The following is a 57,671-nucleotide window of genomic DNA, read 5'->3' as shown; positions in this document are numbered from 1 at the left end:
TACAGGAATGAGCATACTGCTTACCTGTTATGATGTTTGATCCTTTTGCAGCTGCTGCAGCTTCGCTTTGTCTGCTTCCTGCCCTTTTCTATGACCGCCTGCTACTTTCCTTCCAGATAATATGTAGCCTCCATATCCGCCGTACTCAAAGCAAATGCGAGCGGATACATTTCAAAGGCTGCACCGACATTTCGTACCTCCTCACTTCCGCTGAACCCCATATGATAGCGGATGGCAAAGGCCTCCTCCCTGCTCAGCCGCATAAAGCCTGTGATAATATAGACGCTCTTTTCGCCATGACCATACGGCAGCCGGTCTTCATATTCGTAAAAGGGAACCTGCACCCACTGTCCGTTCACCTTCTGATTCCGTGTGCTTTCCTTATAGCAGTTGATCTTGCATATATCATGCAGCAGAGCCACAATGGCAATCGTTTCCTCATTGTAATCCATATGGTAGCATTCCTTTACCCTTGGACGGCTCAGATAATCCTTCAGGCAGTCATACACATTCAGGCTGTGCTCCAGCAGTCCCTGGGCATGTGCACCGTGAAAACGGGTGCTTGCCGGTGCGCGAAAGAAATCACTATGCTCCGATAGCAGATAGTCCAGAATCTTCTCACTGCCCTCCCGATGAATATGCTCCCCGTATATTGATAAAAACCGTTCCTTGTTCTCCATAAGCTGTCCTCCGTACGTTTGTAAATATTATAGCAGGTATTCTTAGCTGTGGAAATTACAAAACGCAGAAAACGATGCGTAGTAAAAAAACAGATGGTATATCGTGAATATGCAGACTGCCCTTGCAGGTTTCATATAGCACGGACTTTCACATGGAGACTGTAAAAACATGCGCAGGTTACAGAAGCATGTATGATCGTACAGCAGTGCGAGGTATGCGGGAGTAAGAAACCAATTTCCAGAATCGCATAGCATGCAAACATCATAGATACCCTGCGCTAAAACGAGCATTCTGATGTTTATAGCAAAAACAAAAAAACAGACGATTTTCATCATCTGCTTTTCAGTGCCCAGGAGGAGAGATCTTTCCCTGTAAATACAGGTGGGTCCCCTGTGTAATTTTTTAGGATCCCTACAGTCTTACCTAGGATGTGCAGGTATTCACACCAAAATACAACATCCGGAGTCCCTTATCTCTAAGTGTAGGAAAAATTTGTACCTCCTGGACATCTATAGTATATCATGGATCAATGAAAATAATACTCTTGACTTTATTTTTTTTGTTGTTCCACTTTTATCCCCCGTGTCCTGCGGTATCTTAAGATTTTCAATCAGCTATTCTACCAGAATTGCATACATAATGCAAATATTTGGCTTCCTGCATTTCTTGTATAGATTTAATTGAAATTTCACAACCTAATGATGAGGTGATAACAATGGCAGTTGCACATAAGGGAGCCATTTCCTTCGGCCTGGTACATATCCCCATACAGATGTATCGTACAACCAGAGATGTGGATATTTCCTTCAACCAGCTTTGTAAGAAAACACATGAGCGGGTGCATTATAAAAAATATTGCGGACATTGCGATAAGGAGCTGAAGGCAGCCGATATCGTTAAGGGCTATCAGTATGAAAAGGATAAGTATGTTATTATGGACAATGAGGAGATTGACGCCTTAAAGGCGGAAAAGGATCGCACAATTACGATTCTTCAGTTCACAAAGCTTGCGGAAATCGATGATATCTATTATGAGAAAAATTACTATGCCGTACCGGAAAAGCATGCGGAAAAAGCATATGAGCTGTTGCGTGATGCCATGGCGAAGCTGTCTGTGGTCGCGATAGCAAAAACGGTCATTGGCACAAAGGAAACACTGCTGGCACTGTGTCCCGGTGAGGTCGGCATTTTAGTGAAAACGCTGTTTTATGAGGAAGAGATTGCCGAAAATCCAAAGGCTTTCGCACATCCCAAGCTGGTGAAAGCGGAAAGTGATATGGCAAAGCAGCTGATTCAGTCGATGACCAAGCCCTTTGATCCCAGTGATTACCATGATGAGTTTCAGGAACGACTGCGCTCGGCAATTGAAGAGAAAATCAGTGGTCAGCATATCGTGCATGCCAGTGACCGCAAGCAGGACACTGCAACTCCAGTCGATTTGATGGAGGCCCTGCAGCAATCCCTTTCTGAAATGAAGCCCAAGGGAAGACGCAGGAGCGTGAAGCACTGATGGACTTTGCTGCCAGAGATGCTTCCCCGATGCTCATCGGGCTGGAGCAGCCGGCCTTCGATGATGAGGATTACATCTATGAATGGAAGCTGGACGGTGTACGCTGTCTATTGTATCTTGACAAAGACAACACCGAGTTGAGAAACAAACGCAATCTGAAGCTGAATGCAAAGTTTCCTGAGCTGACACAGCTGCATAAGCAGGTAAAAACACGCTGCATACTGGATGGTGAGCTGTATATTTTTCATGATGGAGAGCCCGATTTCTTTCAGGTACAGAAGCGGACTTTAACCTCGGACCCCTTTAAAATCCGTTTGCATTCCCGCCAGTTCCCTGCCAGCTTCACTGCCTTTGACATCCTCTATCATAAGGATGCATTCGTCATTGATCAGCCGCTCATGAAACGCAAACAGCTGCTGGAAAAGACAGTTCGGGAAAATGATCGGCTTTCAATCTCCCGCTATATCGAAACCAACGGTATTGCGCTGTTTGAGCTGACAAAGCAGCGGGGTCTTGAGGGAATCGTCGCCAAACGCAAAGACAGCCGCTATGTGTGTGGAAAGCGCACGAAGGACTGGATCAAATGCAAGAATCTTATGGATGATGATTTTATCGTCTGTGGCTATATTGTCAAGGAGAAAGGCATTGTATCTCTTATTCTGGCACAGTATGACCAGCACCATCAGGTGGTATACAAAGGACATGTGACCATGGGGGCATCTCTTCCCTATCTGATGGAGCACAGTGAGAAAACCGACACCAGCTTTCTGACAACGATCCCTGAGGGAAATGAAGATGCCGTATGGATTGATCCGCCACTGGTAGGAACGGTAAAATTCATGCAGTATACAGAACAGGGCGGCTTGCGGCAGCCGGTATTCAAGGGCTTTCGTGAAGATAAAGCGATTACGGACTGTCGAAGTAAGCAGTAGCTGCATACAGATGATGTCTTTCAAATTGAAAAAGGCAATCGATATACGGATGTTTCTTCATCCCTATAGATTGTCTTTTTGCTTTATGCTTTTCGTTGATTCGCGAACATTCATGCACAAAGATTCGCTGTCACCGTTATTCGAAGGTAAGGCTGTTCATGTATCCTGTACACTAGGATTTATTTTATTCCACAGCTTCACTTCTGTATCTCATCCCCGTATTTTTCCCACTTACCCATGCCGCTGTGCCACTTACCGTTATCCGTATTGCATGTCATAACGGTTTCATTGTAAGGTGGTACTGCGAGGAGGTATGGTTATGAACATGATCGAAGTATCCCATTTGAATAAAAAATACGGGAATTTTACTGCAGTGAAGGATATCAGCTTTCACGTAAGGGAGGGTGAATTGTTTGGCTTTCTGGGAATCAACGGCGCCGGAAAATCGACTACGATTCACATGCTGACCACCCTGTTTCCACCCAATGACGGTACCGTACAGATATGCAATCATCGACTTGGCAAGGACAATCAGGAAATCCGCAAGTGTATTGGTGTCGTACCGCAGCAGAATCGTCTGGATGATAAGCTGAGCGTCCGGGAGAATTTGCTGATACACGGTTCCTTATATGAAAACAGCCGCAGCGCCTTGCAGCATCGTGAAAAAGAGGTGTGTGAGCTGCTGGGGCTACAGGAAATTGCGGCAAAGCGTTACGCTCATCTTTCCGGAGGACTGAAGCGGCGCTGTGAGATTGCCGCAGCACTGATGCATGAGCCCAGGATTTTATTTCTGGATGAACCAACAACCGGACTTGATCCGGCAACGAGGCAGTCAGTATGGAATTGCATTGAACAGCTACAGAAAAAACGCAAGATGACTGTTTTTCTCACAACGCATTATATGGAGGAGGCTGCAAAGGCAGCCCATATCGCCGTGATCGATCATGGGGAGCTATTGGAGTATGGAACACCCTACGAATTAAAGGATCGCCACGCAAAAGACAAACTCATCCTTACCGCAGCAAAGCAGGAACATCTGGCAAAGCTGCTGCAGCATCTGCAGGTTTCCTATGAGCAGAATGACCAGCGGTATCAGATAGAGCTGAACACGACGATGGACGCATTGCAGATCCTGCCTGCGGTACAGCCCTATATCGAAGGGTTTGAGGTACTGCAGGGTACGATGGATGATGTGTTCCTTCATATCACCGGTAAAACACCGGAAGAGGAGGTAGCCCTATGACAGCCTTATCTACACTAACCAGGCGACACATCCTGCTCTATGTCCGTGATCGCTCCGCCGTATTCTTTTCCATGCTTTCTGTTTTGATTGTCCTGCTGCTGATGCTTGTATTTCTGGGTGATATGAATAAAGATGAACTCATGCAGCTGGTTCAGCAAGCGCATGGCAGCATACAGGAAGGGGATGCTATGCATCTGATTACCATGTGGACGATAGCAGGTATCCTTGTTGTCAATGCCTTTACCGTCCCTATCACTATGATTGGCATCTTCATTCAGGATAAGGAACAGAAAAAAATGGAAAGCTTTTACTGCTCCTGTGTTCCCCGCTCGATTCTGATGCTGTCCTATCTGCTCTCCGCCATGGTCATGGGCTTTCTCATGTGCATGCTGCTCATGGCGCTGTCCTTTTGTTATGTGAGCTTTTCCGGCAATGACTTTCTCAATCTTTCCCAGTTCCTGCAGGCCTGCGGTCTGCTGCTGCTATGCACGTTTGTATCCAGTGCTCTGGTTGCACTCCTTGCCCAATGGGTAAACAGTGACCATGCCTGGGGTGCCTTTTCCACGCTGGCAGGTACGCTCATTGGTTTTCTGGGAGGCATCTATCTTCCCGTCGGCATGCTGCCAGGCGCTGTACAGGGCATCTTGAAAAGTCTTCCCTTTCTGCATGAAACAGCAATGATGCGTGATATTTTCACAGCATCTGCCCTGCAGGATCTATTTCATACACTGCCTGCTTCCCTTTCAGATACCTATCGGGAAGCAATGGGAATCACCATCTCCCTTAACAATCAGACACTTTCCATCCACATTCAGATTTTCGCTCTGCTGCTTTGTGGTATAATAGCCTTAGGTATAACCGTATATGTAATGAACAGACATACGGCATTCAACAGATAGGAGGTCACCGCTTGAAAATCATCATCGAAGAAAAAGCATCCAGAGAGGATGAAGACACCATTATCGTCCGCTGTGCTTCTTTGAACGAATCCATCCTGAAGCTCCTTCAGCAGCTGAAAGCCGGTGATGAGCTGATCACCTGTACACAAAACGGAACCATTGCCAGAATCCGTCCGGATGATGTTTACTATTTTGAATCCGTTGATAACAAGACCTTTCTCTATACGGAAAAAGAGGTGTATGAAATACGGCAGAAGCTGTATGAAATCGAAGACAGCTATGCCGGACTTGATTTCTTCCGCTGCTCAAAATCGATTATTGTAAATCTGAGCAAAATCCGCTTTCTTTCCCCAGTACTTGGCAGCCGGCTGGAGGCAACCCTGCTCAACGATGAGAACATCATGATATCAAGACAATATGTAGCCGCACTGAAAGTGCTGCTGAACATATAGGGAGGTAGCTTATGCGTATTTTAAAAGAACTGATGTTTACATTTTCTGCGATTACTACGTGTACCGTTATCGGTGCCGCCGTTTTTATCAGTATCTTCTGGAAGAACTCCGAGCTGAGCAGTGCCATCCTGTGGCAGATTATCATCTGCAGCCTGCTATGCACATTGGGCAATCTGCTGTTTCGCAAAGAATGCAAAAGCAGGCGGCTGTACTATGGCATCGTTTTCCTGCATTATCTGTATATCGATGCCGTTGTGCTATTGAGCGGACTGTATTTTGGATGGTTCCACCTTGACAGTATACAGATGGTTCTCAGCATGCTGCTAATGATTGCCTGTATCTTTCTGATTGTATACACGACACTGCAGCTTCGATCCAAACGGGATACGACGCTTATGAATGAACGCCTGCAGAAGTATTATAAAAAGAGAACCTCATAGCAAAAGCGGCAAAAGGAAAGGAATCCCGTAATTTGAGAGGATTGCGCTTCTTTGTGCCGCTTTTTTCTGACATGGCTGCTCTTTCTTTGCTACGTATGTAAAAAGGCATTTACTTTACTTCCCCTATTTTGCCATCGTGATACACCTTTGTATCGTTCCAACCGTATATCACGTTCATATCGCTTTCGCCTACAGGCTTGTAAGGAATATATGAAAGGAAAAAGAGATTTCGTATGCTATTGTATCCTTCAAACAATAACATGAAATCTCTTTCTTTCGTTTTCTATGGTCCTGCACTACGTTCCACATACATCGATGTGCATACGATGATGTACTGTCTTCATCCGCATAACAAAGCATCATTTGCTGTGTGACTGTTTTTCGCAATCGATCAATGTTTCATCTATTCTTCTTCTGTAAGCGCGATATGCAGTTCCTCCAGCTGAGCCGCATCCACCGGTGTCGGCGCATCACTCATCGGACATTTCGCATTCGCATTTTTCGGGAAAGCGATGACATCACGGATGGATTCACTCTCGGAAAGGATCATGGCAATGCGATCCAGTCCAAACGCAAGACCTCCATGCGGCGGTGTTCCGTATTTCAAGGCATCCACAAACCAGCCGAAGTTTTCCTGTATTTTCTCCTCGGTAAAGCCCAGTACCTCAAACATCTTGTCCTGCATGGCACCGTCGTAAATACGCAGGGAGCCGCCGCCAAGCTCATATCCGTTTAAAACAACATCATACGCAATGGCATGCACCTTGCCCGGATCACTGTCGATATACTGCATATCCTCATCTCTTGGGCGTGTGAACGGATGGTGCATTGCATACCAGCGACCGTCTTCCTCACTGTACTCAAACATCGGGAAGTCCGTTACCCACAAATATGAAAATTCATCCGATTTCTTTAAGCCAAGCTCTGCACCGAAATGATTACGCAATACCCCCAGCACCTCGCAGGTCGTTCTCCATGCGTCGGAAACAATCAGAACAAGGTCTTCATTCTTCAGGCTTAAACGCATAACGAGCGCCTGTATTTCTTCCTCTGCTAAGAACTTCACAATTGGTCCGCTCAATTCTTCATCCTTGTATTTCAGCGTTACCAGACCCTTGGCTCCGTTTTTCTTCGCCAGCTCGGTAATCTTATCGATTTCTTTTCTGGTCATGCCGGCTTTTCCAGGAACGACAACAGCCTTGATGCTGCCCTTGTCTGCAATGCAATCTGCAAACACCTTGAATCCGCAGTTCTCAAAAAGCTCTGTTATTTCCTGCAGCTCCATGCCAAAGCGGTTATCCGGCTTGTCACTTCCATAACGATTCATGGCTTCCGTCCAGGTCAGGCGTGGAAATGGTATGCTGATGTCCATTCCCTTGACATCCTTCATCAGCTTTTGCAGCATCTCCTCCATCATTGTCTGAATTTCCACATCACTTAAAAAGCTGGTTTCCAGATCGACCTGTGTAAAATCCGTCTGACGATCCGCTCGCAGATCCTCGTCACGGAAGCAGCGGGCAAACTGGTAATAGCGTTCAAAGCCGGATACCATCAATAGCTGCTTATAAAGCTGCGGTGACTGCGGCAGGGCATAGAAGCTTCCCGGATGTACACGACTTGGCACCAGATAATCGCGCGCACCCTCCGGTGTACTTCTTCCCAGCATCGGTGTTTCGATTTCGATAAATTCCTTGCTGTCCAGATATTCCCGCATGCTGTGTGTGATGCGATGGCGCAGCATCAGCTTCTGCTGCATCACAGGTCTTCTTAAATCCAGATACCGATACTTCAGACGGGTATCCTCCAGGGCATCAGTTTCATCCGCAACAATGATTGGGGTGGTTTCCGCACGGTTGATAATCGTAACGGCACGAACCTGAATTTCAATCTCACCGGTCGGCAGCTTTGGGTTCTTATCCTTACGCTCCATGACACAGCCGGTTGCTTCCAGAATGTATTCATTACGCACATCACGGATTTGTTCCGACAGCTGTTCATCAAACACCAGCTGTGTAATTCCGGTACGATCGCGTAAATCGATAAATACCAGAGAACCGAAATTTCTTCTCTTTGCGACCCATCCGATCAGGGTAACCTCTTTCCCTGCATCACACAAGCGCAATTCTCCATTCGTATGTGTTCTATTCATATGCTTGCCTCCCTATTGTTCCTTTTGGCAGGTACAGTGTTCCTCCCCGCACGTACAGGTATGTTCTTCCTCTGCTTCACCGAACATGGCGTCGATTGCCTCAACGATGGAATCAAATGCCACCTCCGTCTTTTCCTTTGTTTCAATATTCTTTACAGCAGCGCTGCCGCTTTCCAGATCCTGCTCTCCGATCATAATGGCAACCTTGGCATGCATGCGGTCGACTGTCTTAAACTGTGCCTTCATGGATCGATTCAGATAATCCGTATCCGTGCGGTATCCTGCGGCACGAAGCTGTGTCACAACCTGTAAAACGGTCGTGGATGCCTTCGGTGACAGACACAATACATACACATCCAGACTGTCCTCATCCACCAGGGAAATTCCTTCCGCCTCTAAAGCAATCAACAGACGCTCCAGACCCATTGCCCAGCCGATTCCGCTCATTCCTTCAGGTCCGCCGAAATATTCAACAAGTCCGTCATAGCGTCCACCGGCAAATACCGTTGACTGTGCCCCCATTTCCTTATTTACAGAAACGACTTCAAATACGGTATGCGTATAGTAATCCAGACCACGCACCAGCTTATCATCCACCTCATAAGGAATACCCAAAGCATCCAGCCCTTCCAGAACCTGTTCAAAATATGCCTTGCTTTCCTCATTCAGATAATCCGCCATCTTGGGAACCTGCTTCATGATATCCAGATCATGATCAATCTTACAATCCAGAATACGCAGCGGATTCTGCTCATAGCGACGCTTGCAGTCTGTACACATATGGTCAATATCGTTTTTAAAATGCTCCTTCAAAGCCTCACGGTAGGCGGCACGGGATGCATCATCCCCAAGCGTATTGATCAGCACCTTCATATCCTTCAAGCCAAGCGCCGAGATAAACGACCATCCAAGTGCAATCGTTTCCACATCCAGCAACGGACTTTTGGCACCGATGACCTCAACACCAAACTGATTGAAGATACGCATTCTGCCCTTTTGCGGGCGTTCATGGCGACATTGCGGTCCCACATAGTACATCTTCATCGGCAGATCGGCATATCCATACATTTTATGTTCAACAAATGCTCTGGCAACACCTGCCGTCCCCTCCGGACGCAGCGTCAGTGAAGTGGAGCTGTTTTCCAGCTGGAAGGTATACATTTCCTTATTGACCATATCACTGGAATCATTTCCTCTTTTAAAGACATTGGTATGTTCAAAAATCGGTGTCCGGATTTCCTGATAGTTGTAAACATATGTAAACTGACGAATCAGCTCTTCCAAACGGTGCCATTTACTTATTTCATTTGGCAAAATATCCTGTGTTCCTCTTGGTACCTGATAGCTCATTTCATTACCTCCTCTATACATTACCTTATCATTCTGCCCGAAAACAGACAGCTTAAAATAAAAACGCGCCACCAACAAAGGACGTCGGGAACGCGGTACCACCTTATTTCACTCACACGGAGTGCAGCTTTACCTTTAACGCAGGCTGTTTACGATTATCCATTTCCTGATAATTCCTCCAAAGTGTCCGGCTGTGCTACTTATAGAAGGAACTCTCACCAGCTGTTCCTCTCTCTGCACTACATTTCACAAAGCCTCTCTTTTTCATCGGATGTACTTATAGTGTACTCATTTCCTCTTTTTTTGTCAATCCTTTATTTTAAAAAGGACAATGCCATGCACCGTCCTTTTCTCTTATTCTACTGAATCGTTAAGATTGCGTACATTATGATATACCTGCTGAACATCATCCACCTCATTCAACAGAGTTACCAAACGCTGGAACAGCATCAGATCCTCACCCTCAAGCTCCACATATTCGTTAGGAAGCATGGTGTCTTCCAGAATATCAAAGGAAACTTCAGGAATCAGCTCCTCAATGGCATCCTTTGCCTTGTTCAGCTCTGTCGGCTCTACGGTAATGGTCATCTGACCTTCCTCGACTTCGATATCCTTCAGATCAACCTCAGCCATGATCAGCGCGTCCATCATCGCCTCTTCATCATCATACTTAATGGAAATCAGTCCAACATGTTCATAATTAAAGGAAACACAGCCGCTGACACCGATTTTCGCATGTGACTTATTAAAGCATCCACGCAGATCTGCAATGGTACGGTTCGCATTATCCGTCAGACAGTCAATGATGATCGTAGCCTGACCACCGGCACCAAAGCCTTCATATGTAGCCGCAGAATAGTTTTCATTCGTTCCACCCTTGGCTTTTTCAATCGCACGCTTGATAACATCCGCAGGAACCTGATTCGCCTTGGCACGCTCGATTACTTTCTTCAAAGAAGCATTCATGTCAGGATCAGGTACACCGGACTTCGCAGCCATCAGTATTTCTTTTCCATAACGGGAATATAGTTTTGCTTTTACCGCAGCGGTTTTTGCCATAGAAGCGGCACGCACTTCAAAATGTCTACCCATTTTTAATCACCTTCCAAATTTCCTTTACCATTATAGCAGAATTTATATATTGTGACAATAAAATATCAAAAAGATGCAATTTCCCTGGTGCTGTATCCAAGAGAAAACACCATGGATACTGGTTATAACAGCAACGTGTTCCTCAAAGCCGGAAGACATAACTGCACGGGTACTGCTGCCTGCCTGCTTACGGTATCCGCTGACTATCACAATGGAACTGCGGGATAGCGCTTTTTCATATGTATAAGCAAAAGCGTACAGATATGCGTACAGCACAGGACACACACTACCTTTGCGACAGCCATCCAGAAGGAATCCACCTGTGGAAACCATGCATGGACAAACAGTATCATCAGAGGATGAACGAGATAATAGTATTTGGATATCGCTCGAAACGGAATTTCTGAAAGCTGAGGCACATGGATATTCGTATACAGCAGACAGGAGAACAAATAATAAACCAGCGGCACACAGGCAAGCAGAATATTGCTGTCCAGACGCTGTGTTGTCTGCAGAAGCATGCCTTCCCCGACTAAGGCGGCAATACTGAGAAGCAGCTTTAAAAAGCACAGAGAAGAAGCGGGCTGCTCCTGCTTTCCCATCCAATAGCCCAAGGTGACATAAAACAAGGCGAAGAACAAGAAATTACGGGTTGTGAAAAAAACCGCATAATAATAGTGAAGCAGGGATTGGAAAAACTGACCGCAAAAGCCGTAATAGGTCTCTGTGGCGCCAAACAGCAGAAGAACAAAGGAAACCGTAAGCAGTCCCCTTAGGGAATACTTCCTCTTCCACCAGCGCAGAACAAGCATGGAAAGCAGAAGTGCCGGGAAATACCAGAGATGATAATACACCCCGGAATACAACAGGGCGACGATCACTGCCAGAGGAACCAATAAAAGCAGAAGCAGATTCTGTATGGCAGTAGGTAACCCAATTGTACAAAGCAGGCCCGATACCTGCTGGATATAAGGAGCAGCCAGGGATAGTGACCATGGCAGATACACTGCACTCCACAGCAGATATACCGGAATCATGGAACGGATATAGGAACGGATGTAATCCGGCTTTTTCTGTTCCTGCTTTGCGGCGAAATAACCACTGATGAAAAAGAAGAACGGCACACAGATTCTGCCGATGATATTATTGATTGCCATATCAATTTCATAGGATACTGTGAAGAAGGGACGTGCATGAAGCACAATGATGATGATTGAGGAAAGAAAACGAAACAAATCAAGATTTTGGTATTGCAGCTGTTTTGTTTGTGCATGAAACGCCATGTGTGTTTCCATACGGATCACAAGTAAGGAGCCGGAAGCGGCAAGCAGGATTACCGTCAGTGTATGTCCAAACGGATTTTCCCTTTGCAGCATCGTTGTCATATACAGCAGCAGAGCAAGAAAATTCATGGTTATGATAATGATATTTCTTTTCTTCCAGGTCATATACTGCCCTCCACACGTTCCTTCATCAAATATATCTGCTTATTGTATTAAGTATCTAATACAATAATACACAAGAATGATAAGCATGTCAATAGCAGGCTCTGTAATTTTTTATTGTCCAAGGCAATCATTTTTCCAACCTCCTGCAAATGGTTACTCCAGCGGTTGCTGGTAAAATGAGCCATAGAACTGTTCTGTTTTTATCACATTGACCAGAACATCCGGGTCTGTTTTTCTGACGAGCTGTATGATGTCATACACCTCATAAGCGGATACGACTGTTCGCAGCAGATAGATTCGATTATGACTGTAGCCGCCATAAGCCGGTATGATGGTCATGCCGTGCTCATACCTGCGGATATAGGCATCCCGTACTTCGTCTTTGTTTCTGGTCATGATTTCAAGGGTCACACGTTCATAACGGTGATAGAACATTTCAATCGTTCTGGTTGTGATATATTGAAAAATGATGGAGTAGCCTGCATACAGCCAGCCAAACAGAAGACCGGATATACAAAGCAGGATTGTATTTCCAATAAACACATAGCTCCATATGGATTTCCCCAGACGGTTGGAAACATACAATGCAATAAAATCCGTACCACCGGTTGATGCATTCCCCCGCAGTGCGATGACAGCGCTGAAGCCGTACAAAAAGCCACCGAACAGCACCTGCAGCAAAAGATCATGAAAGATCGGTTGAAAATGAAACAGCTGCAGGAAGATACTGGAGGAGACAAACTGGATACTGGAATAGAGGGTAAAGCGTTTACTTAATCCCCGATAGCAAAGCAGTGCCAGCGGTATATTCAGCATGAGAATTCCTGCAGAAACGGAAAATGGAAAGCCGGCGACACCGGCAATACGATCCAGCAGAATTGCCAGTCCCGTAAAGCCTCCTGACAACAGCCCCATCGGCTGCATCATGGATTGTATAACATAGGTCTGCAGCAGTGCCGATAAAAGAACACATCCCAGCGTAACAATCGCTCCTGACAGCTCTTTATTCTGTATTCTCATCATACTCCCTCCTTCTCTGCATATACTTCCTTAGTATTCCAGAATGACGTGTTTCTATTTACTTTCTTTACGTTTTTTTCAATGCTCTTGAAGCCAAAGGAATACACATCCGCTGTATACTGCTTCTTGTCCGCTTATACTTGCGTGTACATACACCGACTGCAAACCTTACAAGCAGTATGCGGTATCATGTATTCATTTTTGAAATATCAATTGACTTGCTCCAACCGATAACAAAAAGGAACGCAAAAAAGCGGAGTTCCTCTATGGAGTCCGCTTATATCTGCTCTATATTCAATGAATACAGCAGTATTGCTTTTTTTAATTCGCAACGATATTTACAACCTTGCCCTTGACGACAATGATTTTACGTATCGTCTTTCCTTCAATCTGTGCCGCAACTGCGCTGATTTCCAATGCCTGTTTCTTCATGGCTTCCTCATCACTGCCGGCTTCCGTCGTGAATTTTCCACGCAGCTTGCCGTTTACCTGTACGATGACCTCAATGACATCCTCAACCAGCTTGGCTTCATCATAGGTCGGCCATGGCTCATAGGTAATCGTTCCGCATCCGCCAAACACCGTACTCCAGATTTCCTCCCCCATATGCGGTGCAAAGCAGGCGAACATCTTGGCAAAGCCCTTTGCGTATTCCACATAAATGCTTTCTGCCTTATAGCATTCATTGATGAAAATCATCATCTGTGAAATTGCGGTGTTCAGATTCAGAGTCTCCACATCATTGGTTACCTTCTTAACGGTCGCATGGTATACCTTATCCAGCTTTCCATCATTGGCTTCTGTGAATTTATCATAGTCCGTGTACAATCTCCAAACACGATCCAGCCATCTTCTTGCCCCATCCAGACCTGTGGTACTCCAAGGCAGAGCTGCCTCCAGCGGTCCCATGAACATTTCATAGACACGCAGTGCATCGGCACCATGGCTTTCCACGATATCGTCCGGATTTACAACATTGCCTCTGGATTTTGACATTTTTTCATTATTCTCTCCCAGAATCATTCCCTGATGGAACAATCTCTGGAACGGTTCCTTTGTCGGCACCACACCACAGTCATACAGCACCTTGTGCCAGAAGCGTGCGTACAGCAGATGCAGAACCGCATGCTCGGCACCACCGACATACAGATCAACCGGCAGCCAGTGCTTCAGCAGCTCCTCTGCCGCAATCGCATCATCGTTTTTCGGATCGATGTAGCGCAGATAATACCAGCAGGAGCCAGCCCACTGCGGCATCGTATTCGTTTCGCGCTTTCCCTTCACTCCGTCGATTTCCACATTCAGCCAGTCTTCACAATGTGCAAGCGGGGATTCTCCGGAACCACTCGGCTTAAAGTTTTTTGTTTCCGGCAGCTCCAGCGGCAGTTCATCGATATCCACCGTACGGGTTGTACCATCCTCCATATGTATGATCGGGATTGGCTCTCCCCAGTAACGCTGTCTGGAGAACAGCCAGTCACGCAGCTTATAGGTCGTCTTGGCACAGCCGCATGCATGCTCTTCCAGCCAGGCAATCATCGTATCAATTGCCTCCTGTTTTCCCATACCGTCAAGGAATCCGGAATTGATATGCACACCATCTTCGGTATAAGCCTCCTGTGTCACATCGCCGCCCTCTAAAACCGGAATGATATCAATGCCAAACTTCTTGGCAAATTCCCAGTCACGCGTATCATGTGCAGGAACCGCCATGATGGCTCCGGTTCCATAGCTTGCCAGCACATAATCGGAAATCCAGATTGGCACTTCTTTTCCATTTACCGGATTGATCGCATAGGCACCGGTGAAGACACCGGTTTTTTCCTTGTTCAGTTCGGTACGCTCCAGGTCGGATTTCGTAGCACATGCTGTTTTATATGCATCAATTGCTTCCTTTTGTTCCTTCGTCGTAATTTCATCCACATACGGATGCTCCGGTGCCATAACGCAGTACGTTGCCCCAAACAGGGTATCGCAGCGTGTTGTAAACACGGTGAATTCCTTCTTTGTATCCTTGATTTTGAACACGACATTGGCACCCTTGGATTTTCCAATCCAGTTGATCTGCATTTCCTTGGTGGAGGTCGGCCAGTCGCACAGCTCAAGATCCTCCAGCAGACGTTCTGCATATTCTGTGATTTTCAATACCCACTGGCGCATCGGCTTGCGGATAACCGGGAAGCCTCCACGCTCACTCTTGCCGTCGATGACCTCTTCATTGGCAAGCACGGTTCCCAGCTCCGGACACCAGTTGACAGGAATTTCATCCACATAGGCAAGTCCCTTGTCATACAGCTTCAGAAAAATCCACTGTGTCCACTTGTAGTAGCTTGGATCCGTCGTGGAAATTTCACGATCCCAGTCATAGGAAAAGCCCAGCGCACGAATCTGTTCACGGAAATGATCGATATTCATCTTTGTGAACTCTGCAGGATGATTTCCTGTTGTGATGGCAAACTGCTCTGCCGGTAATCCAAAGGCATCCCAGCCCATTGGATGCAGGACATTGTGCCCCTGCATACGCTTCATACGGCATACGATATCCGTTGCGGTATAGCCCTCCGGATGTCCGACATGAAGTCCGTTTCCGCTCGGATATGGGAACATATCCAGAACATAGCACTTCGGCTTATCAAAATCCCATGCATCGCAGGCAAAGGTTTTGTTGTTCAGCCAGTAGCTCTGCCACTTTTTTTCTACTTCCTGATGGTTGTAATTCATAACTGCATTCTCCTTTACATATCAAATAAAAAACGCCCTTATCTCTAAGGACGTCATAATTAACGCGGTACCACCTTAGTTCACTTGTACAAGTGCCCTTCATTTCTTCTTAACGCGAAGTCAAACGGATAGCAAGCTATCAGCTCCTTAACAAGTTCCGCAAGCTTTCATGTATCGGTTCTCAGCAACACCGACTCTCTGTGACACTTCCGCAAGGTACTACTTTAATTCTCAGCCTTTATACTTCAATAGTATATCCAATTTGGGTATCCTTTGTCAATCGTTCACTGCCATTTTCTATGTAAAAAACAGCAGATAGCCGACAATGATCAGTACAGCTGCCGTAAAAAGCGCCGGTTTTTCAATATCCTGACCGTTACGCTTCATCTCTTTGATCTGCACATAATTTACCAGTGCATAATTCACCAGTGCCCCTGCCTTGGCAAACGGCTGGAAAGCAGGTAGAAAAAGCGACAGCAGAAACATGGCGACGATACCTGCCACACCGCCGATGATCAGTTTATTCCTCTTGGATTTCATAGCATCACCTGAAACTAGAATAGCAGAAATTGGAAGGAAAAACAACCGCAATCGCAGGCAACTGAAAAAGGACGCGCATCACCACGTCCCTTTTCATTAGGTTATCGAAAGGAAATCGATATGAATAAAAGTAATTGAAATCGTGTAGTTTACAATAAAAGGAAGGAATGTAAAGAATACACAACTTTCAAGGTTATCACAATAGAGCCAGTATCATGATAACAGAAATAAGGTACTTATTTCCTGTCTATATAGTAACATTTTTTACTCCGATTGTAAACCCTTCCACGTTTTTTCTTTCTCTTTCCACAAAACTCGGGAAGAAGAGACAATTCCCGAGTTTATCTGATTTCGCTATTTATTTTGAATATAATCATCGATTGCTGCAGCAGCTGTTTTCCCGGCGCCCATCGCAAGAATGACCGTGGCAGCTCCGGTTACCGCATCACCGCCGGCAAATACACCTTCTCTGGTGGTTGCACCGTTGTCATCTGCAATCAGACAGCCCTTGCGATTGGTTTCCAGGCCCTCTGTTGTAGAGCGAATCAGCGGATTCGGCGATGTTCCGATTGCCATAATCATACAGTCAACATCCAGCACGAAGTTGCTGTCCTTGATTTCCACAGGACGTCTTCTTCCACTGGCATCCGGTTCTCCCAGCTCCATGGACACACATTCCATACCGCATACCCAGCCGTCTTCATTTCCCAGCACACGGACCGGATTGGTCAGCAGCTTGAAGACAATGCCTTCTTCCATGGCGTGCTCCACCTCTTCCTTACGGGCAGGCAGCTCATCCATGCTTCTGCGGTATACGATGGTTACTTCCTCAACACCCAGACGCTTTGCACAGCGTGCCGCATCCATCGCCACATTACCGCCACCGACGATCACGGCGCGTTTTGGATGCTGAATCGGTGTATCCACACCATCCTTATATGCCTTCATCAGATTGCAGCGTGTTAAGAATTCATTTGCGGAATACACACCCTTCAGGTTTTCTCCCGGCATATTCATAAAGCTTGGCAGCCCCGCACCGCTTCCGATAAAGACAGATTCATATCCGGCATCAAACAGATCATCGACAGATTCACTGCGTCCGATGACCATATTGGTCTGAATATCGACGCCCATCTGCTTCAGTCCTTCGATTTCCGTCTGCACGACAGCCTTTGGCAAACGGAATTCCGGAATACCGTACATCAGCACACCGCCGGCGACATGCAGTGCCTCAAACACGGATACCTGATATCCCTTTTTTGCCAAATCTCCGGCACAGGTCAGTCCCGCAGGTCCTGCCCCTACCACAGCAACCTTATGACCGTTGCTTTCCGGCTTTTTCAGCTCATCCTTCACGTTTTCTCTGTGCCAGTCAGCCACAAAGCGCTCCAGACGTCCGATTGCCACGGCTTCCCCTTTTACACCGCGTACGCATTTTGCCTCACACTGCTTCTCCTGTGGACACACACGCCCGCAAACAGCAGGCAAAGAGCTTGTTTCGTGAATGATCTGATAAGCTTCCTCAAAATTCCCTTCCTTTACCTGTTCGATAAAATCCGGAATATTAACAGCAACCGGACAGCCGTTGATACATGGCTTTGTCGGACAGTGCAGACAGCGCTGCGCCTCCTCCATTGCCATTTCCTTTGTATAGCCCAGAGCCACCTCTTCAAAATTATTTCTTCTGACCTCTCCGTCCTGGACAGGCATTTCCACTTTCTTCAATGACATATTCGGCATATCAGCGTACCTCCTTATTCATCAGATTGCAGGCAGCATCTCTGGCATGTGCTTCAAAATCACGATACGTTGCCCCACGGGACATCGCTTCATCAAAATCCACCAGATGACCATCGAAATCCGGACCGTCCACACAGGCAAATTTTGTTTCCCCGCCTACACTCAAACGGCAGCCGCCGCACATTCCGGTACCATCAATCATGATCGGATTCATGGATACCACGGTTTTGATACCGTATTTTTTTGTCAGCTGACAAACGAACTTCATCATGATCAGCGGTCCGATCGCAATGACCTCATCAAAGCTTTCCCCTTTGTTGATCAAATCCTCCAGCACGTTGGTAACCAGCCCCTTAACGCCGGTACTGCCATCGTCACTGACAAGATAGGCATGCGTGCTGACCTGTTTGAATTCCTCCTCGAGAATTACCAGATCCTTATTACGGAATCCCGTGATCACGGTAACCTCCGTGCCGTTTTCATGTAACGCCTTTGCTGTTGGATAAGCAATGGCACAGCCGACACCTCCACCAATGACACAGACCTTCTTATACCCGTCCACATGGGAAGGCTTGCCAAGAGGACCGACGAAATCCAGAATACTGTCCCCGACATTCAGCTGATTCAGCAGCATCGTTGTCTTGCCGACAATCTGAAAGATGATCGTAATCGTGCCTTTTTCTCTGTCATAATCCGCAATCGTCAGCGGAATACGCTCCCCATCCTCGTGCACACGCAGAATAATAAACTGTCCTGCCAGTGCTTTTTTCGCAACAGCCGGTGCTTCAACAACCATTTTGGTAACGGTTGGATTTAGAATTTCCTTCTCTATAACCTTGTACATTGCTTCTCCTTTCTGAAAACTTTTTCACCATTCTGAAAAAGTTCCATAACGCATAATCTTATTTTACCTTTTTTCGTTTGGATATGCAATATTTAAACGTCACATTTCCCTGTCATTTCCATGTTCCACTGCAATCCATCCAACACTCACAGACACAGCAAACCTACGCGTACATCATTCCTGAACACATCTGCCACTTATAGTATTCCATTGCTGGTGTTTGTTTCCTAACGGGTTGAAGGTATAAAGAAAAAGACTTATTCAGCCGACCAATGTCGTTGCCTGTCTAAGTCTTTTCTGCACGGAATAGAAGCTTACAGACTCTTGTGCAGCAGAGAAAGTACTGTTTTTAAATCCTCGACGCCCATCTGTCCCGGTGCACTCGCTTTTTTTGCGGCACCAAAGGTCAGTGCAGAACCAAAGACCTCTCCACACAATCTGGATAGTACGCCTGTACCCGCCATTGACATTGTGATGATCGGACGATCCGCAAAGTTTTCATGCATGTCATTTGTCGCCTGCAGCAGTGTGATTACATCTGCCTTGCAGGTTGGCATAACCGCGATTTTCGGAATATCCGCTCCCAGTGTCTGCATTGCTTTTAAACGTGTCAGTATTTCATTATAAGATGGTGTTTTGTCAAAATCATGGTTGGACATGATAACGCGAACACCCTTGTCATGCGCATGGGCAATCAGTTCCTTTACCTGCGCTTCCCCAGTGAACAGCTCCACATCAATCAAATCCGCGTTTCCGCTGTCAATGATGGCTTTGTTCAGCTCTACATAGGCTGCTGTACTGATTTCCAGTTCCCCGCCTTCCTTCTTACTGCGGAAGGTCGCAAGAATCGGCATTTCCGGCATAGCTTCACGAAGCACCTGCAGCATCGCTACCGCCTTTTCACAGCACTCCACCTCTTCAAACCAGTCCATACGCCATTCTACCACATCTACAGGAACACTCTTTAGCACTTCTACTTCAGAAAGCAGCTCTTCCTTTGTTTTTCCGACAATCGGCACACAGATTTTCGGAATCCCCTCGCCGATTACTATATTTCTTACGTTTACCGTATTCATGTTTCCTCCTACTGCATACGTTTCGTATATGCTTCATACAATGCATCGCCAGTCTGCGCCTTGATGTTCTCATACACAGGCTGTGCTTTTTCGCGCAGCTGATCAATCATGGAATCCTCAAGCTCTATGATGGTTGTTCCGCTGCCAGTAATGATATTCAGTCGGTCGTTCACACGCTCATCCGCCTGCTGCCGCGCATAGTTGCGGGCATTCTCCGCTGCCTTATCGACGATTTTCTGATCCTCGCTGCTTAACGACTGATAAAATTCATCGTTGACAATCAGCGAAAGCAGATGCGGCAGATGGTTCGTCTGTACGATGTAATCCTGCTGTTCATAAATTTTTCCGGATACGACAACCTCATATGGATTCTCCTGTGCATCAATCGTCCCCTGCTGTAAGCCGATATATACCTCGGAGAACGTCATCGGTGTCGGATTGGCGTCGATGGATTGCCAGAAGGCGATATGATATGGATTTTCCATCGTCCGAATTTTCTGTCCCTTAAAATCATCAATGCTTTGAATTTTCCGGTTGGTTGTCATGACACGAAAGCTCTGATCTCCCATGGCCAGCAGACGAAAGCCTTTTTCCCTGTACACCTTGTTGATCATGGACATCAGGTCAGGGTCATCGAGTGTGTTGCGCAGCTCCTTAATATCCGTATACGCAACCGGCAGATCGAAGATTGCCAGCTTGGACATAAAATTGGTCTGTGGTGCCGTGTTTTGCAAAACGAAGGGAATATCCTGTCCCATACAGCTCTCAATCAGCTCACGGTCACTTCCCAGCGTACCGTTTTCATACACCTGCATATGGATGGAGCCATTGCTCAGCCATTCCACCTCTTCCGCAAACTTATGGGCAAACAGTCCGGTTACCGTATCCTTTGGGGAATCGGTCGCAATGATCCACGGATACGCGGCCGAAGCCTCTGCCGGATCCTCAATCTTCTGCGCACAGCCGGACAGCAGCAAAGAGAAAGTGAAAAGAGCAAATAGAATCTTTTTCATAACGTCCCTCCTCTTACGATACCAGCAGAAGTGAAATCTGCGGAATAAAGGTAATGGCCAGCAAAGCGATCAGAAAGAAGACAATCAGCGGCATGGCCTTTTTCGCAATCTGCATGACCGGAACATCTGTCAGAGAGCTCGCGACAAACAGATTGATACCGATCGGCGGTGTCACAAAGCCGATGGCAAGGTTGACAACCATGATGATACCAAACTGAATCGGATCGATTCCAAGACTGTTGGTGATGGGAATCAGGATCGGAGTCAGAATCAGAATGGCTGGCGAGGTATCCATGACCATACCGACGATCAGCAGCAGCACATTGATCACCAGCAGTACCGCAACCTTGCCGCTGAAGGTGGACAGGATGAAGTCCCCTGCCATCTCCGGAATCTGCAGCAGGGTAATGATACGGGAAAACGCCACTGCCGCACTCAGGATAAACAGAATCGGTGCAAAGGTGCGGATTGCCTCCACCAGCACACCCTTCAAATCACGGAATTTCAATGTCCGGTAGATACACATGGAAATAATCAGCGCATAGAACACGGATATAACCGCTGCCTCTGTCGGGGAAGCAATCCCGCTGTAGATGCAGCCCAGAATGATCACCGGTGTTAACAGTGCCCAGAAGCTGTCCAGAAACACCTTCACGAACCCCTTCTCATGCAGGACGGATACCTCTGCGTGAATCTTTTCCTTATCCTCTCCATGCTTTTTACAATAGTAAAGCGCATACAGCATCAGCAGCAGGGCAATCAGAATCCCCGGAATGATACCGGCCATAAACATTTTACCGACACTGGCTCCGCTCGCCATACCAAACAGGATAAACGGTATGCTTGGAGGTATTATGACACCTAGACCGCCCGCAACCGCAACAATGGCAGTCACAAACACCTTGTCATAGCCCATGCGGATCAAAAGCGGAATCGTCATACTGCCGACAGCGGCCACCGTTGCCGGTGCACTGCCGGAAATCGCACCGTAAAACAGACAGGTCACAATGACTGCACAGGGCATTCCTGCGGTATGCTCTCCCAGAAAATAGAAGAAGACATCAAACAGCTTCTTACTGACACCGCCCTTTGCCATCAGAATACCGGACAGCACAAACATCGGGACAGCGAGCAGCGGGAAGGAATCAATTCCTCCCAGCATGGCGCGGATGATATATTCCGCCGATATATGAAAATTAGGATCCAGCAGCGAGGGTGCCAGCGATACCGCCGACAGCGTTGCGGAAATCGGTACGGATACAAGCAGAAGAACGATAAACAAAATCATAATTACCATTGCCAGCATATCGTCACTCCCCTCTTTCCTTAATTTTTCCGCAGGTAATGAAATAGCGGATATTACCGATTTCCAGCACGATCTGCTGGAGGGCGCGAACGGCGGCAAGCGTGAAGCCTACCAGCGGAGCCGCCTGTACAAAGGGCATCGGCAGTCCCAGTGCAGGTGACTTCTGCGCACTTGCAATACTCATTTGCAAATAGGTAACCGCATGCCATGCCAGAAACGCAAACAGCGCAAACAGGATCACGTTTAACACCAGCTGTGCAACGACATACACCGGCTTGGGAAACATGAGAATGACCTGATCGATTTTTATGGAAATCCACTTTTTGATGCAGTAGCTGATGCTTAAAAACCCGCTCCAGATAAAGAGATAGCGTGTCAGCTCCTCAGACCAGCTCAGCGACGCGTTTAGTATGTAACGGCTGAACACCTGAAGGCCCATAAGCAGCGTCATCGTCACCAGCAGTGCAATCAGCAGTGCTTCTTCCAGATTGTCATCCAGCCATCGTATAATCTTCATGTTACTTCCTCCTAACCGTTAGAATTGCCGTTATTATATCATACCGCACCCACATGCGGTATGATAAATTTCCATTATTTCCCTGCCAGCTTCTGAAAACGCAGGTTGACAAACAGTGCAAGCAATACACCGATTACGGTAATCACAATGTTCATCATCAGAATCTGTGCGGAATCCATGGTACCTGCAACAGAGAGAATCGTATAATTGGAAAGACTGGACATAATCATGACAATACTTGTGATGGTTCCCTTGATATGCGGGAACAGATCATTGGCAGTTGCAGTAACCAGCTGCAGAATGACACCACCTGCACTGTAACCAACTAAGGCAGCACCGATATAGCACATCGTTTCACTGCGTGTCATATAGACAAGTACCAGCGTAATCAGTGTTATCAGCGGATACACAAACAGGAAGCGCACACCCTTGATACGGGATACCAAACCAGCCGTTACGATGATGGCCGCAAGAGAACCGAAGGAATAATATGTCTGCATCATGCTTGGATCACTCACTCCTGCCAGATCCTTTGCGAAGGTCTGTGCACAGTTCAGCCACAGCTGGAAGGTAGCGGTGCAGGTAAAGCCGATGACGATCAATGCGATGCTTTCCGCAGAGAAATGAGAATTGCGGATGTTTTCGAGCAGTCCCGGTGCTTTCTCGCCGGCAGCCTTCTCTGCTTTTGGCATCGGTGCAAAGATCACCAGTACACCAATCACCAAAATCGCAATACCACTGATGTACAGCAGTACGTTGTAGGAAAGACTTGCCCCTGCAAGTGCCCCCAGCATGAACGGCAGCAGCAGCTGTGCTGCAGAGATGAAGAATTTTGTCAGCATGGTTGCCAGAGAGGATCTTGGCTCCAGAATTTCCACACAGGCCGGAATGACACCGGTATCCAGAAAGGAATTGGCGATTCCCCCAAGAATTGCCGCAGCATAGGCAACCCACATATTCGGTGACATTGCCACACCGATGAAGAAGATCGCATAGGATGCGATACCAATCAGGGAGGAAAGCTTTCTTCCCATTTTATCGGACAGCGGTCCTGCAATCGGCAGGGAAATCAAACGTCCCAGACCCAGCGCAGCAGCTACCATCGTCACCTGTCCGATGGCATCCATGCCCTGTCCCCACTGGGCAACCAGCATTTCCTTGATCACGGCCTGTCCCAGAATGGAACAGCCGATACCGTGAATGAAGTAATTCAAGTACAAGATAAAGGCACTTGGATAGTATTTTTTATTCATAACTTTCTCCTTATGTCGTTTGTTTATTTAAAATTTGATATCCAGAATTTCTTTCATGTAGTCAATCGGCATTTCCTTGCCTGTCCACAATTCGAATGCGGCAGCACCCTGATACAGCATCATACCCAGACCGTTCATCGTCTTACAGCCGACTTCCTTTGCGACACGCAGCAGCTCAGTTTCCGTTGGCATGTAGACAACGTCGGTAACGATCAGATCCTTGCGCAGGAAGCTTGCGTCCGGAATAACCATCTGCCCTTCCAGCGGTTTCATTCCGACACCGGTCGCATTGGCAAACAGATAGCTGTCTTCGATTTCACGCTTGAATGCTTCCGTATCCGCAAGGTCAAACAGCGTTGCCTTGCAGCTTGTTTTTTCGTTGATATTTTTCACATTCTGTTCTGCGCGCTCCCAAAATTCATCGCGGCGGTTGAAAATGGAAATTTCCTTAACTCCATCCAGAGCCATCTGAATTTCGATTGCCGTCGCAGCTCCACCGGCTCCTGTAATCGTAACCTTCTTACCGGCAGGCTCAATTCCTGCATCCTTTAAGGAACGCATATATCCGATACCGTCGGTAATATGTCCGGTTAATACCCCGTTGTCATTGACAACCGTATTGACAGCACCACACAGCTCAGCAGCCGGAGATAAATGATCCAGATACTGTCCGATGACGGTTTTGTTCGGCATGGATACATTGTATCCGCGCACCTTCAGTGCCTTAAAGCCCTTCACCGCATCCTCCAGCTCTTCGTTTCCTACCTCAAACGCCAGATAGGCATAATCAAGTCCCAGCTTTGCGAATGCCTCATTGTGCATCTTTGGTGATTTTGAATGACGAATCGGTGTCGCAATCAATCCGATCAGTTCTGTGTGTCCGCTAATTCTTTCTGCCATAATTGGTTCCTCCTTATATAACGTGTTCCGTTTCTTTTCTATAAAAATTCTTTCTGCTTCAATGCGTTGAGAATGTTTCTTCCCTCTGCCACACCGTCAATGATTCTTCTGGCACGTACGCTGTCACCGATATTGAACAGCTCTACATCCTCATCCGCAAAGGTCTGCTTCAGCTCCTCCATAACCGGAGAATACGCACGCATACCCAGGCAGACAAAGCCGTAATCGAAGTCCAGTGTTTCCATCTGCTCGTTGCGTTTTACGACAAAGTGATCCGGATGCACTTCCTGCAGTGCTGTAGAGGTCAGTACCTGTACGTTGTGTTTTTCCAGCATATCGTAGGTTCCCACCTTGGTAACGGTATCCAGATCCTTTCCGACAACCGGAAGCATTTCCACAATGCTTACGGCAGCCCCGCGCTTTGCGAAGAATTCCACTACGTCTAATCCTACCGCACCGCCGCCGACAACGCAAACCTTTTTGCCGCTGAGATCCTTTGGATACTGATCAATCTGCCGGATCATACCCAGAATGCCGCTGACACGGCTTCCTGACGCATCGATGTTTTCACGCAGTCCGCTGATTGGCGGAAGCAGCGGCGTGGAACCGGTCGCATTGATGATGAAATCCGGCTTCAGCATCTTCACAAAGGAAGGTGTTGCCTCTGTAGACGTAAAGGTAATCAGGTTGCGCAGCTTTTCTGCACGATGAATCAGATAATCCGGGAAATCACGAAGACGCTTTTTATCCGGAATCTTGGAAATTTCCACACTCAATCCGCCCAGATGGTCTTCCTTTTCAATCAGGAAGGTCGTACAGCCAACCTCTGCGGCAGTACATGCTGCCTCAAGACCTGCAGTACCGCCGCCGATGACAACGACATTGCATGGCTTTTTCACCTTCCAGCTGCGGTATTCCTCACCCTCGTTGACACTTGGGTTGACCGAACAGCGAATCGGGCGGTTCAAGCCGATGCGGTGCCCCGAGCAGCCGATGTTGCAGGAAATACATTTACGAATCGTATCTTCCTTTCCGTAATGCACCTTGTTGGTCCAGCTTGGATCCGCAATCATCTGGCGTCCCATACCGATCAAATCGGCATCTCCACGCTCCAGAATATCCTCGGCAACCTTAGGGTCACGGATGTTTCCCGTCGTGATGACCGGCTTCGCATAGGCTTCCTTTACGGCTTTTGCCATATAGGAGCGCCATCCATCCGGCAGATAGTTCGCATCGATCTGATACTGAATGGAATCCACAAGACCGCAGGAAACATCAATGATATCCGCTTCCGCATGGAAGTATTCCAGAAGCTTCAGCGTATCCTCCAGCGTATTGCCGCCTTCTAAAAATTCATCCGCACTGATGCGTACGATGATTGGAAACTGTGCTCCGACTTCCTTACGGACAGCCTCCAGCACCAGTCTTGCAAAACGGGCGCGGTTTTCATAGCTGCCGCCGAATTCATCTGTACGCTTATTTGTCAGCGGAGATAAGAACTGATTGATCAGATAGGAATGTCCCGCATGAATCTCAACAGCATCGAAGCCGATGATCTGTGCACGCTTTGCCGCTTTCGCATAGCAGTCAACAATATGCAGAATTTCCTCTTTGCTTAAGGCACGCGGTGCTGCCCCGTTTTTCTTGTTCGGCACATCACTCGCACTGACCGGCTGCATACCGATACGTTCTTCCACAGCGCTTGCTCCGGCATGATTCAGCTGAATCGCGATTTTCGTGTTGTGTTTATGAATCGTCTCCACCAGCTTATACAGCCGTGGAATGTAGTTGTCATGATCAATGCGCAGCTGTGTTGTTCCATTGGAACCGCACGGATAATCCACACACGCATTTTCCACGATGATCAGTCCGGTACCGCCCATGGCACGCTGTTCGTAGTAATTGATGTGCAAAAAGCTCATTTCACCGTTCTGCTCACCAAAGTTTGTTCCCATCGGCGTCATGACGATACGGTTTGGAATCGTCATCTGTTTCACCGTCAATGGTTCAAAGATCGAAGAATACTTTCCCATTACTATGCCTCCTAATTGTGAATGTTATCGTATTCACAAACATTACACGCTTATTATATATATTCCCTTACATGTAAACAATTCATAATTTTTACAAAATCTATAGATTTTATCTATAAATGAGCTATACTATTTGTATGGTAAATACTGGAGGTATGCGTATGAATCTGAATCATCTGCACTATTTTCGCGTGCTGGCAAAAACGGAGCACTACACACAGGCTGCCAATCAGCTGGACATCACACAGCCTTCCCTCTCCCATGCCATTGCCGCTCTGGAAAAGGATCTGGGCTGCTATCTGTTTGAAAAGCAGGGGCGCAATATCAAGCTGACGAAATATGGACGTATCTTTTATGAATATATAGATAAGGGACTGCAGGAAGTCGATCTGGGAGAGCGCCGGCTGCGGGAGCTCACCTCCCAGGAAAACGGATGGATCGATCTGGCTTTTATTTATACCCTGGGCAGCCACTACGTTCCCCATCTGCTGCAGAGCTTTCTGGCACAGTCGCAAAACCGCAAGATCAAATTCTCCCTGAAGCAGGGCAACACCACAGAGATTCTGCAGGGGCTGAAGGAGGAAAAGTACGATGTGGCCTTCTGTTCCTACGTGGACAATCAGCCGGATATCAATTTTCTGCCGATTGCACAGGAGGAGGTTGTCGCTATTGTTTCGCGCAGCCATCCTCTGGCAGTGCATGACAGCGTTGACCTTGCCCGGCTGAAGGAGGAAACCTTTGTCTATTACGATCGTCAAAGCGGTATCCGCCCGCTGCTGGATTCCCTGTTTGAACAGGTGGGCATAGAGCCCAACATCATCTGCGAGGTGGAAGAGGACAGTGCCGTTATCGGTCTGGTAGCCATCAATTACGGTATCGCACTGGTGCCGAATATTGCCATGCTGGAGCAGTTTCCTGTGAAAAAGCTGACCATCACCAATCCGCCGCATGAGCGTTACATTTATCTGGCTACCGTCAAAAACCGCTACCTTCCCCCTGCTGTACACACCTTCTGTAACTTTATCGTACATCACACCTCCATTAAAAACCCGCACACCAGTGACTGATTTTCCATTTTCTTTCATAAATTTTCACAAAATATGAAAACTTATGCTTGCATTTTCCGTAAGAGTGTTGTATCCTAATGGCAATAGGAGTGATACCCATGAACAAATCCATACAGACAGCAGCTTATTATTTTTACTTTAGATAGCCCTGAAACAAACCATTGAGATATCGTGGTTATTTTAGCGTTTCAGGGCATAAAAAAAGCATCGAACGAAGAAAACGTTGATGCTTTTTTTGTAGCCTGTCCCGGATACAGCAAGCTTCTATGATAGAAAATTAAGAAAAGAGAGGAAGAGAACAAATGAGATACGGACTAATTGGTGAAAAGCTTGGACACAGCTTTTCAAAGGATATTCATGAAAGGATTGCGGATTACACCTTCGATCTGATACCGCTGAGCAAAGAGGAATTCAAGACATTCATGGAGAAAAAGGAGTTTACTGCATTGAATGTAACCATCCCCTACAAGAAGGATGTCATCCCCTACCTGGATGAAATGGATGAGCATGCAAAAGCAATCGGTGCTGTAAATACAATCGTCAATCGTGACGGCAAGCTGAAGGGCTATAATACCGACTTCACCGGCTTTTTATACATGGTGAAAAAGCACAATGTACACATGGAAGGAAAAAAGGTGCTGATTATCGGAAACGGTGGAGCCAGTGCTGCCATTCAGGCAGTGGTACAGCATGAATCAGCTGGCAGCATGGTCATCGTCGATGTTGTGCCAGGAAACGGTGCCATCAGCTATGATGAAATGTTCTCCAGTCATCTGGATGCGGAAATCATCATCAACACCTCCCCGATCGGAATGTACCCGCGAATCGGCAATGCTCCGATCGATATCAGCATGTTTCATAAATGCGAGGCCGTTCTGGATGTGATCTACAATCCGATTCTGACAAGACTGTGCTTCGAGGCGCAGGAAATGGATATCAAGCGTGTAAACGGTCTGGAGATGCTGATAGCACAGGCAAAGCAGTCCGTGGAGTTCTTCCTGGATAAGAGTATCGACGATCAGATCATCGACGATATCTATCAGGATATGCTGCGCGAGCGCTGCAATATCGTATTGATCGGAATGCCCTCTGCCGGCAAGACAACCATTGGCAAAATGCTGGAGAACCGTATGCAGAAGGAGTTCATTGACCTGGATGATATCATTATCGAAAAGGCCGGAAAGTCCATTCCGGAAATTTTCGAGGAAAGCGGAGAGGCAGGCTTTCGCGCCATTGAAACAGAAGCGGCAATCGAGGTCAGCAAGCTCAACAACAAAATCATCGCCACCGGAGGCGGTACGATCAAGCATAAAGTGAACATGGATTACCTGCGTCAAAACGGAATTACGATTTTCATTGACCGCGATGTGGATAAGCTGATCAGCTCCGATCCGAACCGACCGCTGTCCAAAAGCAGTGATGCCCTTGCGAAAATGCATGCCGAGCGTCTACCGCTGTACCAGAAATATGCAGCCTATGTTGCAGTAAACAACAGTGACATCGAATCAACCGTCACAGAAATCGTAGAAGCCTATCACAGCATTTTGATTGATGCTGTCAGCGATTAGAAGAAAAGAGGAAGAAACAATGATTATCACATTAAAAAAAGATGCTCCCAAGGCAGAGGTTGAAAAGCTGATTCATACCTTTGAAAACAAGGGGCTGTCCGTTACCATGATTCAGGGAGATAATTACAATGTCTTCGGTCTGGTTGGCGATACCTCCAAAATCGATGAAAAGCTGGTGAAGGCACATCCGTTTGTCGAAAATGTCACACGCATTGCCGCACCGTATAAAAAGGCGAACCGTCTGTTTCATCCGGCGGATACCATCGTGGATGTAGCCGGCATCAAGGTTGGCGGAAATGAGAAAATCGTCGTAATCGGCGGACCCTGCTCCGTTGAGGGTGATACCCAGATTATGGATATTGCAAAGGAAGTGAAGAATGCCAGCGGCGATATGCTGCGCGGCGGTGCATATAAGCCGAGAACGAGTCCCTATGCGTTCCAGGGTATGGGAACAGAGGGTGTCAAATGTATGGTGCATGCCAGAGAAACCTATGGGCTGCCGATTGTCAGTGAGCTGATGAGTGCAGATAAAATTGATGAATTCGTCGAGCATGTGGATTTGATTCAGATCGGTGCCAGAAACATGCAGAACTTTGATCTGTTAAAGGCGGTCGGGCGCATCAACAAGCCGGTGCTGTTAAAGCGCGGTCTTGCCAATACAATTGAGGAATGGATCATGGCTGCGGAATATATCATGTCCGAGGGCAATGAAAACGTCATTTTCTGTGAGCGTGGTATCCGTACCTTTGAAACGTATACACGAAACACACTGGATCTCAGTGTAGTGCCGATTATTAAGGAGAAAACGCATCTGCCGATCATTATTGACCCAAGTCATGCGACCGGTGACTGGAGACTGGTGGAATCCGCTTCCCTGGCAGCGATTGCCGCAGGTGCCGATGGTCTGATCATCGAGGTGCACAATGACCCGGAAAATGCATGGAGTGATGGTGCGCAGTCATTAAAGCCGGAGCGCTTTGGTGAGGTGATCCGCAAGGGAAGAAAAATCGCCGAGGTGATCGGGCGCAGTATGTAGGCATTATTGCCCCTATATACATGATACATGCAGTTGCAAACGCAGGAAGAAAAAAAAAGAATCCCACCCACAAATGGAAAAGGGATTCTTTTTTCATATCTGCTTACAGCACCTCTTCCCTGCAGACCAATGCGGATTTTGCCGTTTCACTGAAGTATTTCATCGCCTCCCTTGGATATTTGCCGGCTGCCGTTTCACCGGTCAGCATGATACTGGAGGCACCATGGTAAACCGCATGAAAAATATCGCTGACCTCAGCTCTTGTAGGTACTGGATGCTCCATCATGGAATCCAGCATCTGCGTTACCACCATATACGGCATGGAGTGTACACGGCATATATCCTGTATCCGCTTCTGTACAGCAGGCAGTTCCCATAACGGCATCGCATTACCTAAATCTCCTCTGGCAATCACAATCTGATCGCAGTATGGAAAAAGCTCCTTCAGATGCGCTACCCCCTCCATGTTTTCAATTTTTGCATATACCTGCAAATCCGGATTCCCGATGCTTTTCAGGGCTTCCTTCACCGTGATCAAATCCTGTGCATTTCTTACAAAGGGCTGCATGATTCCGGTAACGCCATACTGCCTGGCGGCCTTCAGATTACGGATATCACTTTCCGTAAGTGTCGGCAATTCGATGTGACCGTTCACCAGAGCCAGACTTTTCCCCGATTTCAACACACCTCCATGCAGAACAGTACACAGCAAGGCATCTTCCCTTACCTGTTTCACCTCCAGAAGAATACGACCGTCATCCAGCAGAAGCCTCTGTTGTACCGCCGTATGAGCCAGCAGCTCCACAGGAATCGGAATGTCCTTCCCCAGTTCGACTGTCTGCCGTTCTTCCAATAAGACAGGCTCCCTCAGCCTTCCGACCCGCAGCTCCGGTCCCTTCATATCGATGAGCAGCTTTGCCTGTACGCCCGCCTGCTCCTGTGCTTTTTGATATGCGTACAGCCATTCCTCGCAATCTGTCAAATCCACATGGGAAAGATTCAAGCGGACACCATTCATTCCCATACAAAGCATTTCATACAGGGCGTCCTGTGTATGCAGAGACGGCCCTAGTGTTCCATAAATATCCAGTGATTTCATTATCTTATACCTCGCTTTTTTTATTATAGCAGATTAAATGAGATATAAAGATATTTGTTTCTTTTTTCCTTATTCCTTTTATGAATGACTCGAATATTCTGTTGTGCTTCACACAGTATCATAGAGCATATAAGCATAGTGGTGTCCTGAAACTTCATCCGAAACGGATACCTCATACGGTACCACCCTATGTGAATTACCCCATGTATAGTATAATGAAGTATACATGAATGAAGGAGGTGTCCAGAATGAGAAAAATAAGGGGAATAGGTATGTTATGGATGAGTGTTCTTTGTATACTTTTCCTCACCTCCTGTAGGGATGATAACAAGGCTGTAAAGCACGCGAGTGTCGAGCATGAAGAAAACGTATATGAGAAAATAGAAGCTAAGGATATTCGTCGTGTCAAAATCAGCGGGAATGCCCGGTCTATCATAATAAAACAGGATGCGGATACAGCTTTTAAATTTCAAAACGCCGACTTGAATGCAGCACATACATATGATGTTCGCAGCAGCAGAAACGGCGATACGCTCAATATATCCGTTATGATGAAAAACGGAGAAGAGGATAACGACGTTCTCGGATCATTTCTTATTTACCTGCCACGTAAAGAATTTGATGTAATAGAAACAGCAGGTGAATTCAAACAGATTCACATAAATCCTATTCATTCAGATATCTTCCTGCACGCTGACAAATCAGTGGTAGCTCTGCATCTAGAGGCTGCAAAGCTGGATCATGATATCGTGCTGGATGGATCAGAAGCGAATGCATTTAAAAGTGTCTCTGTATACTTTGATACCGTACCAGCCAGCATAAAGATGGAAGTAAATCCTATACAGAATGGCTCTATCCAGGATCCACAGCATATCCTTGATAATGGCAGGCTTGTATCCGGGACAGAAAAGCCTGTTATACGTATCCATGCCGCAAAAGAAATCAATCTGTATAAAGAAAACAGCTGATAAGCTTCTATATTGTATAACATCAGAGACGGATTATTTTCCAAGACAAAAGCTGTCAATGTTAGAAATCCCCAGCAACCTTTTCAGAGTTAAATAGAAGGATGTCTTTTTGATAAAGCAGCCATGTTTGATGAAAGAAAATGTGATGTTCTCTTTTCCAGCGGTCGGCAGCTAATTCGCCCCATGAATGATAGAGAAAACAGAATGCTACACCAAGACAACGGAAATAGCAGACGATTTTGGTATGAAAACCGTCTGCTTTTCATCATTGCATTCGCGCAAAGCTAGAGAGAAACAAGCAGCTGTTTCAAGTTTTTCATAAAGCAATGGCTGTATGAATTTTCAGCTGAATTCCCTGCCTCTGTTTATTACGAATTCTAATGCCGTTTTGAGCACTCATCGCGGCCAGAATCCATCCATATCTCAATTTTAGCTTACCACTATACAGGGAGCGTTTATATATTTGCATCCACTTCATTTTCAGGGGATATCTCACACAATCGTAAACGGATGACACAGCGGTGCAGATATGATTTTGACACCCTTCAGCTTTTCCGACAGAAATGCCGCCATATCCTGGATAAAGATATGTTCAATACCATAATGTCCGGCATCAATCACAGCAAGCCCCTGTGCCACCGCATCAATGCCAATATGATGGGAAATATCACCGGTAATCAAAACATCACACTGCTTGTAAAGCGCATGGGAAATCATACTGTTTCCGGCACCCGGAGAAATCGCAATCCGCTGAACCTGCCTGCTTACATCACCATAAACCTGCACGCCCTGCAGCTCAAAGGTTTGCTTGATCTGTTCGCAAAGCTGAAAAACCGGCATTGCCTCCGGCAGCATCCCATACTGTCCAATCCCCTTCCCGTCTTCACTGGTAGCCTCCAGTACCTTTGTTTTCTTAAGCTGCAGCATTTGCGCAGCCACCTCTGCCATGCGGAGCACATCATAATTGGTATGCATGGCATAGCAGCACATCTCCTTCTGAATCAGCTCTATTATCCTTCTGCCGATAAAATCCTGATCGTGAATCTGCTTGATTCCGTTAAACAGGAGTGGATGATGGGTAATCAGAAGATCTGCATGATTTATCACTGCATCCGCAATCACCGCATCACCGGCATCCAGTGCAATGTAAATCGTTTGCACATCCTTATCGAAGCGACCTGTCTGCAATCCGCAATTATCCCAGTCCAACGCATAGGACAGCGGATAGTGTTCCTCGATAACATGCAAAATGTCAGCACAGCGCATACACATACCTCCCTGCCTTACGGAAACGGATCAAATGAAAAGCTGTCATCAAAGCGAACAAGAAATTCGCTGATCAGTTCAATGATCGTTTCCAAATCCTGATTGCTTGCCGTTTCAATGGAGGAATGCATATAACGCAGCGGGATGGAAATAAGGGCAACCGGCACGCCACCGTTTGTAAAATGGACAACATCGCCATCCGTTCCGGCCTTTCCGGCAAACACCTCCCACTGTACATCCAGCTGATGCTCCTCGGCAATCGCAGCAAGCGCCGCATTCAAAGGCTTGTTGATCATGCTGTTGGAGCATAATACAGCACCCCCGCCAAGCTTCACGGTTCCACTCGCATCACCGCTGACGCCCGGATAATCACTCGCAAAGGTCACATCCACAATCAATGCACAGCTTGGCTGCACACGGGTTGCGACATGATAGGCTCCCCGCATGGTCGTTTCCTCACCACAGGTTGTCGCCGCATAGATTCCACAGGCAGCCTGCTTCTGTTTGGCTTTTTTCAATGCCTCCAAAATGATAAAGGCACCGATACGGTCATCCAATGCACGTCCGGCAAGCTTTCCATGTGCAAGCTCAGTGAACTCACTCGCAGCACATACCGGATCGCCGATGGAAACATAGCGTTCACACTCGGCCTTGCTGTCAAAGCCCAGATCGATAAACAAATCCTCCACCTGCACCTGTTCCTTACTTTCCAGCGTACGGTTTGTCACAACGACACCGGGCAGGATTTGTGAAGCACAGACAACCTGTACATGTGTCCCCAGATACAGAACCGGATGGATACCGCCTGCCTTTGTCACCTTCAGCATTCCATCCTCACAAATCCGGGTGACCAGAAAGCCGATTTCATCAATATGCCCGCACAGCAGAACCTTTGCCTCTGCATGCGGATTCAAAACGCTGATCACATCACCGGTCGCATCCGTCAGAATTTCATCCGCAACCGGTTCCATATGCTGAATCACCTTTTTCTGCAATGCAATTTCATGTCCGCTGACACTTGGTGTCCTCAGCATATCATACAAAAATTCCTTATCCATAAATATCATGTCTCCTTTTTAACATCATCACATCCAGTGAACACGCCAATATACAGCCTGTGCTGTAGCATAGCAAATCACTCCATACAAAGCCCTGTCCCAGCAGATAGCGTAGTGGTGTTGCACGCAGCGTATTGAGCCAGTCATAATCCAGCAGCTGCGAGCATTCGATCAGATAGGAAAACAGCAGCGTAGCGATCAACAGCGATTTCACTCTGGCCTCGGGAAACAGAAGTGCGAAGATTCCATACATCATCATCGACCACAGCGTATCTCCTCCGTATTCCCGAAACCAGTCCGGCAAGGGCAGCGTGCTTCTTGATAACAGTCCTGCCGCAATCACCAGCACAACATAGCCGACCAAAAGGCAGCGGTTTCTTCTGTTTTGTTTTCCCATATAGAGCCTCCTATACAAAAATAGAGTGTTCCCACTCTATTTGCGAATATACTGAACTGCAATACACTGCGGTCCCCCCTGTGTGATAAAGGCCGGTGAAAGCTTTAACAGCTCCAGCTCTGTATCCGGGAACGCATTTTTCAATCGGTCTATAAAGAAGCGTGCATCCGCTAACGCATCTGCATGAGATACAGAAATACGATAGGCCGCATCCACACCATGCTCGCGGAAATAGCTGATGATGGAATCTGCTGCCTTGGACAATGTACGTGTTATTGTAAATTTATCCAGACGGCTTCCATCCTCCACCGCATGCATGACCGGCTTCAGCTTCAACAGCCCGCCGATACTGGCCGCTGCCGGTTTTAAACGTCCGCCGCGCTTTAAGAAGCTGTAATCCTGCGGAATCAGAAAGGAATGCCCATGTGCCATGCTTTCCTTTAAGGCTGCGACAATATCCGCTGCCTTTTTCCCTTCATCACGAAGCTTCACCGCTTTTTCCACCAGATAGCGGTGCGGCCCGCACAGAGTCTGTGAATTCAATACCGTTATGCTGTCTGCATTGGGCGCCTGTTCCTTCGCCATCAGCGCTGTCTGATACGTACCGGACAGACCATCTGCCATACATATGTTGAGGATTTCTTCATCACCATGCTCCTCGTAGGCAGCCAGCACATCGCCAATCGGCGGCTGTGAGGTTGTCGGAATACCTCCTGAGCGAACCTTTTCCAGAAAGGATGACGTGTCAAAGCATAAATCCCGGTAATGCTCATCCTGGATACTGACGCAGAGAGGAATCACATGAACACCCATGTCATTTCCTTCCGCGACCGTAAAGAGTGCAGATGTGTCTGTAATGATATGTACCATAATATTTTTTTCCTTTTCCTAGTTGACCATTTCCATGCGCGTTTTATAATCCGGCATGTAGTTCTCTATAATATTGTAGAACGCCTTGGAGTGATTCGGCTGAATGAAATGAACAAATTCATGCAGCACCACATATTCGATGAACTCGAACGGATAATGAATCAGCTTCCGGTTCAGTGTTATCGAGTTCTTGGCCGGTGTACAGCTTCCCCATCTGCTTTTCATATCCCGAATTTTTACGTCCGGAAATTCCAGATGGTAATCGCTCAAAGAGCGAAATGTCAGTGTGGCAATGTCCAGAAACACATCCCTGCACAGCTTATCGAGAAACTGCCGGATGACCTTTTCCGGGTCTGCCTGCTCTCTGCACTGTACATACAGAGTGTCCTTGTCATAGCTTACGTGATTGTACTTCCCCGTTGTCTTGCGGATTTTCAGAGAATTTCCAAACAATACGATATGCTTGTCGTCGATCATGGATTTCTGACTTCTCTCCTGCATGGATTTCTGATGCTTCACAATCCAGGAAACCTTGCTGGAAACAAAATCGTCGATTTTATCCATAGGCACAAACGGATTCGCACTGACCACGACCTCTCCCTTGGAAGAGATCCTCATGTTGATATTTTTTACCTGTTTTGTAACCAGTGTATAGGTAATCGGATATTTTCTACACTGAACAACCTTTTTATTTACATCCATTTAACTACTACCCCAATCTCTAGTGCGCATCTAATTATCTCATACTTGATTAAAAAAATAAACAGTTTTTTAGTAAGGAATTCTGGAATTTTTTACAATGGCTGAACGTGCAGGAAATGAGCAGATTTTCCATTTGTTTTTTACCGTCTGTGTTATTCTGTGTTACAATACCTACGGTGATATTATGAGCTATAACAATCCGTTTCCATACAGTGATGACAACAAGCGTTATCATACCTGGAATTATTACCTGAAGCACCGCTTTCACAGCAAGGTGTTCAAGGTTCCTCTGAATGCAAATTTCTCCTGTCCCAACCGGGACGGCACCTGCGGCGTCGGCGGCTGCACCTTTTGCAGTGCCCTTGGCAGCGGTGATTATGCAGGAGACATCCATGACGATCTGTTTCGGCAGTTTGATCAGGGAATGCAGATGATGCAAAGAAAATGGCCGGCCGGAATTCCAATGGCATATTTTCAGGCATATACGAATACCTATGCACCGCTGCCCGTGTTAAAGGCTACCTTTGACCCCTTTGCGCAGCGTGATGATATTGCGGCTATCAGTATCGCCACGCGCGCCGACTGTCTGGAGAATGATAAGATCGCCTATCTGCAATCCTTGTGTACTGATAAGGAAATCTGGGTGGAGCTGGGGTTACAGAGTATTCACGATGATACCGCACAGCACATCAACCGCGGGCACACCTATGCACAGTTTCTGGATTGTGTCGAGCGGCTGTCGCATACCGATTTGAAAATTGCTGTCCATCTGATGAATTCACTGCCCGGTGAAAACAAACAGCAGATGCTGGAAACCGCGGCTGCGCTCGCAAAGCTGCCCGTGCATGCGGTAAAGATCCATATGCTGCACATTATGGAGGGCACGCGCATGGCCCAGGAATACAGACAATCCCCCTTTGTCATGCTGAGCAGAGAGGAATATATTGATATCGTCATCCGTCAGCTGGAGCTGCTGCCGGCGGAAATGATCATCCAGCGGCTGACGGGAGATGGCGTGAAGGAAGCGCTGATCACCCCGCTTTGGACTTTGAAAAAGGTAACGATTCTCAACGACATTGACAAGGAAATGAAGCAGCGCAATACCTGGCAGGGAAAGTACAATACGTAACCTTCCCTTTTTTTTCGCATAGGATAAAGCAAGAGGTGACGATCAATGAAGGTACTGGCTGTCCTTATGCGAATTGAAAAGCTGGATCATGCCTGGAAATGGTTTATCAACAAGCCGTATGTAGACCGCGTGGAAGCGCTGGGCTGGAGCCTGTATCCCATCTGCAGCATGGCGGGAATCGCGAGTGCGCTGCAGGTATGCGATGCGCTTTTACTGCCCGGAGGCTATGATGTGCAAAGCTATTATCTGAAGGAGGACCGCAATGAGCATGTCACTACCTATGCGCAGCCGATGGATCATCTGGAATTTCAGGTAATCGACGCATTTATGTGCAACGAAAAGCCGATTCTTGGTATCTGTCGCGGAATGCAGACATTGAATGTATATGCCGGCGGGACACTTCTGCAGCATATTGACACGCAGACACACGCACCAAAGCAGCTGCACACCGTACACAGCAGCTCACGCAGTGTATTGCATCAGCTGTATCCGCAAAGCTTTACCGTAAACAGCTACCATCATCAGGTAGCCGGGCGATTGGGAGAGGGCTTTTATACCTCTGCCTTCAGCGAGGAGAATTATGTAGAAGCCATGGAGCACGAGAATGGTCGCATTCTCGCTGTCCAGTGGCATCCGGAGCTGATGGAAGACGATCAGATCCTTCCTTATTTTCTGGATGTTGTCTGCGCCTGAATTTTTTTCCTGCTCTTCCACCATTTCCAAACAAGCCACAGCATGATGGCCAGAGAAAACCAGGTGCCGAAGGCATCCACATTCATCACGGTTCCCAGATAGCGCAGGGACAGTGTTACCAATAGACTGCGCAGCAATCTGGCAAAGCCGTCACACAGCAGAAACGGAAACAGCCGCATGTTGGTGAAGCCGGCAAGATAGGCCAGAAGAAAATCCGGAATCGGGGTGATGCCGCCAATGAAGACGGCCAATAGACCATAGCGGTCCATCAGCTCCTCGCCATGCTCCACATCCTCTTTTGCGGCGATGTTATACAGCACTTTTTTGCCCAGTATCCGGGCGATGCCATAGCCGATTGCCCCGCCGATACAGGTGCCTACTGCACCCTCCAGCGAATACAGCAGCCATTTCTGCGGTGAATGCAGTACCAGCGGTACCAATATGACCTCCAGAGAAGGAAGCGGAAGAAATGCTTTTAAAACAGAATACAGTATCAGACCGATATCCTGCCATACGATAAAAAAATCCTGTACGTTCATGAAATCCCCTCATTTCATTATACGTGCAGGCTTCTGTTTTATACCAGCTCCAGCAGATTATCGATGATCAGATCCGGGTGAAGACAGCGCTGTTCACAATCCAGACGGGAATGCACACCGCTTGTCACAAAGACGCTCGTGCACCCATGCCGCAGTCCGAAGGCGACATCGGTTTCCAGATTATCTCCAATCACAACAGCATCCTCTTTAGCAATTCCGGCATAGCGCAACGCTTCCTTCAGCATCGGCTCATGCGGCTTTCCGATCATCCATGCCGTTTGCTCACTGCAATATTCCAGCATATGCACCATAGCACCGTTTCCGATGCGAAAATAGTCTCCATGCGGCAAGCGTCGATCCGGATTGGTGCCAATCAGCACTGCTCCCTTCTGTAAATGATAAAAGGCACGGCACAGCTTTTCATAGGTCACATTGGAATCCAGACCGGCAAATACCGCCTCCACATGTTCCTCACACAGCGTAAAGCCCTGCTCCAGCAGCGCCTCCCGCATCCCATCTTCTCCGATATAGAAGACGCGCTGCAGCTTTGTTTCATGACGGACATAGGCGGCAGCTGCCATCGCACTCGTAAAATATTGTGCATCCCGCAATCCTTGAAAGCCCATCGCTTCCATCTTCTCCCGGTTCTGTGCATGCGTACGCATGGCGTTGTTGGTCAGGAAATAGTATGGAATCTGCAGTGTATGTAAGGCTTCTATGAACAAGGGTGCACCGGGAATGACCTCATCCCCGCGATACATCGTTCCATCAAGGTCCAGAAACAGCGTTTTATGCCGCAGTAGCGGATGCATCGTTATATACTCCTATATAGTGGTGAAGAAAAGCCTCCTGGGAGAACTGCTCCTGATCGAGAAAGGCTTTCATAAGTACACAAAGCAAAGACAGAAGCGCCTGCTGTGTCGTACTCTTAAAGCGCAGCGTGCTGATATCATCCAGCACAAATTCCGCAATCTGTTGTGCGCGGTCAAAGCAGATCACCACACGTCTTCCTGCATGCATCCCGCAATAGAAGCGATAATATACATCGTGGTAAATCAGCTCATAGCCATCCCGACTCTTTTTCAATTCTCCGATTTGTTCATCCCCCTCGTATACGGTGAAATCCATACACGGGCGAAACCGCGAATACCATTTGCGAAGCTGGTAAAAGCCCATAATATCATCGCCATACATATTCTTCAGATATATACTGAGCAATCCGCCTTCCTTTTCATAGGAGGCACGGAATACACAACGCCCCTGCTCCTCAATGCTGTATTCGTCAATGTCCTTACGCATCGTAAATTCCATTGTCTTCACGTCCTTTCATGAAAAAGCTCTTGATCGCACAAGAGCTTTTTATCTCAACCCACTATCGTAGGGTTACACAGTCTTTGGATGTCACCTTTATTATAGGGGATTTCCTCTCATTTTTCAAGACATGAGCGAACGGTGTGTGCAAAATTGTTATTGTCAAACAGCACACAATATCGAAATATCTGTAAATTCTCTGTAAAGCAATCTGCTTACCGTCCTCTGCAAATGTAAATCAGGAACTTCTCTTCACTGTTTTCTTTTGAAAGTAATGAACATAGCAGAAAATCAGCAGCAGCGGCACGATGGAGAAAGCAGCTACGATATACAGGGTCCAGTCATATCCGAAGGCTTTGGACAGATAGGAGGTAATCAGCGGTGTTATCAATCCACTAACGCCGATAAATACGGCCATGGCAAACATCTGCGCACTGCTGAACAGCTTCTGGGGAGTGATTTCCTTTACCAGCACCTTGCTTGTCAGCATGATGATGGGCAGCGTTACCAGCTGCAGTGCTGCCGTCAGAATAATCATCCACGGCTGAAAGGAAAAGCCGTAAAGCAGGAATTTCACACCATACATAAATGTTCCAAAGTATAAGAGTGTCTTAGTCTGAAAGCGTTCCAGTATTTTCGAGGAAAACAGAAAGAGCGGCACCTCCATAAAGGATTGCAGCGCCCACTTAATGCCGACCGCTGTGGTGTCTGCGCCGATATCCAGCATTTTGTCGATAACCACATACTGATCTGCCGTACCGATCATATAGACGAGCAGATAAATCAGCACCAGCAATAAATAGCCTTTATTCTTCAGGAGCTGCCGCACGCTTTCCATGCGAATCCGCTCCCCTTCCTTTTTCTCAGCATCCTTTGCCTTGTAAATGAGCCAGCACAGGATAACGCTTACGATACCAAGTGAAATCAGCAGACTTTTATAATGAAAATGGCGGACGAGGTAGCCAGCAATCGGAGAACCGATTGTAAGCCCCAGTGCCCCGCTTGCCCGCAGCCGCCCGTAGTTTTCCTGATCGATTTCCAGCATCCAGGTTTCATCCAGTCCCATAATGACCTTTACCATACCACCCATCAGAGCCACGGTGAATACATGATACCAGAAGGTCTGGCGTTCTACCAGAAACATGGCAAAGCTGCTCGCCGTCAGCAGCACATAGGCCGCAAAGAAAAAGACCTTAACCCTTTGAAAACGGTCGCACAGGTAACCAAACAGAAACTGGCCGGCGATTGCCACAACCGCATTTGCGGCCAGAATATAACCGCGCTGTACCACCGTATAGCCCAGCTTGCTTAAAAACGGAATCATCTGGGTATTGACCATCGATATGGCAAAAAAGGCAAGAAAGTTCATGGCATAAAGCAGCCATCGCATTTGCTTTTTCATAGTAATCACATCCTCAGATATAGTATGGACACAGCTGCAGGCATCTAAAAATCTTTTCCCTTTTCTTTTCGCATATTGTATAATAGAACTGTTGAAACGGTGGTGTGTATATGCAGGAACATCTCGATACCAAAAGAATACTGGCAGCAGCATTAAAACAGCTGACCTGCCGCAAGAGCTTTGACAAAATCACGATTGCGGATATCACGCAGCAAAGCGGCTACAACCGGCAGACCTTCTATTATCATTTCCGTGATAAATACGAGCTGCTGAAATGGATCTATACGGATGATGCACAGCAGGTGTTTGATGAAAATCTCAGCTTTGAAAACTGGCCGAAATATATTTCCGCCCTCTTGAATCACATGCGCAGCGAGAAGGACTTTTATATCAATACGATCCGCAGTGATGAGACTTGCTTTGAACAATTCCTTTTTGATTTAACGAAGTCCATTTTCCATATGGCAATCGTAAGCCTTGACCAGCATCATCAGATCAATGAGGTGGAAATGAATTTTTATTCCCAGTTTTACAGCTTTGGGATAACCGGCGTGATTATCAGCTGGGTGAAAAGCGACATGAGAGAAAGTGCAGAGCGCGTCAGTGCCAATCTGAAATCGCTGGCACAGGACAGTGAAAAGCTGGCCTATTCCCGTTATCGGGAGGCCTATACGAAAATAACAAATGAGGAGGAAGAGCATGAAGAGTGAAGTAGAGCATTATGAAAACCGCTGTGGCGGCAAGGGTACGATGCATATTGAACGCCTGCTGCAAAGCGAGGAAATGGGAAGCGGCGTGAAGATGTATGCGAAGGTGACGATTGATGTAAATGCATCGCTGGGTGTACATCAGCATATCGGCGATGGCGAGTCCTACTATATTCTGCAGGGTAGAGCACTTTACGATGATAATGGAATCAAGCGTGAACTGCAGCCGGGAGATGTCACCTTTACTCCGGATCAGGGCTTTCACGGCATTGAAAACATCGGAGACGAACCACTGGTGTTTATGGCATTGATCATCAAGGTATAGAAGGCAGACAGCCTTCTTTTTTAATCTTAAGCTCTCCTTTTAGTATAAGAGCGAAAATCCATCTAATAAAGGGGGCTTCCTCCTTTGATAAATCAATCGTTGAAATAGAATCTAAATAACGATATATTACAGGAAGTTCCTTCATACTTTATTTATTTGAACATCAATGTATGAAAATTATAATTCCCCATGGGAATTTCATAGAGCCTCATCCTGATGAAGTTACGATTATGATTTTTCATAAAGAGCTATAAGCTGGTCTTGCTTTTCGATATAACATGGTCAGATAAATATGTGCTGATTAAGTCTTTTCATTATTCACAGGAGCAATGCCTATGCAGGAAATAGATGTTAAAATCATGTTATGTTTAAAATATCTATAATCGTGATTCTGTTTCTTATGTATCATCTACAGCAGCTAATAAATATATTATAAAATCATACGCAATGAGTGTAGCGTATGATGAGGCTAAATCCATTAAGTTCTATGATAAAAAAGGTACTCTGATACCTGAAGAGCATATTCCTGATTTATGAGCAATCGTTAGATTTTTTGAATGCGTACTGTTTAAGGCCGCTTTGAAAACATGCAAGAAAGCCTCCCGTAATCTGGAGGCTTTCTTATATTTATAAACCAGCTATATACATTTCGTGAAGGTGTGACACGACACAATTTTCAAAAAATAACGTTTTCGTAATTTACAATGGACTATCATGAGTATCAGGAAAATGAACATCCACTTACCTACATTGTATGAAAAGTCCTTTCCCCTTTTTGTGAAACACTCTCATACAATGTCACTCACACATCGTTACCGGAACTGCCGACATGCAGAAAGATGCCTGGCAGAGCAAACAGCAGATAGCTGATACCATAGAGTGAAAATAACGGATAACGGATAATGCCGGGAAACCATTGCATGACATGAAAGACATAGGTGTCCAGCGCCAGCAGTGTATAACAGCTCATAAACAGCACACCAACGCCATATAGCCAGAGCGCACTTCTTTGCTTGACATGCAGAAGCAAAAGAACACCTCTTGTCATAAGCATTATCCCAAAAGCCAATGTAAGACAGCGGATCATGGCTTGGATTCCATTCGCAGAATTTGATATAAAAAGGAGAACACTGAGGACAGTGAGTATTCCGCCAGTGCTTAGAAATGCTTTTGCAGTACGCATTTATCGAATGATATCATGGATCAGCTTCTGCTTTTCCACCTTCACCTGTGTGAAGACATAGGTCTGATAGAAGTCCTCCAGCCAGTGCTGCGGTAATGGATGATTGATGTGTACATAGGCAAGAATATCCCCCTTGTTTACATAGTCTCCATCCTTTTTGTTTAACACGATTCCGACAGCCGGATCAACCGGATCCTCCTTAACCATACGTCCTGCACCAAGCTTCATCGCCAGCGTCCCCAGCTCCAAAGCATGCAGCTCCTTCACATAGCCCTCTTCCCGCGATGTTACTTCCAAAATCTCTTTTGCCTGTGGCAGCAGCTCTGGATGCAGAACCTGCTCTACATCACCCTCCTGTGCCGCAACCATGGCAACCAGCTTTTCCAGTGCCTTTCCATTCTGAATGACTTCCAGCAGCTGCTTTCTTGCGTTCTCTTCATCTCTGGCTATTCCTGTCTGCATGAGCATGATGCTTCCGGCCTCTAGACACAGCTGTGTAAAATCCTCAGGCCCTTTTCCCTGTAGCGTTGCAATTGCCTCTTTTACCTCGAGTGCATTTCCGATGGCATTGCCCAACGGCTGATTCATGTTGCTGATCAGTGCCTTGACATCCTTGCCGAAATGGCTTCCGATGGCAATCATCGCTTCTGCCAGCTCCTTTGCCTTTTCGCTTGTTTCCATGAAGGCGCCCTCTCCGAATTTCACATCCAGAAGAATCGTATCAGAGCCGGCTGCCAGCTTCTTTGACATGATGCTGGATGCAATCAGAGGAATCGAGTTGACGGTGGCCGTCACATCGCGCAAAGCATACAGCTTTTTATCTGCCGGCACCAGTGTTGCGGTTTGTCCGATCAGTGCCAGACCGATATCATTCACCTGTGAAATAAACTGTTCCTGTGTCCGCATAACCTGAAAGCCGTTAACAGACTCCACCTTATCCAGCGTTCCGCCGGTATGTCCCAGTCCTCGACCGCTCATTTTCGCGACCTTGGCACCGCAGGCAGCTACCATTGGCGCAAGGGAAAGACTTGTTTTATCACCGACACCTCCGGTGGAATGCTTATCACATTTTCTTCCGGAAATCGCCGATAGATCAATCACATCTCCACTGTACAGCATTTCCTCTGTCAGCCAGGCTGTTTCCTGTGCATTCATACCATTAAAGTAAATCGCCATTAGCAGCGCACTGACCTGATAATCCGGAATATCTCCCCGGACATAACCGGTAATGAAAAAATGAAGCTCTTCCTTTGTCAGTGGCTGCTTCTGTTTCTTTTTTTCTATTAGATCGACAAAACGCATAAAGTTCCCTTCCTTCCTGCTTATCTTCTACGATAATGCATGATGCTGCATCCTTCTTTTTGTTCATTTGAAAGCAATCGGAAATCCCCAATGCAAAACGCCGGAAACCAGGTATCCCCTGTATACGACTGCTCGATTCGGGTAATCCACAGCTCATCTGCATATGCGATTGCTGCAGCGTAAATCTGTGCACCGCCGCATACATAGAGCACTTCCTCTTTCTTCTTCCATTCCCTGCAAAGTGCTTGCACATCACTGCAGGGGAGCACATCGCTATCGGACAGCGGCTTATGACCTGCGACATGCAGAATTCTATGATCCAGTCGTTTCGGCAGATGCTCATAGGTCACTCTCCCCATCAGCAAATGATGATGCAGTGTCAGCTGACGGAAATGAGCTAAATCTGCAGGGCAATGCCATGGCATTTTATGATTTGCGCCGATCAGCTGATTGGCGTCCATTGCAACGACAATACTGATCATGCCACATTCTTCAGGGCAGTGATTTCCTCTTCGCTCAGATACCGCCATTCCCCACTCGCAAGTGCTTCATCCAGCCGCAGCGGTCCCATGGCAATCCGCTTGAGATGGACAACCTCATTACCGATTGCATGCAGCATACGCTTCACCTGATGAAATCTTCCCTCCTGAATATGCAGAAGGATTTGCGTGTCCTCCAGAATTTCCACACGAGCCGGAAGAACAGGTTCCTCATCCAGTACGATACTGCCGTTTTCCAGCTTCTTTTGATCACCTTCCTGCAGCGGCTGCGCCAGATCCACCAGATAGGTTTTTTCAACATGATGCTTGGGAGAGAGCAGACGATGCGCCAGCTTTCCGTCATTTGTGATCAGCAGCAGGCCCTCCGTATCCATGTCCAGTCGTCCGACCGGAAAACAATCCTTTGGCAAAAAGGCATCGATGCAGTCCAGCACGGTTTCATATGTGGGATCACTGGTGGCACTGACAACATCCTGCGGCTTGTTCAGCATGATATAGACAACAGCCTCATAATAGATTTCCTCTTTATCCAAACAAACGACATCCACACCCTCCTGGATTTTCCTGTCATCCTTTCGGCATACCTCACCATTGACACTCACTCTTCCCTTGCGAATAGCCAGCTTGACCTCCTTGCGGGTACCCAAACCTGCATGGGCCAGATATTTATCCAGTCGCATATGCCTATCTCCTTCTTCCGCGCTTCAGTAAGCGGGACAGGTCAAGATGCAGAATGGTCTGCGGTATGGAAAAGAAATACGTGATGCCAAAGTATACCAGCATTGCAAGACTTCCGTTGACAGCAAGCTGTAAAAGACTCAGCATCCGCCCGGAGCCATAGCCCTTCAAGCCAATCAAATCGCAGCCTCTTGCGACTGCAAACAGGGCTGCCATCGCCAAAAGGATAACCAGAAGCTTATGCAGCGTATATTTCCAGCGAATCTTATAGTGTGATGTCAATGCATAGATATCCAGAATGATAAAAATCCCCATTGCAAGAATACTTGACATGACGACTCCCTGATAGCCGAAATATTTTAACAGTGGATAGGCCACCGAAAATTTCACCACCATCATGATGGCAAGGTTGCGGATATTCAGCCTGCGCAAGCCTACTGCCATTAACAGTGCCGTGAAAATCGGTCCGATGGTATTTAAAAACGCCTCAATGGAGAACCAGCTCAAAATATCGGCAAGCAGCTCCAGATTCTTCGGATCTGCCGGTGGAAACAAGATGGCATACAGCGGCTTTGCGTAAACAAACAGACAGAAGGAAATCGGCAGGCCGATATACAGGACGATATCCACACAGTCCCGGATATTTTTGCGTACCAGCTTCAGGTCATGATTGGTAAGTGCCGTAGTGATATGCGGTATGATGGCGGAGGAGAACCCCGGTGCCAGAATCATCGGAATGGACATCAGCTTTAAAACACCGTAATTGATAGAGCCGCTGATGAGTAAGATTTCCGCATCCGTATTGCCGTGCGCTTCAAGCCCCTTACTCAAAAACAGCGTGTTGACAATCGTGTCGCTGTAGCCCAGTATCGCTACAATCAAATAAGGAAACGCAATGAAAACAAGCTCCTTAAGAATTTCTCTTCGATCATTGTTTCCGGCAACTTCCTGTGTTTTGGCTAGCCTCTTCAGCTCGCGCATCTGCTTTTTATCATACAGCTTCAGATGCATGATCGCCAGAATTGCCGATATACTGGTGGAAATCACACCGAAATACAGCGCCCATACCTGATCCGTATGCAATGCATATACCGCAATCGCACTGGCGCTCAGCAGAAATGCCACACGGGCAACCTGCTCCAGAACCTGTGACAGTGCATAAATTTCCATGTGCTTGAGTCCCTGATAGAAGCCGCGGATACTGGAAAGCAGCGGAACGAAAAACAGGGCAAAGGAAATCAGTATCAGTACCATCTGCATCGTTTTAACGCTGTCTCCCTCATCCGGCATAACAAGTGCAGCCAGCGGAGAGGAAAACAGAATTACGATAATCATCATCCCGAAGCCGAAGCAGGTCATCAGGGATGCGGACAGCTTTTTGATCAGCAGTGAGGTTTGATAGTCCCCTCTAGTGGAATATTTTGCGATCAATGTCGCAATCGCAAACGGAAAGCCTGCTGTACAGATATTCAGCAGATAGGAATATATATTGAAGGCTACTCCGTAATAGGCCAGATTGTCCGCTGTTCCCAGCATGGAATTATAAGGGACTGCATAGAACAATCCAATGAATTTTGCAAAAAAGATGCCGGCAGAGCTGATCAGCCCTCCTGCTATAATCGACTGCTTCCGTTTGGAAACATCCATATTCTTACTCATATAACGTATCCTTTCTAGTTCCGTTAACCATTCGCCTCGTTATCCTTCTGTGCATAATTACATGTGAAGAATACACGGCTCGTATTAACCAGCTTGGAATCCTTCCAGGTTACCATAACCTGCAATGTAAACTGATCATGCTCGGATATACCGTCCAGAAAGATTTTACTGACAAAGTTACGCGCACCGTTTGCCTGATATGGAATCATGTTGAAGGAGGTTTTTGCGTCATCTCCCAGCAATCCCAGACACGGATAGACATTGCTGTTGCTGTCCAAGGCCGGATCTACAGCAATCGCCTGAATATTGTACATCGCCACGCGTGGATTGGAAATAATAATCTCATACTGATAGCTGTTGTCCTTCTGCTTAAATACAGAAAGCTTATAATCAAAGGGTATGATTTTGGATTCACTGCCCTTGTTGTTCAATACAGCGTCTACATAGCTCTCATAATTTTTTATGCTCTCCTGCTCTTCTTTATGCGCATCGCCGCAGCCGGTGAGCAGCAGGAAGCAGAGCAGACACCAAAGGGGAAATTTTCGCATGGAATCACCTCTCGAGATATTATACCATAAAGGCATTATTTAAGCCACATTTTATAATCATGCGGTACTTTATTTGTACATTTAGGATAACAATTGCGTACAAACGGCAAAGGATGAAAAGCAAAAAATGCTGCATCCGTGTACAGCTGCTTACAGGCATCGGGTCGGAAATAAAAAAAGACCCGCCAAAGCGCAGACAGATTTCTACGCTATGATAAGTCTGTATCACCAGCAAGTTGCACAGCCTCAATGCTCAGGTATATCAGTATGTTTATGCAGTGCATAATCCATGCAAATCGGGTAGCCATGTTCCTCGTCCTGCACGATTTTCGCATGAATATCATACAGCTGCAGCAGCTGCTGTTCCCGGATAACCTCCTGTGCCTTCCCGCAGTATAGTGCCCTTCCCTGCTTCATGCCAATCACATGATCCGCAAATTTTGCGGCCTGATTCAGATCGTGGATAACCAGTATGATCGTCGTCTGCTCCTCCCTGTTTAAGTCTCTTAGCAGTTCCAGTATTTCCAGCTGATGGGCGATGTCCAGATAGGTTGTCGGCTCATCCAGCAGCAGAATACCGGTTTTCTGTGCCAGGGCCATGGCAATCCACACACGCTGCCGCTGCCCGCCGGATAATTCATTGACATAGGCATCCGCATGCACAAGAACTCCGGTCTTTTTCATAGCCCACGCGACAATCTCAAGATCCTGTCGATTCAGCGAACGCATCGCCTTCTGATAGGGAAAGCGGCCGTACTGCACCAGCTCTCGTACACGCAGACCTTCCGGAACCAGCGGAGACTGCGGAAGCAGGGCAAGTCGCTTCGCCACCTGTCTGCGCTTCATTCCCTTCAGGGAAACACCATTCAGCAAAACCTCTCCCTTCTGCGGCGTGATGATACCGGCCATCGTCTTTAAAAGCGTTGATTTCCCACAGCCGTTTGGACCGATCATCATCGTGATTTTCCCCTCCGGTATCTGCAGGCTGACATCCTGCAGGATATTGTACCCATCATATCCGGCATACAGATTGTGTACTTCTAGCATTGTGCTACCTCCTGTCGAGTTTCATCATCAGATAAATAAAATAGGGAATGCCGATCATGGAGACCAGAATTCCTGCCGGAATCTCCAGCGGTGAAAACAGATTTCTGGCCAGCATATCCGCAACAACCAGCAGTATGGAGCTGATCAGTGCTGCAAGCGGAAGCAGCAGGCGATGCCGCATACCGGTGATACGCAGTGCAATCTGGGGACCCAGCAGTCCCAGAAACGCAATATTTCCTGCCACAGCCGTTGCCAGAGCCGCAAGCGCCGCACCTGCTGCCAGAAACAGTATCCGTGTCCGACGGGTAGATACGCCTAGTGCTGTTGCCCCTTCATCACCAAGCGAAAGAATGTCCAGCGTTCTGCTGTGTGTCCATACCAGCCCCGCAAGGAACAGAATGAGCGGTGCACTGACAAGAATATAACGCCAGCTGCTTCCCCACAAGGAGCCGTTGGTCCACATCAGCACCTGATTATAATCTCCCCTGCTCATTTGCAGCTGATAAAAGCTGATCACTGCGGTAATTCCTGCATTGACACCGACACCGGTGAGTAAAAAGCGAATCGGGCGGATTCCCTTGCGCCATGAATACGCATATAGAAAGGCCGTAGTGCAAAATGCTCCGGCTATGGCAAGCAGCGGCATGAACAGCACCTTTACATTGGAAAGGGAGCTGTAGTATGCGTTCGCTCCATACGAAATCCACAAGACCACAAACAGTGCACTGCCCGCATTGATACCGATCATACCGGGCTCTGCAAGCGGATTTTTCGTAATCCCCTGCAGTATGGCGCCGGATACACCGAGCGCACTTCCAACAAGAATCGCAAGTACGATACGCGGAAGCCGTATCTGAAAGACTGCAAATGCATGGGTGCTGCTTCCCCCGCCCAGCAGCGTCCGCAATACGTCGGAAGGGCTGATTGCAAAGCTGCCGACCATGATGGAAAGTGCAGCGGCAGCAAGCAGTACGAACAAACAAAAGCCAACGATCCAAAATCGTTTACGCATCAGCCGCACTCCTTTCTCACCAGCAGCAAAAACACCGGTATTCCCAGCAGGGCAGTAAACAAGCCGACCGGTAGCTCATAGGGCGCACTCAGTGTTCTGGCAGCAATATCGGAAAACACCATAAGCACACCTCCAAACAAAAAGCTGAGAGGGAGTGTATGACGAATGTCCCGCGAGAGCATGCTGCGCAGAATATGCGGAACAAACAGTCCGACAAAGCCGATATTGCCGGCAACTGCCACGCACATTGCACAAAGCGGAATCATCACCAGAATGACCTTCTTTTTTAATCCGGCAGCATCAATGCCAAGGGAAATGGCAGCTTCATCACCGAGGGAAAGAAGATTGACCTTACCGCTCAGCAGCAGAAAGCTGCCCATACAGACAAGCGTGACAATTCCCAAACCGATGACGGCACCCCAGTCGGCCTGCCGAAAGCCTCCGGCAATCCAGAAGGCCAGCTCCTGCGAGCGATTTTGTATAAGTGCACTCAGGGAAGCCGCAGATAGAAAGAAAATGCTCAAAGCACTGCCCGCCAGAAGGATACGCGATACATCCGGATGTCCGGCATATTTAACAGCAAACAGAAACACCAGAAGACCACTGAAGCCGGCACCTGCAAGTGCTGTCCAGAAATTACCAGCCGCAGTAAGCAAAGGAAGCATGGGGGCGATTGCCACAAACATAACCGAGCCCTGCGTGATACCGAGAATGGATGGCTCTGCGATCGGATTACGCAAAATTCCCTGCATCATTACACCGCTGGCTGCGAGCAGTCCTCCCGTCAGTAAGGCGCTCAGCGCACGCGGCAGACGCACATCGCGAATCAGCTGATCATGAAGCGTTTCCTGATAATCGAACAGAGCATGCAGGACATCATCGAATGGAATATCCTTCGCTCCCGCCAGAACCGATAAGGCAATGCCAAGAAGCAATAGCAGAATGCCGCTTGCCGTCGCTATCAGAATCCTCTTGCGCATCTTACTTTACCAGCAGGCTTTGAACCTCATCCAGAAACACGTCTCTTCCGATACTGCTGTATCCGATATTGAAATACGGACTCGACGGCAGTTCAAGCACCCTGTTGTTTTTCACTGCCTGCATTGATTTATAGATGCTATTCTTTTTCAGGGCCTTCATATCAGCATCCGTACCGACAACGATAAGATGATCGGCATCCAGATCCGCCAGTCCCTCATAGGAAATAACGGGAAGACTGATGGAATCCTGCCGCGGCATATTGGCAGGCTTCTTCAGGCCCATATCTTCATAGAGAACACTTCCGATACCGGCTGCATCAAATACAAACAGCTGTCCCCCGCTTGCCAGCAGCGCCAGATAGGTGGTATCCTCACCATTCGCCTTGCGTACGGCAGCTCCAGCCTTCTTCGCTTTTTCATCATAGCTCTTCAGCCATGATGCAGCACGGTCCTCCTGCTGCATCATACGGGCAAAGGTATTCACATCCTGCCGCCAGTCTGTCTGTGCCAGCTCCACCATAAGCGTCGGCGCAATTTTTTTCAGCTGCTCATACATTTTTTCCTGCACACCGGAGATAATGATCAAATCCGGATGCAGTTCCAGGATACCCTCGATGTCCATGGTATCCTGCATACTGTAGCCAAGAATTTTCGCACCCTGTAACGGCTCCTGAAGATAGGTTGGCAATTGGGTATAATCATAGGCATCCGAATTTGCCGTACCGGCAACGGAATATCCTAGCAGAGATAAAATATCACTGTTTCCGCTTAGATCAACGATACGCTTCGGCTCTGCCGGAATTTCCACCTCTCCCTTCGCATCCCTTACCGTTATTGTTTTATCGCTTGAAGATGCCTCCTGTCTGCCTTGGCACCCGCTCACAAAGCCAAGTGTCACAAGAAGCATACAAAGCATCCCGATTGTCTTTTTCATAGATGTCCTCCTTCATTCTGTTAGCTTATTCTAACTTACGTGTGCCATTATAGCAAATCGCTCCTGTTCCTGCAAGCATTTCACCCGCTTTCCATATTTTAACAGCCAACCGCTGCCATGCAGCCGGATAAGATGGTGCAGGCTCTTTTCGATATGTATGCGAATACGAATCGACTGCGTATGGGTATGCGTATGTCATTTAAACAGTGTCCGGTGTACGATACATGACCATACCCATAGCACCTCATATTAAACAACGAAAATAAAACAGCCCCGGGGACTGTTTTATTTTGTACATCTGCAGCGGAAGGATTTGCATTCCGTTTCGTGACAATCATTTGGATGAACACAGTTATCACAGCATACGCTGATGGTTTCTGCGTTACAGCATGCATCCTTGTTATAAACACAATTGTGTACGCTGCATAAAATTTCGGTTTTCTTCTGCATGGTTTACACCTCCACGCTGTTAGTATGAACCATTGTCTGAAATCTATGTGCTGAAAATTACCATCGCACTGAAGCAGTAAATCTGTTCCTCTTCAAAATCACTCACGGCTGTTGAAAACTTGATATCCATCAGACGGATATCCGCATGCTCCTGAAGCCAGGCATTGACCACCTCTGTTAAATCATCCTCATGCTCCTCATCAAACACCTTGATTTGTACCATTGTATCACCGATTTCATCCTATCAGCTCAATCCTCCAATCGGTGTCGATATTTCGTGAAATACTCCTGAATTCTGTTTTCCGCTGCTTCACTGACGGCAACCATTGGCAGCCGCAGGATATTTTCACACTCATCCTGCAGATGCAGCATGTATTTCACCGGTGCCGGGGATGCTTCCGTAAATGTCAAGGCTGCCAGCTCATAGAGCCTCCGGCGCAGCCGGTTATCGACGCGTTCATCATCACAAAAGGTACGAAGCTCCTTCATACATACATGTCCCATAACAGAGACAAGTCCATCCATTCCGGCATCAAAGCCCTCATCAAAGAAGCCGTCCTCTCCACTGTAAATCAGAAAATCCGGATGCTGCTGCTTCAGTCTGCGCACCATATCCAGATTGGAACAGGCCTGCTTTAATGCCGTTATGTTCTTATGCTTCTCAAGCAGGGCATGGATTGTTTCATAGGTAAGCTCCACCCCGGTTCTTGCCGGCACGTTATACAGCATAATATTGGTATCCACAGCAGAAGCAAGTGCATCAAAGTGTGCATACAGCCCGGCAGCATTCGGCTTGCTGTAATACGGCGTTACAAGCAATACACCGTCAATTGCCTCCTTCTGCGCCTCCCTGCATGCCAGAATCGTCGCAGCTGTATCATTGCTGCCGCAGCCATACCATATCTCTGCGCGATGCTTCACGCGTTTGATTACATGGCGAAGAATGGAAAGCTTCTCGTTATGAGAGAGTGTCGGTGTTTCTGCCGTTGTCCCGCACACGATGAAGCCGTCGCACCCCTCCTTCAAAAGCCGGTGAAGGATGCGGTCCATCGATTTGTAGTCCACTTTGTTATCCCTGGTAAACGGTGTAACCAAAGCAACCATCAGTTTTTTCATAGTTTATCTGCCTCCCAGTAAGATTGGCTGCAGCTGTCTGTCGTTTAAGGCCTGATCCATCGTCTGCTCCATCAGCTCCCAGTCGGACACAATGCTTCGCTCCTTGGAAAAAGGGGCATCCTGTCGAAACGGTATGATATAAAAATGCTTCATATTGATCAGAGAAAAGATATTCACCCCGCTGATTCCCAGACCGTCATTCGTCGCGATGCCGAATACGATATTCCTCTGATTGCGAATCATGGCCTTTGCAGACAGTGTAACCGGATGATCGTAAATACCATGTGCCATCTTTGCTGCAACAGTGGCTGTCATGGGTGCAATCACCATTATATCATATGCGTTTGCCGGCCCAACTTTCTCTGCTTCCACGATTGTATGGATGATGTCGTGTTTTGTCACATCCTTTACTTTTCCCAGGAATACGTCCTTATCGAAAAAACGGGTGGAGCACGTATATACATTTTCACTGACGACAGCCGTCACATCGTTGCGCTCACACAGTGCTGTCAGCTGCTCGAGAACTGCCGCATGGTTACAGAAAGAGCCGCAGATACCGAACAGAATGCGTTTATTTTCCATTGTTCAGTTTCCCCCTTATACATTCCGCGATAATATTTCCTGCACTGATGCAGGCAAAGCGTCCCGGCAGATTTCCCGCCTTGATCACGGTAATACCTTCCTCATGTGCCGCCTTGAGATCAATCAGATCCGGTGTGGATATATCGATGATGACCGGCTTGTTTTTCCAGCTGCGCATTCTGGATGGTGCAATCATGACACCCGTTGCCGTATGGATGATAACATCACCGCAGGTTTCCCAATCACGAACCGGCAGAAAGTCCCCCTCCTTTTTACAATCCCTTCGTATGATGCGAACACGGACATGCAAATTCTTCAGCATGTCATAAATCACCTGTCCGCAATGACCATATCCGACAATATCGACCTGTATATCGTAAATGCTCTTACAGATACAGCTGATCAGCTCATTCAGCACACCCTCAGCCGTCAATACCGCATTTTCATGAATCACGCTCTCCTCCAGCATGTAATAGATTTTTCGCTGCGGCAGAGCATCCAGCACTGCATTTCGAATTCCGCAAAACAACAGACAATCCTTACCCTGCATTTCGTAAAAGGCGTGCGGTATGTGAATCGCCTGCTCCTGTATGCGGACATATCCAAACTCATCGACGCCCTTTACCGGGAAGACCACTGCCTGATACTGTGGCAGATTCAGGAAATCCGTTTGTGCATCCAGACGATCTACCATAAAGTCCCTGGACAGATTGTCATATACCTGTATCATTCTTTCATCACTGCATATCACTGCAATCTTCACACTATCCCTCCTTACGCCATTGTATGTCGCAAACAGGCTTTTGCCATTAGGAAAGCCGTTTGCGCATGGAAATAGAAGGAATTTCGTGTCGCAATTCATCAAGGCTTCACAAAAAAAGCAGACTGCAATAGATTCTTCGTACTGCAGTCTGCTATCTTCTTTTCTCTGCTCTATTTCTGTGAAATCACAAAATAATTCCGTTTTCCCTTTTTGATCAGTGTACGTCCCTTCGAGATGGCATTTTTAGAGGATACGATAAACTCCACATCCTTCACCTTATCCCCATTGATCTGAATAGAGCCCTGATTGATCCATTCTCTGGCTTCCCGCTTGCTGCTTGCAATACCGGCCTGCACCAGTGTATCCGTCAGAGTCAGCTCATCAGCAATTTCCGCGGCTTCAAAGCCCTTCAAAGCATCCTGCAGCTCTCCTGCATCCAGCTCCTTGATATTTCCCTTAAACAGCGCGTTGGTGATTTTTAACGCCTTGTTGTATTCCTCCTCCCCATGCAGGAAGGTAACGACCTCTTTCGCCAGTGTTTTCTGTGCCTCTCTGAAATGCGGCTCGGTTTTCACCTTTTCCTCCAGTGCGTCGATTTCCTCCTTGCTCAGGAAAGTCAGCTTCTTCAGGTAATCAATTACCTTTTCATCCTCGGAATTTACGAGGAACTGATACATTTCATACGCACTTGTTTTATGTTTATCCAGCCATACCGTACCGGACTCACTCTTTCCAAATTTCGTACCGTCAGCCTTGGTAATCAGCGGCATCGTCAGTCCATAGCACTCCACATCCGCACCATGCTTCTTGCGAATCAGCTCCAGACCGCTTGTGATATTTCCCCACTGATCCTGTCCGCCAAGCTGCAGTGTACACCCCTTATCCTCATACAGATGTAAAAAGTCCAGTGCCTGTAAAATCATGTAGGAGAATTCCGTATAGCTGATACCGGCATCCAGACGGCGTTTTACCGTTTCCTTGTTGATCATGTAGTTGACATTGAAGTATTTTCCATAATCCCGCAGGAAATCAATCACGGAAATATCCTTTGTCCAATCCAGATTATTGACCATTTCAAAGCCGAACAGCGCTTCAATCTGCTTGCTCAGACACTGGTAATTGTGCTCCAGCACTTCCTTTGTCAGCATATTGCGTTCACCGCTTGCCTTCGGATCACCGATAAATCCGGTTGCGCCTCCAACCAGCATGATTGGGTGGTGCCCATGCTCCTTTAACCGTTTTGCACACAGCAAAGAGGAGTAGTGTCCGATATGCAGGGAATCACCGGTCGGATCGGTTCCGATATAGAAGGTCAGTCCTCCGTTGTTCAGTTTCTCTTCCAGCTGTGGACTTGTCACATCATTGATCAGTCCGCGGTATTTCAATTCATCAAATAATTTCATCATCGTCTTCCTTTCTGAAATAAAAAAACGTCCCTGTCATCCAAGGACGCAACATAGCGTGGTACCACCTTAGTTCTTCTTTACAGAAGCACTCAATGCCATAACGGGGCAGTCCGGTCTACCTTTGCAGTAGACAGCTCCAAGGTGTATTTCTCAAGGCATCCCGCAGCTTTTCACCAGCCAGCCGCTCTCTGAAGGGATCGTCCCCAAGCTCTTTT

At 47.2% G+C, this 57,671-nt stretch carries 58 protein-coding genes and 2 other annotated features (1 of these 60 running past the window's edge); of the genes, 15 read left to right on the top strand and 43 right to left on the bottom strand.

The window, feature by feature from the left end; all coding sequences use genetic code 11:
* Nucleotides 1–101: 101 nt before the first annotated feature.
* Complete coding sequence (locus KSZ58_RS09915; protein WP_217752693.1) at nt 102–680, bottom strand: HD domain-containing protein; 579 nt, start codon at nt 678–680, stop codon at nt 102–104.
* 716 nt (nt 681–1,396) lie between these two features.
* Here KSZ58_RS09915 and KSZ58_RS09910 point away from each other — a divergent pair.
* From KSZ58_RS09910 to KSZ58_RS09885, 6 genes are all read left to right on the top strand, one after another.
* The gene (locus KSZ58_RS09910; RefSeq protein WP_008817251.1) at nt 1,397–2,191 is read left to right on the top strand and encodes a Ku protein; all 795 of its coding nucleotides are present in this window, start codon (nt 1,397–1,399) and stop codon (nt 2,189–2,191) included.
* Nucleotides 2,191–3,123 (top strand): RNA ligase family protein, encoded by a 933-nt coding sequence (locus KSZ58_RS09905; protein WP_008817252.1) that lies wholly within the window; start codon nt 2,191–2,193, stop codon nt 3,121–3,123. Before KSZ58_RS09910 ends, KSZ58_RS09905 begins: the two co-directional genes overlap by 1 nt.
* 319 nt (nt 3,124–3,442) lie before the next feature.
* The gene (locus tag KSZ58_RS09900) at nt 3,443–4,366 is read left to right on the top strand and encodes an ABC transporter ATP-binding protein (RefSeq protein WP_008817253.1); all 924 of its coding nucleotides are present in this window, start codon (nt 3,443–3,445) and stop codon (nt 4,364–4,366) included.
* Nucleotides 4,363–5,265, top strand: coding sequence for an ABC transporter permease (locus KSZ58_RS09895; protein WP_008817254.1), 903 nt, complete (start codon nt 4,363–4,365; stop codon nt 5,263–5,265). Before KSZ58_RS09900 ends, KSZ58_RS09895 begins: the two co-directional genes overlap by 4 nt.
* Nucleotides 5,266–5,276: 11 nt before the next feature.
* On the top strand, nt 5,277–5,717 hold the full coding sequence (locus tag KSZ58_RS09890) for a LytTR family DNA-binding domain-containing protein (protein ID WP_008817255.1): 441 nt from the start codon (nt 5,277–5,279) through the stop codon (nt 5,715–5,717).
* Nucleotides 5,718–5,728: 11 nt separating this feature from the next.
* A complete protein-coding gene (locus tag KSZ58_RS09885) occupies nt 5,729–6,157 on the top strand; it encodes a DUF3021 family protein (protein ID WP_008817256.1) in 429 nt (142 codons plus the stop codon).
* A gap of 403 nt (nt 6,158–6,560) precedes the next feature.
* Here KSZ58_RS09885 and aspS read toward each other — a convergent pair whose 3' ends face one another.
* The 3 genes from aspS to KSZ58_RS09870 all read right to left on the bottom strand — a co-directional run bounded on the left by aspS (nt 6,561) and on the right by KSZ58_RS09870 (nt 10,748).
* Nucleotides 6,561–8,306: an aspartate--tRNA ligase gene (aspS, locus tag KSZ58_RS09880; RefSeq protein WP_008817257.1), complete on the bottom strand. Its 1,746-nt coding sequence runs from the start codon at nt 8,304–8,306 to the stop codon at nt 6,561–6,563.
* Nucleotides 8,307–8,318: 12 nt separating this feature from the next.
* Entirely contained in the window at nt 8,319–9,656 is a 1,338-nt protein-coding gene (hisS, locus tag KSZ58_RS09875) for a histidine--tRNA ligase (RefSeq protein ID WP_008817258.1), read from the bottom strand.
* Between the two features lie 354 nt (nt 9,657–10,010).
* Nucleotides 10,011–10,748, bottom strand: coding sequence for a YebC/PmpR family DNA-binding transcriptional regulator (locus KSZ58_RS09870; RefSeq protein WP_008817259.1), 738 nt, complete (start codon nt 10,746–10,748; stop codon nt 10,011–10,013).
* Between the two features lie 51 nt (nt 10,749–10,799).
* Between KSZ58_RS09870 and KSZ58_RS09865 the strand changes: the two genes are divergently transcribed.
* Complete coding sequence (locus KSZ58_RS09865) at nt 10,800–10,976, top strand: hypothetical protein (RefSeq protein WP_021420793.1); 177 nt, start codon at nt 10,800–10,802, stop codon at nt 10,974–10,976.
* Here the strand turns inward: KSZ58_RS09865 and KSZ58_RS09860 are convergent.
* The 13 genes from KSZ58_RS09860 to KSZ58_RS09800 all read right to left on the bottom strand — a co-directional run bounded on the left by KSZ58_RS09860 (nt 10,955) and on the right by KSZ58_RS09800 (nt 27,159).
* Nucleotides 10,955–12,196 (bottom strand): acyltransferase, encoded by a 1,242-nt coding sequence (locus KSZ58_RS09860; protein WP_008817260.1) that lies wholly within the window; start codon nt 12,194–12,196, stop codon nt 10,955–10,957. The two genes, KSZ58_RS09865 and KSZ58_RS09860, sit on opposite strands and share 22 nt — an antisense overlap.
* Before the next feature lie 153 nt (nt 12,197–12,349).
* Nucleotides 12,350–13,216: a YitT family protein gene (locus KSZ58_RS09855; RefSeq protein ID WP_008817261.1), complete on the bottom strand. Its 867-nt coding sequence runs from the start codon at nt 13,214–13,216 to the stop codon at nt 12,350–12,352.
* A 321-nt stretch (nt 13,217–13,537) separates the two neighbouring features.
* On the bottom strand, nt 13,538–15,937 hold the full coding sequence (gene leuS, locus KSZ58_RS09850) for a leucine--tRNA ligase (protein WP_008817262.1): 2,400 nt from the start codon (nt 15,935–15,937) through the stop codon (nt 13,538–13,540).
* A gap of 43 nt (nt 15,938–15,980) precedes the next feature.
* Nucleotides 15,981–16,179 (bottom strand) — a binding site (T-box leader).
* 55 nt (nt 16,180–16,234) lie between these two features.
* Nucleotides 16,235–16,477: a hypothetical protein gene (locus tag KSZ58_RS09845; protein WP_217752692.1), complete on the bottom strand. Its 243-nt coding sequence runs from the start codon at nt 16,475–16,477 to the stop codon at nt 16,235–16,237.
* A 354-nt stretch (nt 16,478–16,831) separates the two neighbouring features.
* Nucleotides 16,832–18,217 carry an NADPH-dependent glutamate synthase gene (gltA, locus tag KSZ58_RS09840; RefSeq protein ID WP_009269142.1) on the bottom strand — a complete coding sequence of 462 codons (1,386 nt, stop codon included), beginning with the start codon at nt 18,215–18,217 and terminating at the stop codon, nt 16,832–16,834.
* A gap of 1 nt (nt 18,218) precedes the next feature.
* Nucleotides 18,219–19,061 carry a sulfide/dihydroorotate dehydrogenase-like FAD/NAD-binding protein gene (locus tag KSZ58_RS09835; protein ID WP_002609003.1) on the bottom strand — a complete coding sequence of 281 codons (843 nt, stop codon included), beginning with the start codon at nt 19,059–19,061 and terminating at the stop codon, nt 18,219–18,221.
* A 314-nt stretch (nt 19,062–19,375) separates the two neighbouring features.
* A complete protein-coding gene (gene aroD, locus KSZ58_RS09830) occupies nt 19,376–20,137 on the bottom strand; it encodes a type I 3-dehydroquinate dehydratase (protein ID WP_008817265.1) in 762 nt (253 codons plus the stop codon).
* Between the two features lie 8 nt (nt 20,138–20,145).
* On the bottom strand, nt 20,146–21,150 hold the full coding sequence (gene dctP, locus KSZ58_RS09825; protein WP_008817266.1) for a TRAP transporter substrate-binding protein: 1,005 nt from the start codon (nt 21,148–21,150) through the stop codon (nt 20,146–20,148).
* Nucleotides 21,151–21,163: 13 nt separating this feature from the next.
* Entirely contained in the window at nt 21,164–22,456 is a 1,293-nt protein-coding gene (locus KSZ58_RS09820) for a TRAP transporter large permease (RefSeq protein WP_009269143.1), read from the bottom strand.
* A gap of 4 nt (nt 22,457–22,460) precedes the next feature.
* Nucleotides 22,461–22,973, bottom strand: coding sequence for a TRAP transporter small permease (locus KSZ58_RS09815; RefSeq protein ID WP_008817268.1), 513 nt, complete (start codon nt 22,971–22,973; stop codon nt 22,461–22,463).
* Between the two features lie 74 nt (nt 22,974–23,047).
* Nucleotides 23,048–24,226 (bottom strand): MFS transporter, encoded by a 1,179-nt coding sequence (locus tag KSZ58_RS09810; protein WP_009269144.1) that lies wholly within the window; start codon nt 24,224–24,226, stop codon nt 23,048–23,050.
* A gap of 27 nt (nt 24,227–24,253) precedes the next feature.
* Complete coding sequence (locus tag KSZ58_RS09805) at nt 24,254–25,126, bottom strand: shikimate dehydrogenase (protein WP_002608997.1); 873 nt, start codon at nt 25,124–25,126, stop codon at nt 24,254–24,256.
* Nucleotides 25,127–25,164: 38 nt separating this feature from the next.
* Nucleotides 25,165–27,159 carry an FAD-dependent oxidoreductase gene (locus tag KSZ58_RS09800; protein ID WP_008817270.1) on the bottom strand — a complete coding sequence of 665 codons (1,995 nt, stop codon included), beginning with the start codon at nt 27,157–27,159 and terminating at the stop codon, nt 25,165–25,167.
* A 161-nt stretch (nt 27,160–27,320) separates the two neighbouring features.
* Here KSZ58_RS09800 and KSZ58_RS09795 point away from each other — a divergent pair, with 161 nt between their 5' ends.
* From KSZ58_RS09795 to aroF, 3 genes are all read left to right on the top strand, one after another.
* On the top strand, nt 27,321–28,226 hold the full coding sequence (locus KSZ58_RS09795; protein WP_008817271.1) for a LysR family transcriptional regulator: 906 nt from the start codon (nt 27,321–27,323) through the stop codon (nt 28,224–28,226).
* A gap of 302 nt (nt 28,227–28,528) precedes the next feature.
* The gene (locus tag KSZ58_RS09790; protein ID WP_009269145.1) at nt 28,529–29,794 is read left to right on the top strand and encodes a shikimate kinase; all 1,266 of its coding nucleotides are present in this window, start codon (nt 28,529–28,531) and stop codon (nt 29,792–29,794) included.
* Between the two features lie 19 nt (nt 29,795–29,813).
* Entirely contained in the window at nt 29,814–30,830 is a 1,017-nt protein-coding gene (aroF, locus tag KSZ58_RS09785; protein WP_009269146.1) for a 3-deoxy-7-phosphoheptulonate synthase, read from the top strand.
* A gap of 103 nt (nt 30,831–30,933) precedes the next feature.
* Here the strand turns inward: aroF and KSZ58_RS09780 are convergent, their stop codons facing one another.
* Nucleotides 30,934–31,929 (bottom strand): pyruvate kinase, encoded by a 996-nt coding sequence (locus KSZ58_RS09780; protein ID WP_009269147.1) that lies wholly within the window; start codon nt 31,927–31,929, stop codon nt 30,934–30,936.
* 248 nt (nt 31,930–32,177) lie between these two features.
* On the opposite strand from KSZ58_RS09780, the gene KSZ58_RS09775 reads away from it, so the two are divergent.
* Entirely contained in the window at nt 32,178–32,897 is a 720-nt protein-coding gene (locus KSZ58_RS09775; RefSeq protein ID WP_009269148.1) for a hypothetical protein, read from the top strand.
* 492 nt (nt 32,898–33,389) lie between these two features.
* Here KSZ58_RS09775 and KSZ58_RS09770 read toward each other — a convergent pair whose 3' ends face one another.
* From KSZ58_RS09770 to KSZ58_RS09750, 5 genes are read right to left on the bottom strand one after another with little or no spacing between them, the layout of a single operon-like run.
* A complete protein-coding gene (locus tag KSZ58_RS09770; protein ID WP_008817276.1) occupies nt 33,390–34,163 on the bottom strand; it encodes a Nif3-like dinuclear metal center hexameric protein in 774 nt (257 codons plus the stop codon).
* A 17-nt stretch (nt 34,164–34,180) separates the two neighbouring features.
* Nucleotides 34,181–35,221, bottom strand: coding sequence for a M20/M25/M40 family metallo-hydrolase (locus KSZ58_RS09765; protein ID WP_008817277.1), 1,041 nt, complete (start codon nt 35,219–35,221; stop codon nt 34,181–34,183).
* Nucleotides 35,214–35,618, bottom strand: coding sequence for a DUF2809 domain-containing protein (locus tag KSZ58_RS09760; protein ID WP_009269149.1), 405 nt, complete (start codon nt 35,616–35,618; stop codon nt 35,214–35,216). The genes KSZ58_RS09765 and KSZ58_RS09760 overlap by 8 nt, the downstream gene beginning before the upstream one ends.
* A 36-nt stretch (nt 35,619–35,654) precedes the next feature.
* Nucleotides 35,655–36,488, bottom strand: a complete 834-nt coding sequence (locus KSZ58_RS09755) for a DegV family protein (protein ID WP_142419476.1) — start codon at nt 36,486–36,488, stop codon at nt 35,655–35,657.
* Between the two features lie 18 nt (nt 36,489–36,506).
* Nucleotides 36,507–37,190 carry a M48 family metallopeptidase gene (locus KSZ58_RS09750; RefSeq protein ID WP_009269151.1) on the bottom strand — a complete coding sequence of 228 codons (684 nt, stop codon included), beginning with the start codon at nt 37,188–37,190 and terminating at the stop codon, nt 36,507–36,509.
* A gap of 184 nt (nt 37,191–37,374) precedes the next feature.
* Here KSZ58_RS09750 and KSZ58_RS09745 point away from each other — a divergent pair, with 184 nt between their 5' ends.
* A complete protein-coding gene (locus tag KSZ58_RS09745; protein WP_040014035.1) occupies nt 37,375–38,319 on the top strand; it encodes a TIGR01212 family radical SAM protein in 945 nt (314 codons plus the stop codon).
* A gap of 45 nt (nt 38,320–38,364) precedes the next feature.
* Nucleotides 38,365–39,012 (top strand): gamma-glutamyl-gamma-aminobutyrate hydrolase family protein, encoded by a 648-nt coding sequence (locus KSZ58_RS09740; RefSeq protein WP_002608984.1) that lies wholly within the window; start codon nt 38,365–38,367, stop codon nt 39,010–39,012.
* Here the strand turns inward: KSZ58_RS09740 and KSZ58_RS09735 are convergent.
* From KSZ58_RS09735 to KSZ58_RS09720, 4 genes are all read right to left on the bottom strand, one after another.
* Nucleotides 38,985–39,551 (bottom strand): YqaA family protein, encoded by a 567-nt coding sequence (locus tag KSZ58_RS09735; protein WP_009269153.1) that lies wholly within the window; start codon nt 39,549–39,551, stop codon nt 38,985–38,987. The genes KSZ58_RS09740 and KSZ58_RS09735 overlap by 28 nt on opposite strands.
* A 38-nt stretch (nt 39,552–39,589) precedes the next feature.
* The gene (locus KSZ58_RS09730) at nt 39,590–40,363 is read right to left on the bottom strand and encodes an HAD-IIA family hydrolase (RefSeq protein ID WP_008817283.1); all 774 of its coding nucleotides are present in this window, start codon (nt 40,361–40,363) and stop codon (nt 39,590–39,592) included.
* Nucleotides 40,341–40,862: a hypothetical protein gene (locus KSZ58_RS09725; RefSeq protein ID WP_002608981.1), complete on the bottom strand. Its 522-nt coding sequence runs from the start codon at nt 40,860–40,862 to the stop codon at nt 40,341–40,343. The genes KSZ58_RS09730 and KSZ58_RS09725 overlap by 23 nt, the downstream gene beginning before the upstream one ends.
* A gap of 238 nt (nt 40,863–41,100) precedes the next feature.
* Nucleotides 41,101–42,264 carry an MFS transporter gene (locus KSZ58_RS09720; protein WP_008817284.1) on the bottom strand — a complete coding sequence of 388 codons (1,164 nt, stop codon included), beginning with the start codon at nt 42,262–42,264 and terminating at the stop codon, nt 41,101–41,103.
* A gap of 110 nt (nt 42,265–42,374) precedes the next feature.
* On the opposite strand from KSZ58_RS09720, the gene KSZ58_RS09715 reads away from it, so the two are divergent.
* Both KSZ58_RS09715 and KSZ58_RS09710 read left to right on the top strand, forming a co-directional pair.
* On the top strand, nt 42,375–42,974 hold the full coding sequence (locus KSZ58_RS09715; RefSeq protein WP_008817285.1) for a TetR/AcrR family transcriptional regulator C-terminal domain-containing protein: 600 nt from the start codon (nt 42,375–42,377) through the stop codon (nt 42,972–42,974).
* A complete protein-coding gene (locus KSZ58_RS09710; RefSeq protein ID WP_008817286.1) occupies nt 42,964–43,296 on the top strand; it encodes a cupin domain-containing protein in 333 nt (110 codons plus the stop codon). The genes KSZ58_RS09715 and KSZ58_RS09710 overlap by 11 nt, the downstream gene beginning before the upstream one ends.
* Before the next feature lie 802 nt (nt 43,297–44,098).
* On the opposite strand, the gene KSZ58_RS09705 is transcribed toward KSZ58_RS09710, so the two are convergent.
* From KSZ58_RS09705 to tyrS, 16 genes are all read right to left on the bottom strand, one after another.
* A complete protein-coding gene (locus KSZ58_RS09705) occupies nt 44,099–44,344 on the bottom strand; it encodes a hypothetical protein (protein ID WP_224727204.1) in 246 nt (81 codons plus the stop codon).
* A gap of 135 nt (nt 44,345–44,479) precedes the next feature.
* Nucleotides 44,480–45,781, bottom strand: a complete 1,302-nt coding sequence (locus tag KSZ58_RS09700; protein ID WP_009269154.1) for a pyrimidine-nucleoside phosphorylase — start codon at nt 45,779–45,781, stop codon at nt 44,480–44,482.
* 20 nt (nt 45,782–45,801) lie between these two features.
* Nucleotides 45,802–46,263 (bottom strand): dihydrofolate reductase, encoded by a 462-nt coding sequence (locus tag KSZ58_RS09695; RefSeq protein WP_002608974.1) that lies wholly within the window; start codon nt 46,261–46,263, stop codon nt 45,802–45,804.
* Nucleotides 46,260–46,961 carry a pseudouridine synthase gene (locus KSZ58_RS09690; RefSeq protein WP_008817291.1) on the bottom strand — a complete coding sequence of 234 codons (702 nt, stop codon included), beginning with the start codon at nt 46,959–46,961 and terminating at the stop codon, nt 46,260–46,262. Before KSZ58_RS09690 ends, KSZ58_RS09695 begins: the two co-directional genes overlap by 4 nt.
* A gap of 4 nt (nt 46,962–46,965) precedes the next feature.
* Complete coding sequence (locus tag KSZ58_RS09685; RefSeq protein ID WP_217752691.1) at nt 46,966–48,618, bottom strand: oligosaccharide flippase family protein; 1,653 nt, start codon at nt 48,616–48,618, stop codon at nt 46,966–46,968.
* A 23-nt stretch (nt 48,619–48,641) separates the two neighbouring features.
* Nucleotides 48,642–49,166 carry a hypothetical protein gene (locus tag KSZ58_RS09680; RefSeq protein ID WP_002608971.1) on the bottom strand — a complete coding sequence of 175 codons (525 nt, stop codon included), beginning with the start codon at nt 49,164–49,166 and terminating at the stop codon, nt 48,642–48,644.
* A gap of 246 nt (nt 49,167–49,412) precedes the next feature.
* The gene (locus KSZ58_RS09675; RefSeq protein ID WP_008817293.1) at nt 49,413–50,213 is read right to left on the bottom strand and encodes an ABC transporter ATP-binding protein; all 801 of its coding nucleotides are present in this window, start codon (nt 50,211–50,213) and stop codon (nt 49,413–49,415) included.
* 4 nt (nt 50,214–50,217) lie between these two features.
* Entirely contained in the window at nt 50,218–51,225 is a 1,008-nt protein-coding gene (locus KSZ58_RS09670; protein WP_008817294.1) for an iron ABC transporter permease, read from the bottom strand.
* On the bottom strand, nt 51,225–52,205 hold the full coding sequence (locus KSZ58_RS09665; RefSeq protein ID WP_008817295.1) for an iron ABC transporter permease: 981 nt from the start codon (nt 52,203–52,205) through the stop codon (nt 51,225–51,227). The genes KSZ58_RS09670 and KSZ58_RS09665 overlap by 1 nt, the downstream gene beginning before the upstream one ends.
* 1 nt (nt 52,206) lies before the next feature.
* A complete protein-coding gene (locus KSZ58_RS09660) occupies nt 52,207–53,139 on the bottom strand; it encodes an ABC transporter substrate-binding protein (protein ID WP_008817296.1) in 933 nt (310 codons plus the stop codon).
* Between the two features lie 285 nt (nt 53,140–53,424).
* Entirely contained in the window at nt 53,425–53,589 is a 165-nt protein-coding gene (locus KSZ58_RS09655; protein WP_002608966.1) for a DUF1540 domain-containing protein, read from the bottom strand.
* Nucleotides 53,590–53,632: 43 nt separating this feature from the next.
* Nucleotides 53,633–53,812, bottom strand: coding sequence for a sporulation protein Cse60 (locus tag KSZ58_RS09650; protein WP_008817297.1), 180 nt, complete (start codon nt 53,810–53,812; stop codon nt 53,633–53,635).
* A 26-nt stretch (nt 53,813–53,838) separates the two neighbouring features.
* Nucleotides 53,839–54,705, bottom strand: coding sequence for a 4-hydroxy-tetrahydrodipicolinate synthase (gene dapA, locus KSZ58_RS09645; protein WP_008817298.1), 867 nt, complete (start codon nt 54,703–54,705; stop codon nt 53,839–53,841).
* 3 nt (nt 54,706–54,708) lie between these two features.
* Nucleotides 54,709–55,287: a dipicolinate synthase subunit B gene (locus KSZ58_RS09640; RefSeq protein WP_002608963.1), complete on the bottom strand. Its 579-nt coding sequence runs from the start codon at nt 55,285–55,287 to the stop codon at nt 54,709–54,711.
* Nucleotides 55,277–56,050, bottom strand: a complete 774-nt coding sequence (locus KSZ58_RS09635) for a hypothetical protein (RefSeq protein ID WP_002608962.1) — start codon at nt 56,048–56,050, stop codon at nt 55,277–55,279. The genes KSZ58_RS09640 and KSZ58_RS09635 overlap by 11 nt, the downstream gene beginning before the upstream one ends.
* Before the next feature lie 170 nt (nt 56,051–56,220).
* Nucleotides 56,221–57,453: a tyrosine--tRNA ligase gene (gene tyrS, locus KSZ58_RS09630; protein WP_002608961.1), complete on the bottom strand. Its 1,233-nt coding sequence runs from the start codon at nt 57,451–57,453 to the stop codon at nt 56,221–56,223.
* A 39-nt stretch (nt 57,454–57,492) separates the two neighbouring features.
* Nucleotides 57,493–57,671 (bottom strand) — a binding site (T-box leader); it runs 17 nt beyond the window's last position.

The organism is Erysipelatoclostridium sp. DFI.2.3, assembly GCF_019132535.1.
GTDB lineage: Bacteria > Bacillota_I > Bacilli_A > Erysipelotrichales > Erysipelotrichaceae > Clostridium_AQ > Clostridium_AQ innocuum.
This window is presented reverse-complemented; position numbering and strand designations above follow the sequence as displayed.

Bases quoted from the DNA above. Each gene is read 5' to 3' on its own strand.
- KSZ58_RS09915 (WP_217752693.1), bottom strand. From the start codon at position 680: ATGGAGAACAAGGAACGGTTTTTATCAATATACGGGGAGCATATTCAT.
- KSZ58_RS09910 (WP_008817251.1), top strand. From the start codon at position 1,397: ATGGCAGTTGCACATAAGGGAGCCATTTCCTTCGGCCTGGTACATATC.
- KSZ58_RS09905 (WP_008817252.1), top strand. From the start codon at position 2,191: ATGGACTTTGCTGCCAGAGATGCTTCCCCGATGCTCATCGGGCTGGAG.
- KSZ58_RS09900 (WP_008817253.1), top strand. From the start codon at position 3,443: ATGAACATGATCGAAGTATCCCATTTGAATAAAAAATACGGGAATTTT.
- KSZ58_RS09895 (WP_008817254.1), top strand. From the start codon at position 4,363: ATGACAGCCTTATCTACACTAACCAGGCGACACATCCTGCTCTATGTC.
- KSZ58_RS09885 (WP_008817256.1), top strand. From the start codon at position 5,729: ATGCGTATTTTAAAAGAACTGATGTTTACATTTTCTGCGATTACTACG.
- aspS (WP_008817257.1), bottom strand. From the start codon at position 8,306: ATGAATAGAACACATACGAATGGAGAATTGCGCTTGTGTGATGCAGGG.
- hisS (WP_008817258.1), bottom strand. From the start codon at position 9,656: ATGAGCTATCAGGTACCAAGAGGAACACAGGATATTTTGCCAAATGAA.
- KSZ58_RS09870 (WP_008817259.1), bottom strand. From the start codon at position 10,748: ATGGGTAGACATTTTGAAGTGCGTGCCGCTTCTATGGCAAAAACCGCT.
- KSZ58_RS09860 (WP_008817260.1), bottom strand. From the start codon at position 12,196: ATGACCTGGAAGAAAAGAAATATCATTATCATAACCATGAATTTTCTT.
- KSZ58_RS09855 (WP_008817261.1), bottom strand. From the start codon at position 13,216: ATGAGAATACAGAATAAAGAGCTGTCAGGAGCGATTGTTACGCTGGGA.
- leuS (WP_008817262.1), bottom strand. From the start codon at position 15,937: ATGAATTACAACCATCAGGAAGTAGAAAAAAAGTGGCAGAGCTACTGG.
- KSZ58_RS09845 (WP_217752692.1), bottom strand. From the start codon at position 16,477: ATGAAATCCAAGAGGAATAAACTGATCATCGGCGGTGTGGCAGGTATC.
- gltA (WP_009269142.1), bottom strand. From the start codon at position 18,217: ATGCCGAATATGTCATTGAAGAAAGTGGAAATGCCTGTCCAGGACGGA.
- KSZ58_RS09835 (WP_002609003.1), bottom strand. From the start codon at position 19,061: ATGTACAAGGTTATAGAGAAGGAAATTCTAAATCCAACCGTTACCAAA.
- aroD (WP_008817265.1), bottom strand. From the start codon at position 20,137: ATGAATACGGTAAACGTAAGAAATATAGTAATCGGCGAGGGGATTCCG.
- dctP (WP_008817266.1), bottom strand. From the start codon at position 21,150: ATGAAAAAGATTCTATTTGCTCTTTTCACTTTCTCTTTGCTGCTGTCC.
- KSZ58_RS09820 (WP_009269143.1), bottom strand. From the start codon at position 22,456: ATGCTGGCAATGGTAATTATGATTTTGTTTATCGTTCTTCTGCTTGTA.
- KSZ58_RS09815 (WP_008817268.1), bottom strand. From the start codon at position 22,973: ATGAAGATTATACGATGGCTGGATGACAATCTGGAAGAAGCACTGCTG.
- KSZ58_RS09810 (WP_009269144.1), bottom strand. From the start codon at position 24,226: ATGAATAAAAAATACTATCCAAGTGCCTTTATCTTGTACTTGAATTAC.
- KSZ58_RS09805 (WP_002608997.1), bottom strand. From the start codon at position 25,126: ATGGCAGAAAGAATTAGCGGACACACAGAACTGATCGGATTGATTGCG.
- KSZ58_RS09800 (WP_008817270.1), bottom strand. From the start codon at position 27,159: ATGGGAAAGTATTCTTCGATCTTTGAACCATTGACGGTGAAACAGATG.
- KSZ58_RS09795 (WP_008817271.1), top strand. From the start codon at position 27,321: ATGAATCTGAATCATCTGCACTATTTTCGCGTGCTGGCAAAAACGGAG.
- KSZ58_RS09790 (WP_009269145.1), top strand. From the start codon at position 28,529: ATGAGATACGGACTAATTGGTGAAAAGCTTGGACACAGCTTTTCAAAG.
- aroF (WP_009269146.1), top strand. From the start codon at position 29,814: ATGATTATCACATTAAAAAAAGATGCTCCCAAGGCAGAGGTTGAAAAG.
- KSZ58_RS09780 (WP_009269147.1), bottom strand. From the start codon at position 31,929: ATGAAATCACTGGATATTTATGGAACACTAGGGCCGTCTCTGCATACA.
- KSZ58_RS09775 (WP_009269148.1), top strand. From the start codon at position 32,178: ATGAGAAAAATAAGGGGAATAGGTATGTTATGGATGAGTGTTCTTTGT.
- KSZ58_RS09770 (WP_008817276.1), bottom strand. From the start codon at position 34,163: ATGCGCTGTGCTGACATTTTGCATGTTATCGAGGAACACTATCCGCTG.
- KSZ58_RS09765 (WP_008817277.1), bottom strand. From the start codon at position 35,221: ATGGATAAGGAATTTTTGTATGATATGCTGAGGACACCAAGTGTCAGC.
- KSZ58_RS09760 (WP_009269149.1), bottom strand. From the start codon at position 35,618: ATGGGAAAACAAAACAGAAGAAACCGCTGCCTTTTGGTCGGCTATGTT.
- KSZ58_RS09755 (WP_142419476.1), bottom strand. From the start codon at position 36,488: ATGGTACATATCATTACAGACACATCTGCACTCTTTACGGTCGCGGAA.
- KSZ58_RS09750 (WP_009269151.1), bottom strand. From the start codon at position 37,190: ATGGATGTAAATAAAAAGGTTGTTCAGTGTAGAAAATATCCGATTACC.
- KSZ58_RS09745 (WP_040014035.1), top strand. From the start codon at position 37,375: ATGAGCTATAACAATCCGTTTCCATACAGTGATGACAACAAGCGTTAT.
- KSZ58_RS09740 (WP_002608984.1), top strand. From the start codon at position 38,365: ATGAAGGTACTGGCTGTCCTTATGCGAATTGAAAAGCTGGATCATGCC.
- KSZ58_RS09735 (WP_009269153.1), bottom strand. From the start codon at position 39,551: ATGAACGTACAGGATTTTTTTATCGTATGGCAGGATATCGGTCTGATA.
- KSZ58_RS09730 (WP_008817283.1), bottom strand. From the start codon at position 40,363: ATGCATCCGCTACTGCGGCATAAAACGCTGTTTCTGGACCTTGATGGA.
- KSZ58_RS09725 (WP_002608981.1), bottom strand. From the start codon at position 40,862: ATGGAATTTACGATGCGTAAGGACATTGACGAATACAGCATTGAGGAG.
- KSZ58_RS09720 (WP_008817284.1), bottom strand. From the start codon at position 42,264: ATGAAAAAGCAAATGCGATGGCTGCTTTATGCCATGAACTTTCTTGCC.
- KSZ58_RS09715 (WP_008817285.1), top strand. From the start codon at position 42,375: ATGCAGGAACATCTCGATACCAAAAGAATACTGGCAGCAGCATTAAAA.
- KSZ58_RS09710 (WP_008817286.1), top strand. From the start codon at position 42,964: ATGAAGAGTGAAGTAGAGCATTATGAAAACCGCTGTGGCGGCAAGGGT.
- KSZ58_RS09705 (WP_224727204.1), bottom strand. From the start codon at position 44,344: ATGACAAGAGGTGTTCTTTTGCTTCTGCATGTCAAGCAAAGAAGTGCG.
- KSZ58_RS09700 (WP_009269154.1), bottom strand. From the start codon at position 45,781: ATGCGTTTTGTCGATCTAATAGAAAAAAAGAAACAGAAGCAGCCACTG.
- KSZ58_RS09695 (WP_002608974.1), bottom strand. From the start codon at position 46,263: ATGATCAGTATTGTCGTTGCAATGGACGCCAATCAGCTGATCGGCGCA.
- KSZ58_RS09690 (WP_008817291.1), bottom strand. From the start codon at position 46,961: ATGCGACTGGATAAATATCTGGCCCATGCAGGTTTGGGTACCCGCAAG.
- KSZ58_RS09685 (WP_217752691.1), bottom strand. From the start codon at position 48,618: ATGAGTAAGAATATGGATGTTTCCAAACGGAAGCAGTCGATTATAGCA.
- KSZ58_RS09680 (WP_002608971.1), bottom strand. From the start codon at position 49,166: ATGCGAAAATTTCCCCTTTGGTGTCTGCTCTGCTTCCTGCTGCTCACC.
- KSZ58_RS09675 (WP_008817293.1), bottom strand. From the start codon at position 50,213: ATGCTAGAAGTACACAATCTGTATGCCGGATATGATGGGTACAATATC.
- KSZ58_RS09670 (WP_008817294.1), bottom strand. From the start codon at position 51,225: ATGCGTAAACGATTTTGGATCGTTGGCTTTTGTTTGTTCGTACTGCTT.
- KSZ58_RS09665 (WP_008817295.1), bottom strand. From the start codon at position 52,205: ATGCGCAAGAGGATTCTGATAGCGACGGCAAGCGGCATTCTGCTATTG.
- KSZ58_RS09660 (WP_008817296.1), bottom strand. From the start codon at position 53,139: ATGAAAAAGACAATCGGGATGCTTTGTATGCTTCTTGTGACACTTGGC.
- KSZ58_RS09655 (WP_002608966.1), bottom strand. From the start codon at position 53,589: ATGCAGAAGAAAACCGAAATTTTATGCAGCGTACACAATTGTGTTTAT.
- KSZ58_RS09650 (WP_008817297.1), bottom strand. From the start codon at position 53,812: ATGGTACAAATCAAGGTGTTTGATGAGGAGCATGAGGATGATTTAACA.
- dapA (WP_008817298.1), bottom strand. From the start codon at position 54,705: ATGAAAAAACTGATGGTTGCTTTGGTTACACCGTTTACCAGGGATAAC.
- KSZ58_RS09640 (WP_002608963.1), bottom strand. From the start codon at position 55,287: ATGGAAAATAAACGCATTCTGTTCGGTATCTGCGGCTCTTTCTGTAAC.
- tyrS (WP_002608961.1), bottom strand. From the start codon at position 57,453: ATGAAATTATTTGATGAATTGAAATACCGCGGACTGATCAATGATGTG.